Origin of the sequence: Methanobrevibacter sp. UBA412 (assembly GCA_002495685.1) — an archaeon.
GTDB classification, from domain to species: domain Archaea; phylum Methanobacteriota; class Methanobacteria; order Methanobacteriales; family Methanobacteriaceae; genus Methanobrevibacter_A; species Methanobrevibacter_A acididurans.
In genome coordinates, this window is record DAGJ01000009.1 from 1 (window position 1) to 46048 (window position 46048).

At 26.8% G+C, this 46048-nt stretch carries 53 protein-coding genes and 2 tRNA genes; 43 read left to right on the forward strand and 12 right to left on the reverse strand.

Going from position 1 to position 46048, the window contains the following annotated elements; all coding sequences use genetic code 11:
- Positions 1–161: 161 nt before the first annotated feature.
- Entirely contained in the window at positions 162–1313 is a 1152-nt protein-coding gene (locus BP997_RS02840) for a pyridoxal phosphate-dependent aminotransferase (RefSeq protein WP_413825638.1), read from the forward strand.
- 121 nt (positions 1314–1434) lie between these two features.
- On the opposite strand, the gene BP997_RS02845 is transcribed toward BP997_RS02840, so the two are convergent.
- Positions 1435–3213, reverse strand: a complete 1779-nt coding sequence (locus BP997_RS02845; RefSeq protein ID WP_413825641.1) for a ribosome biogenesis/translation initiation ATPase RLI — start codon at positions 3211–3213, stop codon at positions 1435–1437.
- Positions 3214–3367: 154 nt separating this feature from the next.
- Here BP997_RS02845 and pth2 point away from each other — a divergent pair, with 154 nt between their 5' ends.
- The 5 genes from pth2 (at position 3368) to BP997_RS02870 (ending at position 5460) form a co-directional block, all read left to right on the forward strand.
- A complete protein-coding gene (gene pth2 / locus BP997_RS02850) occupies positions 3368–3706 on the forward strand; it encodes a peptidyl-tRNA hydrolase Pth2 (protein WP_409198023.1) in 339 nt (112 codons plus the stop codon).
- 87 nt (positions 3707–3793) lie between these two features.
- Positions 3794–4477, forward strand: a complete 684-nt coding sequence (locus BP997_RS02855) for a delta 1-pyrroline-5-carboxylate synthetase (protein ID WP_413825709.1) — start codon at positions 3794–3796, stop codon at positions 4475–4477.
- On the forward strand, positions 4465–4626 hold the full coding sequence (locus tag BP997_RS02860) for a zinc finger domain-containing protein (protein WP_409198022.1): 162 nt from the start codon (positions 4465–4467) through the stop codon (positions 4624–4626). The genes BP997_RS02855 and BP997_RS02860 overlap by 13 nt, the downstream gene beginning before the upstream one ends.
- Positions 4627–4682: 56 nt before the next feature.
- On the forward strand, positions 4683–4952 hold the full coding sequence (locus BP997_RS02865; protein WP_409198021.1) for an elongation factor 1-beta: 270 nt from the start codon (positions 4683–4685) through the stop codon (positions 4950–4952).
- Positions 4953–5064: 112 nt separating this feature from the next.
- Positions 5065–5460: a hypothetical protein gene (locus tag BP997_RS02870; RefSeq protein WP_413825643.1), complete on the forward strand. Its 396-nt coding sequence runs from the start codon at positions 5065–5067 to the stop codon at positions 5458–5460.
- Between the two features lie 18 nt (positions 5461–5478).
- Here BP997_RS02870 and BP997_RS02875 read toward each other — a convergent pair whose 3' ends face one another.
- Positions 5479–6018 carry a tetratricopeptide repeat protein gene (locus BP997_RS02875; protein ID WP_413825646.1) on the reverse strand — a complete coding sequence of 180 codons (540 nt, stop codon included), beginning with the start codon at positions 6016–6018 and terminating at the stop codon, positions 5479–5481.
- Positions 6019–6261: 243 nt separating this feature from the next.
- On the opposite strand from BP997_RS02875, the gene BP997_RS02880 reads away from it, so the two are divergent.
- From BP997_RS02880 to BP997_RS02910, 7 genes are all read left to right on the forward strand, one after another.
- The gene (locus BP997_RS02880) at positions 6262–6981 is read left to right on the forward strand and encodes a Nif3-like dinuclear metal center hexameric protein (protein WP_413825649.1); all 720 of its coding nucleotides are present in this window, start codon (positions 6262–6264) and stop codon (positions 6979–6981) included.
- Positions 6982–7163: 182 nt separating this feature from the next.
- Positions 7164–7730 (forward strand): GNAT family N-acetyltransferase, encoded by a 567-nt coding sequence (locus tag BP997_RS02885; RefSeq protein ID WP_413825651.1) that lies wholly within the window; start codon positions 7164–7166, stop codon positions 7728–7730.
- Positions 7731–8280: 550 nt separating this feature from the next.
- Entirely contained in the window at positions 8281–8934 is a 654-nt protein-coding gene (cbiM, locus tag BP997_RS02890; protein ID WP_409198015.1) for a cobalt transporter CbiM, read from the forward strand.
- Positions 8935–9216, forward strand: coding sequence for a PDGLE domain-containing protein (locus BP997_RS02895; protein ID WP_409198014.1), 282 nt, complete (start codon positions 8935–8937; stop codon positions 9214–9216). It abuts the gene before it with no gap.
- A 225-nt stretch (positions 9217–9441) separates the two neighbouring features.
- A complete protein-coding gene (gene cbiQ / locus BP997_RS02900) occupies positions 9442–10278 on the forward strand; it encodes a cobalt ECF transporter T component CbiQ (RefSeq protein ID WP_413825654.1) in 837 nt (278 codons plus the stop codon).
- Positions 10279–10305: 27 nt separating this feature from the next.
- Positions 10306–11151, forward strand: coding sequence for an ATP-binding cassette domain-containing protein (locus BP997_RS02905; protein WP_413825656.1), 846 nt, complete (start codon positions 10306–10308; stop codon positions 11149–11151).
- Positions 11152–11177: 26 nt separating this feature from the next.
- Positions 11178–11999 (forward strand): nicotianamine synthase family protein, encoded by an 822-nt coding sequence (locus BP997_RS02910; RefSeq protein WP_413825658.1) that lies wholly within the window; start codon positions 11178–11180, stop codon positions 11997–11999.
- A gap of 8 nt (positions 12000–12007) precedes the next feature.
- Here BP997_RS02910 and BP997_RS02915 read toward each other — a convergent pair whose 3' ends face one another.
- Genes BP997_RS02915 through BP997_RS02925 form a run of 3 tightly spaced genes read right to left on the reverse strand, consistent with a single transcriptional unit; the run spans position 12008 to position 14305 of the window.
- Positions 12008–13294, reverse strand: coding sequence for an oligosaccharide repeat unit polymerase family protein (locus BP997_RS02915; RefSeq protein ID WP_409198010.1), 1287 nt, complete (start codon positions 13292–13294; stop codon positions 12008–12010).
- A gap of 25 nt (positions 13295–13319) precedes the next feature.
- Entirely contained in the window at positions 13320–14111 is a 792-nt protein-coding gene (locus BP997_RS02920; RefSeq protein WP_409198009.1) for an adhesin, read from the reverse strand.
- A 26-nt stretch (positions 14112–14137) separates the two neighbouring features.
- On the reverse strand, positions 14138–14305 hold the full coding sequence (locus tag BP997_RS02925) for a 4Fe-4S dicluster domain-containing protein (protein ID WP_413825660.1): 168 nt from the start codon (positions 14303–14305) through the stop codon (positions 14138–14140).
- A 144-nt stretch (positions 14306–14449) separates the two neighbouring features.
- Here BP997_RS02925 and BP997_RS02930 point away from each other — a divergent pair.
- From BP997_RS02930 to BP997_RS02940, 3 genes are all read left to right on the forward strand, one after another.
- Positions 14450–14532 (forward strand) — tRNA-Leu (locus BP997_RS02930).
- A gap of 87 nt (positions 14533–14619) precedes the next feature.
- Positions 14620–14692: transfer RNA gene (locus tag BP997_RS02935), tRNA-Thr, on the forward strand.
- A 231-nt stretch (positions 14693–14923) separates the two neighbouring features.
- Positions 14924–15844, forward strand: coding sequence for a hypothetical protein (locus BP997_RS02940; RefSeq protein ID WP_413825662.1), 921 nt, complete (start codon positions 14924–14926; stop codon positions 15842–15844).
- Between the two features lie 12 nt (positions 15845–15856).
- Here BP997_RS02940 and BP997_RS02945 read toward each other — a convergent pair whose 3' ends face one another.
- Entirely contained in the window at positions 15857–16126 is a 270-nt protein-coding gene (locus BP997_RS02945) for a 2TM domain-containing protein (protein WP_409198006.1), read from the reverse strand.
- A 222-nt stretch (positions 16127–16348) separates the two neighbouring features.
- Between BP997_RS02945 and BP997_RS02950 the strand changes: the two genes are divergently transcribed.
- The 17 genes from BP997_RS02950 to BP997_RS03030 all read left to right on the forward strand — a co-directional run bounded on the left by BP997_RS02950 (position 16349) and on the right by BP997_RS03030 (position 31730).
- Entirely contained in the window at positions 16349–18391 is a 2043-nt protein-coding gene (locus BP997_RS02950; RefSeq protein WP_413825664.1) for a hypothetical protein, read from the forward strand.
- 83 nt (positions 18392–18474) lie between these two features.
- Positions 18475–19353: a phosphate signaling complex PhoU family protein gene (locus tag BP997_RS02955; protein ID WP_413825712.1), complete on the forward strand. Its 879-nt coding sequence runs from the start codon at positions 18475–18477 to the stop codon at positions 19351–19353.
- A gap of 160 nt (positions 19354–19513) precedes the next feature.
- On the forward strand, positions 19514–20329 hold the full coding sequence (locus tag BP997_RS02960) for a phosphate ABC transporter substrate-binding protein (RefSeq protein ID WP_413825666.1): 816 nt from the start codon (positions 19514–19516) through the stop codon (positions 20327–20329).
- 178 nt (positions 20330–20507) lie between these two features.
- Positions 20508–21314, forward strand: a complete 807-nt coding sequence (locus tag BP997_RS02965; protein WP_413825668.1) for a phosphate ABC transporter substrate-binding protein — start codon at positions 20508–20510, stop codon at positions 21312–21314.
- Positions 21315–21405: 91 nt separating this feature from the next.
- On the forward strand, positions 21406–22284 hold the full coding sequence (gene pstC, locus BP997_RS02970; RefSeq protein WP_413825671.1) for a phosphate ABC transporter permease subunit PstC: 879 nt from the start codon (positions 21406–21408) through the stop codon (positions 22282–22284).
- On the forward strand, positions 22281–22433 hold the full coding sequence (locus BP997_RS02975) for a hypothetical protein (protein ID WP_409198001.1): 153 nt from the start codon (positions 22281–22283) through the stop codon (positions 22431–22433). The genes pstC and BP997_RS02975 overlap by 4 nt, the downstream gene beginning before the upstream one ends.
- Positions 22434–23288 carry a phosphate ABC transporter permease PstA gene (pstA, locus tag BP997_RS02980; RefSeq protein WP_413825673.1) on the forward strand — a complete coding sequence of 285 codons (855 nt, stop codon included), beginning with the start codon at positions 22434–22436 and terminating at the stop codon, positions 23286–23288.
- A 21-nt stretch (positions 23289–23309) separates the two neighbouring features.
- Positions 23310–24062, forward strand: coding sequence for a phosphate ABC transporter ATP-binding protein PstB (gene pstB, locus BP997_RS02985; protein WP_409197999.1), 753 nt, complete (start codon positions 23310–23312; stop codon positions 24060–24062).
- A 57-nt stretch (positions 24063–24119) separates the two neighbouring features.
- Complete coding sequence (gene phoU / locus BP997_RS02990; RefSeq protein WP_409197998.1) at positions 24120–24821, forward strand: phosphate signaling complex protein PhoU; 702 nt, start codon at positions 24120–24122, stop codon at positions 24819–24821.
- A 458-nt stretch (positions 24822–25279) separates the two neighbouring features.
- Positions 25280–25801 carry a pyruvate synthase subunit PorC gene (porC, locus tag BP997_RS02995; protein WP_409197997.1) on the forward strand — a complete coding sequence of 174 codons (522 nt, stop codon included), beginning with the start codon at positions 25280–25282 and terminating at the stop codon, positions 25799–25801.
- Between the two features lie 78 nt (positions 25802–25879).
- Positions 25880–26125: a pyruvate synthase subunit PorD gene (gene porD / locus BP997_RS03000; protein WP_409197996.1), complete on the forward strand. Its 246-nt coding sequence runs from the start codon at positions 25880–25882 to the stop codon at positions 26123–26125.
- 14 nt (positions 26126–26139) lie between these two features.
- A complete protein-coding gene (gene porA / locus BP997_RS03005) occupies positions 26140–27288 on the forward strand; it encodes a pyruvate synthase subunit PorA (RefSeq protein ID WP_413825675.1) in 1149 nt (382 codons plus the stop codon).
- A 1-nt stretch (position 27289) separates the two neighbouring features.
- Positions 27290–28156, forward strand: coding sequence for a pyruvate synthase subunit PorB (porB, locus tag BP997_RS03010; protein WP_413825677.1), 867 nt, complete (start codon positions 27290–27292; stop codon positions 28154–28156).
- 22 nt (positions 28157–28178) lie between these two features.
- A complete protein-coding gene (locus BP997_RS03015) occupies positions 28179–28685 on the forward strand; it encodes a 4Fe-4S dicluster domain-containing protein (RefSeq protein WP_409197993.1) in 507 nt (168 codons plus the stop codon).
- Positions 28686–28687: 2 nt separating this feature from the next.
- Positions 28688–29116, forward strand: coding sequence for a 4Fe-4S dicluster domain-containing protein (locus BP997_RS03020; protein ID WP_409197992.1), 429 nt, complete (start codon positions 28688–28690; stop codon positions 29114–29116).
- A gap of 145 nt (positions 29117–29261) precedes the next feature.
- Positions 29262–30104 carry a fumarate hydratase gene (locus BP997_RS03025; protein WP_413825682.1) on the forward strand — a complete coding sequence of 281 codons (843 nt, stop codon included), beginning with the start codon at positions 29262–29264 and terminating at the stop codon, positions 30102–30104.
- Between the two features lie 30 nt (positions 30105–30134).
- Positions 30135–31730: a dihydropteroate synthase-like protein gene (locus BP997_RS03030; RefSeq protein ID WP_413825684.1), complete on the forward strand. Its 1596-nt coding sequence runs from the start codon at positions 30135–30137 to the stop codon at positions 31728–31730.
- A gap of 15 nt (positions 31731–31745) precedes the next feature.
- Here BP997_RS03030 and BP997_RS03035 read toward each other — a convergent pair whose 3' ends face one another.
- Positions 31746–32204 carry a flavodoxin family protein gene (locus BP997_RS03035; protein ID WP_413825686.1) on the reverse strand — a complete coding sequence of 153 codons (459 nt, stop codon included), beginning with the start codon at positions 32202–32204 and terminating at the stop codon, positions 31746–31748.
- Positions 32205–32340: 136 nt separating this feature from the next.
- On the opposite strand from BP997_RS03035, the gene BP997_RS03040 reads away from it, so the two are divergent.
- The gene (locus BP997_RS03040; RefSeq protein ID WP_409197988.1) at positions 32341–33435 is read left to right on the forward strand and encodes an acyltransferase; all 1095 of its coding nucleotides are present in this window, start codon (positions 32341–32343) and stop codon (positions 33433–33435) included.
- Between the two features lie 57 nt (positions 33436–33492).
- Here BP997_RS03040 and BP997_RS03045 read toward each other — a convergent pair whose 3' ends face one another.
- Positions 33493–33726 carry a hypothetical protein gene (locus BP997_RS03045; protein ID WP_409197987.1) on the reverse strand — a complete coding sequence of 78 codons (234 nt, stop codon included), beginning with the start codon at positions 33724–33726 and terminating at the stop codon, positions 33493–33495.
- A 206-nt stretch (positions 33727–33932) separates the two neighbouring features.
- Between BP997_RS03045 and BP997_RS03050 the strand changes: the two genes are divergently transcribed.
- From BP997_RS03050 to BP997_RS03085, 8 genes are all read left to right on the forward strand, one after another.
- On the forward strand, positions 33933–34784 hold the full coding sequence (locus tag BP997_RS03050; protein ID WP_413825689.1) for an AAA family ATPase: 852 nt from the start codon (positions 33933–33935) through the stop codon (positions 34782–34784).
- A gap of 37 nt (positions 34785–34821) precedes the next feature.
- The gene (locus BP997_RS03055) at positions 34822–35979 is read left to right on the forward strand and encodes a VWA domain-containing protein (RefSeq protein WP_413825692.1); all 1158 of its coding nucleotides are present in this window, start codon (positions 34822–34824) and stop codon (positions 35977–35979) included.
- A 20-nt stretch (positions 35980–35999) separates the two neighbouring features.
- A complete protein-coding gene (locus BP997_RS03060) occupies positions 36000–36941 on the forward strand; it encodes a TIGR00269 family protein (protein ID WP_413825695.1) in 942 nt (313 codons plus the stop codon).
- Between the two features lie 39 nt (positions 36942–36980).
- Positions 36981–37181, forward strand: a complete 201-nt coding sequence (locus BP997_RS03065) for a MoaD/ThiS family protein (protein ID WP_409197983.1) — start codon at positions 36981–36983, stop codon at positions 37179–37181.
- Positions 37182–37213: 32 nt separating this feature from the next.
- Positions 37214–38083: a damage-control phosphatase ARMT1 family protein gene (locus BP997_RS03070; protein WP_413825698.1), complete on the forward strand. Its 870-nt coding sequence runs from the start codon at positions 37214–37216 to the stop codon at positions 38081–38083.
- A gap of 85 nt (positions 38084–38168) precedes the next feature.
- Positions 38169–38687: a thioredoxin family protein gene (locus BP997_RS03075; protein ID WP_409197981.1), complete on the forward strand. Its 519-nt coding sequence runs from the start codon at positions 38169–38171 to the stop codon at positions 38685–38687.
- A 22-nt stretch (positions 38688–38709) separates the two neighbouring features.
- Positions 38710–39333 (forward strand): cytochrome c biogenesis CcdA family protein, encoded by a 624-nt coding sequence (locus BP997_RS03080; RefSeq protein ID WP_413828787.1) that lies wholly within the window; start codon positions 38710–38712, stop codon positions 39331–39333.
- Between the two features lie 13 nt (positions 39334–39346).
- Complete coding sequence (locus BP997_RS03085) at positions 39347–40090, forward strand: NAD(P)-binding domain-containing protein (protein ID WP_409197979.1); 744 nt, start codon at positions 39347–39349, stop codon at positions 40088–40090.
- On the opposite strand, the gene BP997_RS03090 is transcribed toward BP997_RS03085, so the two are convergent.
- The 3 genes from BP997_RS03090 to BP997_RS03100 all read right to left on the reverse strand — a co-directional run bounded on the left by BP997_RS03090 (position 40087) and on the right by BP997_RS03100 (position 43150).
- Positions 40087–41394, reverse strand: coding sequence for a cytidyltransferase (locus BP997_RS03090; RefSeq protein WP_413825701.1), 1308 nt, complete (start codon positions 41392–41394; stop codon positions 40087–40089). The genes BP997_RS03085 and BP997_RS03090 overlap by 4 nt on opposite strands.
- 109 nt (positions 41395–41503) lie before the next feature.
- On the reverse strand, positions 41504–41986 hold the full coding sequence (locus BP997_RS03095; RefSeq protein ID WP_409197977.1) for a DUF308 domain-containing protein: 483 nt from the start codon (positions 41984–41986) through the stop codon (positions 41504–41506).
- 69 nt (positions 41987–42055) lie between these two features.
- Entirely contained in the window at positions 42056–43150 is a 1095-nt protein-coding gene (locus BP997_RS03100) for an archaeosine biosynthesis radical SAM protein RaSEA (protein ID WP_413825703.1), read from the reverse strand.
- 169 nt (positions 43151–43319) lie between these two features.
- Here BP997_RS03100 and mer point away from each other — a divergent pair, with 169 nt between their 5' ends.
- A complete protein-coding gene (mer, locus tag BP997_RS03105; RefSeq protein ID WP_409197975.1) occupies positions 43320–44285 on the forward strand; it encodes a 5,10-methylenetetrahydromethanopterin reductase in 966 nt (321 codons plus the stop codon).
- Positions 44286–44386: 101 nt separating this feature from the next.
- On the opposite strand, the gene BP997_RS03110 is transcribed toward mer, so the two are convergent.
- The gene (locus BP997_RS03110; protein ID WP_413825706.1) at positions 44387–45334 is read right to left on the reverse strand and encodes an SPL family radical SAM protein; all 948 of its coding nucleotides are present in this window, start codon (positions 45332–45334) and stop codon (positions 44387–44389) included.
- Positions 45335–46048 lie beyond the last annotated feature (714 nt).

The following is a 46048-nucleotide window of genomic DNA, read 5'->3' on the forward strand; positions in this document are numbered from 1 at the left end:
GGATTTCTACAGAGCCTAATTTTTTATTATTTATTAAAATTTATTTGTTTTTATAAAAAATTTTATTAACAAGTTAAAAGATAAACTTCTATGAATATTTAATTTATAAAAAATTTTTTATTATTCTTAATGAAAATGTTTTTATATATTTAGTGATAGTTATGATTCCAAAAAAAGAACATGGGAAAAAACTAAGAAAAGCTCCTAAAGGATTTAAAACAGCTAATGATTTCTTTGAAGAACTTTTCCTTGATGAAGATTTAATATGGATGGGTCAAAATACTAACCACTTACATGATGAAAACTTTGTAAGAGATGCTATGATTAAAGCTGTGGAAAGTAAAGATTATTGTAAATATCCTCCACCAGAAGGTCTCAGTGAATTAAAAGAATTAGTATTAAAAGATTTAGATCTTGAAGATATGGATTTAGTTATTACTGCTGGAGCAACAACCGCTCTTTATTACTGTATGAGTGATTTATTAAGTCCAAATGATAATGTTATATCTCCGGATCCAGGTTATTTGATTATTGACAATTTTGCTAGTCGTTTTGCTAAAGAAGTTAAATCTATACCTATTTATAATGAAGAATGTGGTTATAAATTAACTCCCGATTTGGTAAAAGAAAATATTGATGAAAATACTGGTCTTATTATTCTAATTGATCCTTTAAACCCGTTAGGTGGTGCATATACAGAGGATGAAATTAAAGAATTTGCAAAAATCGCTAAAGATAATGATTTATTTTTATTACATGATATTACATATAGAGATTTCTCTAGAAAACATTATCTTGCCGCAAATTATGCGCCAGAAAACACCATAACTGTTTATAGTTTTTCTAAAATTTTTGGTATGGCAGGAATTAGAGTAGGTGCTTTAGTTTCAACTCATGAAGTTATGAATTCAGTTAGACAAGTTTTAATTGATGATTTAGGAACAAATGTTATAGCCCAATATGGTGCTATTGAAGCACTTAAATCTAAACCCGATTGGATAGATTATGTGAAAGATACAACATTTAATAATCAAAAAATTATTAAAGATGCAGTGGATGAATGTGATGGTGTTTTTATAGTTAGATATCCATCTGATGCTAATATGTTGGCTATTGACCTTTCAGGTGCGAATATTAATCCTAAAGACATGTCAAAATACTTATTAGAACGTAATGTATTTACTCGTGAAGGACAGTATACTAGTAAAAAATTTGGTGATAAATATTTACGTGTTAGTTTTTCTGTTCCACCTGAAGATGTAAAGGTCTTTGCTGATGAATTTAAAAAAGCAGTAGAAGTTTTACGAAAATAATTTTTTTATATTTTTTTTTAATTTAATAAAGAATTTTTTTGGGTTTTTTTAAAAACCCAAATTTTTTAAAAAAAACTTTTTTTGAAAATTTTATTATATTATTTATTGAATATATTTTTTTTTATTCTAATTTTAAATAGTAATATTCGCCTTGTTCTTTTTGTTCTCTATCAAGGTAACTATCTAATTTATTAACTCTTGGACGTTTTGTTTCTTTATCCCGTCTAAATGTTATGTTTAAATCTTTTAAAAATATATTCATTGAAGTTCTAAGATCGGAGGGTGCTGTTGCATTACCATTTAATCCTGGTTCTCCTTGGAATACCATTGCTCTGTCTGATACATAATCGATAAATACTATATCGTGGTCTATGATTAATGAAGCAGCATTTTTACTTTCTACGATTTTGCTTATTGTTCTTCCTGCGGTTAATCTTTGTTCTACATCCAAAAATGCTGTTGGTTCATCAAATAAGTATATATCAGCATCTTTTGCTAAAGTTGTTGCTACAGCAACTCTTTGTAATTCTCCTCCACTTAAATCTTTAATATTTTTATCTAATAATTCATCAAGTGCAAATGGTTTTCCTATTTCACTTTTAAATATATTTGAACCGTAAGTTGGTGCATTCATATATAAGAAGCTTTCTACTGTGCCTTCAAAGTCTGAAACAATATATTGAGGTTTGTAAGCTATTTTAACTTTTTGTTCTACTCTACCTTTGTTTGCTTCTTCTTCACCGGCTAATATTTTTGCAAATGTTGTTTTTCCCATTCCATTGGATCCAAATGCTGTTACTATTTCGTCATGATAGATTTCTCCAGCTTTTGCATTTAATTCAAATCCTTTAAATTTTTTATTAATATCAGAATAGTTGGTTAATATGTTTCCTTCATCTTCAGGGGTTGGTGGTCTTATATCAAATTCTATGGGTTTATTTCGTATTCTTACATTTTCTTCTTTTAGGAATCCGTTAATGTAAGCATTTATTCCTACTCTTACTCCTTTCATACTTGAAACTACACCATATGCTCCAGGTTGGCCGTATAATACATGAATGTTATCACTTAATGCATCTAATGTTGCAAGATCGTGTTCTATGATTAATACTGTTTTGTTATCTTCTGCTAGTGATCTTATTACTTTGGTTGCATTTATTCTTTGTCTCACATCTAACCATGATGTAGGTTCATCAAAGTAGTAAAAATCACCTTCTCGTAGTACGGTTGCTGCTATGGCTACTTTTTGAAGTTCTCCTCCACTGAGGTTTTTCATATCTCTTTCTAAGACACTTTCTAAGTCTAAATTTTCTACTATGTAATCAAATTGGTTTCTTTCATCTACATTAGTTAGTAATGTTTTTACGTTACCTTTAACTACTTTAGGTAGTTGGTCTACCATTTGTGGTTTGTGTATTGTTTTTATTTCTCCTTTTTGTAAACTTTTGAAGTAATTTTGTAATGAAGAACCCTTGTAATATTCTATTACTTCTTCCCAATTTCCTGGTTTTTCAAAGTTTCCTAAATTTGGTATTATTTCTCCTGAAAGTATGTTCATTATTGTGGATTTTCCTATTCCATTTTGTCCAAGTAAACCAACTACTTTTCCTTGTTTTAGTGTTGGTAATCCGAATAATTCAAATTGATTTTGTCCAAATCGGTGTATTGGGTCTTCTAATGCTTCTGGTAAATTTATTACTTTTATTGCTTCAAATGGACATCTATTTGTGCAAATTCCACATCCAGAACATAGTTCTTCAGATATTAATGGTTTTTTATTGTTTTCATCTATTACTATTGTGTCTTCATCCATTCGGACTCCTGGACAGTACTCTATACAAACATAGTTACATTTTTTGGGTTGGCATCTATCTTGGTCTAATATAGAAATTCTACTCATTTTTAATCTCTCTTTTCCCTTTATATTTTTGTGATTTTATTGTTATTTTGAAAAAAATAATTTTTTATTAATTTTTAGTATTATAAGTTATATATTTATTAAAGATTATGTTTAAATATTTGTATATGTTAATTAAATTTGAGATGATTTTTAAATGAAACAAGTTATTGTTGTTCGTAATGATCTTAAGATGGGTAAAGGTAAATTAGCTGCTCAATGTTGTCATGCTTGTCTTGGATCTTATGAAAAAGTTAATTCTAGTGTGATTCGTAGATGGGAGTCTGAGGGTTCAGCTAAGGTTGTTCTTAAGGTTTCTTCTTTAGATGATCTTTTTGTTATTAAAGAAATGGCTAAGAAAAATAATATTCCTAATTTTTTAGTAACTGATGCTGGAAGAACCCAGTTACCTACATCAACTATTACATGTTTGGGTATTGGGCCTGATGAAGATGAAATTATTGATAAGGTCACTCAAGATTTAAAGTTGTTATGAGTTAACTATCAATTTAATTATAAACTTCTTTATTTAAATGATAGTTAATTTTTATTAAGAATATTGTTTTTTGAAAAATTATTTTTGGTGATTAAAATTATTGATTGGGTTATAAAAATTGGGGGAAGTTTAGTTCCAGAAAGTGCAATATCTCTTATAAACGAATTAAAAGGAACTAATACATTACTTGTTATTGGTGGGGGAGAATTTGCAAACTTAATTAGAAAATATGATATGGAAATAGGATTTTCTAATGATGTTACTCATGAAACTGCTATAAATTCAATGGATATTTTAGCTAAATTATTAAATGATAAATTTAATTTTACAAAATTAGCTAAAACAATTAATCAAGCAGTAAAAATATCAAATGAAGGTAAAATACCTATTTTGTTATGTTCTGAGTTATTGTTGATTGAAGATCCATTTGAACATACTTGGGATGTGACTTCTGATTCTATTGCAGCATATGTTTCACACCTCATAAATGCAAAACTTTTAATAGCAACAAATGTAAATGGTATATATACTCGACAACCTACACTAGAGGGGTCCAAATTTATTGAAGAAATTGATGTAAAAAAACTACTAACTTTTGAAGAATCATCAATAGACTTAATGTTGCCCTCTACTTTAATACGATTCGAGTCTGATTGTTACATTGTTAATGGAAACTTTCCTAAGAGAGTTTTATCAATAATTACAAATCAAGGGAACTTTGATGCGTTCCCATATACATATATTAAAGGTGATAAAAAATGGAAAAAATAATTTGCCAATCTTGTAAACAAGAAATACCACAAATTGAACCTTATGTTCAATTTAAATGTCCACAATGTGGTAAACTCATCGCTAGATGTGAAAAATGTAGAACTTTCGGTCACTCTTATAAATGTGACTGTGGATTTGAAGGACCATAAGATTAAAATTTAAGTTTTAATCTTATTTTTTTTACTATTTAATTGGAGGAATGATTATGGGAGATGTTGTAGCAACTATTAAAGTAATGCCTGTAAGCCCAGAAACTGATTTAGAACAATTAAAATCAGATATTAAATCTAATATACCTGATGATGCAGAATTTTACCAAATTGAAGAAGAACCAATAGCATTCGGTTTAGTAGCTTTAAATACTATGGTTGTTGTTGATGATGGTGAAGGTGGATCTGAATCTACTGAAGCAGCTTTAAGTAATCTTAAAGATGTAGAAAGTATTCAAGTAACTGATGTTCGAAGATTAATGTAAAAATTTTCTAGTTTTTACGTTAAACTTAACTTTTTTTTAAATTTTTTATTATACTAATTTAGTATAAAATTAACATAGCTTTTTTTATAGATAAATAATTAAATATTATATTATGGCATTATTTAATAAAGATTCTGCAAAAGAAAAAGTTAAAGAATTTACCGGAGGATTTTCATTAAGCCAAGACTTTAAAAATAAATTGGAGTCAAATGGTTTAGAAGTGGATTATGGTCCTAAAATTCAAATATTATTAAAGCAAGATGTTAATAATGGTTTACCTGCAAATCAAGTTGAAGATCGTTTAAATTTTTATATTAAAAAAGCAGTATTAGAAAAGATTGAAAATCAAAATGTTGAAAATTTTAATATCAAAAATGAAGATGTTTCAATTAAGCAAATTAAAAAAGAGTTAGATAATTTAAATTATCAAAATCAAATTTTAGTTAAGCAAATTGAAATTTTAAAAAAACAAAATGATGACATTTTAAAAAGGTTAAATGAAAAATAAACTTTGTCATGAAAAAAATTAAGTTTTACTTTTTATATGATTTTTTATTTCTTCAATTTCAGGATTATATGGACTTATATTTAAAATCATTTCACATATATTCAAGGATTTTTTATAATCTTTCAATTCATTTAAAATTTTTACTTTTAAAATTAATAATTCAATATTATTTTGATTAACTTTTAATCCTTTATTACAAGTATTTAATGCTTCTTGAAATTTATCTTGCTTTTTATAAATTTCTACTTCTTTAATTATTGCTGATAAATTATTTTTATCTTTTTTTAAAATATAATTAATATATTTATGTGCATTATCATATTTTTCTTTTTTACAGTTGTTTTCTGCTATTTTTATTAGTATCATTTTCCAATAATTTAATAAAATGATTAATGTTAATATAATAGATAGGAATGCAACATTCCAATCATTTATTATTAAACTTATTAGAAATATTATTATTAAAGCACCTAAAAATAAATTATCGTACCATTGCCATATTTTTGCTTTTTTTCTTCCTCTTTTGTAACTTTCATGGTACAAGGTTTTAATATTCATTTTTTTTACTCCTATAATTAATTTAAAAAGTTATTTTCTTATTATTGGATGATATAATTAAATTTTATTTTCTTTTAATTATTTTTATATTCTGTTCATATGTATAAATACTTTTTTACTAATTAGTAATACTTTTTTAATCATTTTTTAAAAATAGTATTATTTCATTTTTATTTTTATAAAAACTATTTAAATAATAAAAATATAATCCTATTTAATAATAAGAAAAAAGTGAAAAATATTATGTTAACTATAAATATTTTTAAAGCTATAGATGAAATGATTCCTAAAGAATTAGCTTTAAAAGAAGATAAAATAGGATATTTTGGAATAAATTACCAAAATTCCGAAATAAAAAACATCAAAGTCATGATGGATATATTACCCAAAAATGATGATTCTTTCAATAAAGGAGATTTAGTTATAACACATCATCCCCCAATTTTCACACCAAGAACACCAACGTATACGGTCCACACAAACTGGGATGTTTATAAAGGAGGATCTAGTGATGCATTAGCTAAAAGTTTAAACTTAAAAGTAATGTCAACATTTGATATAACAACAGGTTTAGGACGTATATGTTCATGTTATCGGACACTTGAAGAAATATTAAACACAATTTCTCAAAGATTTAATGAAGAAAATACAAGAGTGATTAATGGTAGAAACCCTAATAAAATTGTAAAAAAAATTGCTATTTTAGCAGGAAATGGATTAAGCAACTTAAATTACATAAAATTAGCAAAAGAAAGAAATGTTGATGTTTTCATATCTGGAGATTTAAATCATCAATCAAGTATTTTAGCTGAAAAATTAAACTTAACATTAATTGATTTATCTTATTATTATAGTGAAATACCAGGATTATATGCTTTAGCAGATTTAATATCTTCAATTGGTATTCCAATTGAAGTAATAGATTCAGGTGTTCCATGGGATTATATTAAAAACTTAAAATAAATTAAAAAATTTTTTCATAAATTTTTCAAGGTATTTATTTTTTTATCATACATAATTAATAATATTTTGAATATTATTATTACTTATTTATAATAAATGTTTTTTTAATATTAAAATTTTCATGAAAATGGAGATTAATAAATAAATTATGTAGTAAGGTATTAAGATTAGGAGTGATGAACTTGATTAATTATAAAATTATTGAATTATCTGAACTAAAATTTTCATTATATAAAGTTCAAAAATTTTTATTAAATTTAATTAAAAAAGAGTATGGCTTAAATTATATTCCTAAGTTTCATAAAGATATTGAATTGTTAAAAAATTTTTATATTGCTCCTGTAAGAAATACATTCTTTTTAGCTATAAATACAAAAACTAATGAAATTATTGGTTCCATTGGTATAAGAGAATATGATCGAAAATCTGAATGTTTTGAAAATAATTTTTCAAGAAAATCAACTGCTAGTTTTTATAAAGTTTTTGTTGATGAAAAATATCGAAGAAATGGAATAGCTTCTGCTTTAGTTAAAAAAGCAGAAAAATTTTGTTATAATCAGGGATATAATGAAATATATTTACATACTCAAAATATTGTTGATGGGGCTTTGTTTTTTTGGAATAAAATGAATTTCAATATCATATTTAAAGTAAATGATAAGTTAGATACTGTGCATATGTCTAAAAATATTTATAGGGCGCCTTTAAAACTTTATGATATCTCATTAACTTCAATTCAAGCTAAATAATTTATTTTATTAATATTATCATTAAATATTCATGATTTTTTCTTTTTTTATTTAAAATTTAATTTTGTACTATTTAATTTAGTAGATATCATTTTTGGATTAATTATTTTAAATTTTAAGTTTTTTATTATTATTTTAGCTTTGTTATAAGAGAATATTCTTTTAATTTATTAAATTTGCATTGATTTATTCTTGAATGATAAAATATTCTTATTTTAGTTTTATTTTATTTTTTTATTATTATTTTATTAATTTTTAAAAAATATAACCGATTATTAAAATCTTTTAAATAATTATTATCTAAATTTGAAGTATTACTATTTTATCTAAATTTATATTTAAATTATTACTAACAAAATCTTTATAAATGATATTTTAATAAATAACTTAATTGTCAAGTAATTTTTAACTTAAAAATTTATTAATGGGCTTGATTTTTAATATTAATCATTTAAATAAAATATTTGTAATACTCCATATATAAATAAAATTATAAAAAGTATTACTTGTATTTTAAAACAGAAAAAAATAATTTGGGAGGATTAAAAATATGCATATACCTGACGGTTTTATTCCACTTTGGCAATGTGCTATTTACTATGTAATTTTAATAATTGCACTTTACTTTGCATCTAAGTGGGCACGTAATAACCTTAATGAGAAACGTATTCCTTTATTGGCTGTATTAGCAGCAGGTATATTTGCTATAATGTCAATGAACATGCCTATTCCATTTGGTACAAGTGGACATATGGTAGGTGGAACATTAGTAGCATTAGTATTTATGGCTCCAGAAGCAACAGTACTTGTATTTACAGTGGTTTTACTTGTACAAGCTTTATTCTTTGGTGATGGAGGTATCACTACTTTGGGAGCTAATGTACTTAATATGGGTATTATAGGGGGTGCAGTTGGTTTATTTACTTTTAAAGGTTTACGTAAATTTATTGGAAAATATCCTGCAATTGGAGTGGGAGCATGGCTTGCGACTTTTATAGCTGCAGAAGCTTGTGCAGTAGAAATGGCACTTGCTGGAACTTTCCCTTTAAATATAGGTTTAGCTTCTATGGGTCTTTACCATGCATTCATAGGAGTAATAGAAGCTATTTTAACAATTATTGTTATTGCTGCTCTTGAAAAATACAGACCTGACCTATTAGCTTGGAATGATAAATCAACAAGTAAAAATGTGGAGGTTAATTAAATGAAACAAAAAGACAAAATTTTAATTGTAATTGCTATTATAGTTTGTGTTGTTTTAGCATGTCTTTCTCCTTTCATTGCATCTGGAAATCCTGATGGATTAGAAAAATCCGCAGAAGATTCTGGTGTTGGTGAAGCAAGTGCATTTTTACAATCACCATTTCCAGATTATACTTTTGAACCATTAGGAAAATTAGGTGAAATTGGTGTTTTAATAATTGGTACATTAATAGTTTTAGCACTAGGATATGGTGTTGGGGAAATTGTTAAAAGACGGAATTAAATTTAAATAGGAAGAACTTAAATAAAATAGATAATAAGTTAGTTATTAATTATTTTTAACTAATTTATATTTATTTTTTAAAAAATTTAATATTCTTTTAATTCTTAAATAAAATTAAAAAAATAATATTGAAAACTTATTTTTAATAAATAATTATTAATAAATAATGAATTTATTAACTTAAGTAATAAATTGATTATTTGTAATATGAAATGGGGTTAGTTAATGGTGAATATAAATGATGCACTCGATTTGGATGTTGTAAGTGCACAAAATAATGTTATTCATAATTTGGACGGAAGAGTAAAATTAATATCTGTACTTTTTATAATAATATATTCAGTTTTTTCTAATCAATTATTTGTCCCTATAATTTTAGAAATATTCTTGTTAATTGTAATGGGTCTTGCAAAATTATCATTTAAAGCTTCATTTACACGTATTTTATTATTGATCCCATTTGGTGGGGCAATTATACTATTTCAACCATTTATTCATCCTGGAAATATAATATGGGTTAGTTCTATTTCATGGATTCATATTACCGATGCTGGACTTAACTGGGGAATTATTTTAATGTCTAGATTAATTGTTTGTTTAACTGCAATAGTCATATTGTCATCTACAAGTCCAATGCAAGAAGTTGTTGAATCATTTAGAAAATTAGGAATGCCTCGAGATTTAGCCATGATTTTAAGTATTATGGTACGTTTTTTATTTATGTTTATTGATGAATTAGCACAAATAAGAAAATCACAAAAATCTAGAAACTTTGATATTCATAGTAAATTAACTCCTTATAAATGGAGAATAAAACAAGTAGGTTATACAGTAGCCATGATGTTTTTAAAATCTTATGAAAAAGGAGAAACAACATATTCAAGTATGGTAAGTAGAGGATTTTCTAATGATTCTCAATTTTATGTAAGTAGAAAGAAAATGACAAAATCAAATTATGTTTTCATAATATCTATTGTATTATTAATTTTATTTATAGAAATTTTAGTTATATTTTATGCACCACAATTAGGATATTTTGGTTTACATTTTACAGCAACATAAAGAAATAATTATTGGGAGGAAATTATTATGTCAGAACCTATTTTAGAAACTCAAGATTTAACATTCACATACCCTGATGGTACACAGGCATTAAAAAATATAAATATGAGTATTAATAAGGGAGAGAAAGTAGCAGTTATGGGGGCTAATGGTGCAGGTAAATCAACTTTATTCTCCCATTTTAATGGATTATCCCAACCAACAAGTGGGATTGTTAAAATTAATGGGGAAGAAATGAAATATGATAAAAAGAGTTTGCTTAAAATTAGGCAAAAAGTAGGGGTAGTATTTCAAAACCCTGATGACCAATTGTTTGCCCCTACAGTTCAAGAAGATGTAGCATTTGGTCCAATGAATTTAGGTTTAGACTTAAATGAAGTGGATAAAAGAGTTGAAAAATCTTTAAAAATGGTAGGAATGGAAGGTTTTGAGGAAAAACCTCCTCATCATTTAAGTGGAGGTCAACAAAAAAGAGTGTCTATTGCAGGAATTATTGCAATGGATCCTGAATTAATGATTATTGATGAACCAACAGCAGGTTTAGATCCTCAGGGTGTTGATCAAGTTTTAACAATCCTTAATCACTTAAATGAAAAGGGCATGACTTTGCTTGTTTCTTCTCATAATGTTGAACTTATAACAGAATTTGCAAATAAAATTTTTATTGTTCATGATGGTGAAATTATTAATGAAGGATCTACTAATGATGTATTTTCTAATCATGAAATTCTAAAAAAAGCACATTTAAGACCTCCAAAAGCTAGTGAAATATTACATAAGTTGCAAAAAGAGGGGTTAAATGTCCAACCTAATAAATTAACTACTCAAGAAGCCTGTGATGAAATTATTAAAGCTAAATTAAGCAATCATTAATTAAATTTTTATGGAGTTGTTATTATATGAGTTGTTGGAAATATTGGCCAAAAATTGAGGAAATTGCTGAAAAACTTGAAGAATATGGTGTTGATTCTTTAAATGATTTAAATACTTTAGATGATGTGAATTTAAATGAAATCACCATTTTATTGGATGAAATCGAAGTTATTGCTCATGATGAAGAAATTGATTTTGATTCAGCAAAACATATATTAGATAATGTTCGGATGAATAAAGCATTAAAACTTATCAGAAAATTTTATTTATATATTGGTGCAAGATTAGAAACTGAAAATGCTATGGATATTATTCAATCTAAAGACCCTTATCAAACTTTAGATACTTTTCATTTTTATGAAAGATATGAAGGTTTATTAATTAATGAATCTAAATTAGCTAAGTTTAGTAAAGATAAAACCTTTGTGTTTATTGGTAGTGGACCATTACCTCTTACATTAATATTATTTAGACAAGCATTTGGTTGTAATTGCATTGGTATTGAAATTCAAGAAGATGTTGCTGAATTATCTCGTGAGGTTATAGCTAAATTAGGATTATCTGCTGGTATTAAAATTGTTGTTGGTGATGAGACTAAATTAAAAGATCTTGATTATGATATTGTGATGGTTGCAGCATTTGCTATTCCTAAAGATAAAGTTTTTGCTAATGTTTGGGAAACTGTTGATATAAATACTCCAGTTCTTGTTAGAACTTATAGTGGTATGCGAGCTATTCTTTATGCTCCATTAACTGATAAAGATATAAGAGGATTTCATAAAGAGGTTATGCTTTTACCTATAGGAAATACTAACAATACAAGTGTATTACTTAGAAAAGTAGTTTAAATATTTTTTCATATCTTAAACTTTCTATTTTTTATTAAAATTACTAAGTATATGAATAATCCTATTATGAAATATAATATAACTTGAATGTCTAATATTCCTGTTTCTACTCCAAGTATTGTGTAAGTTAATAATAATGCATATATGAATAAGTAAAATGAATTTTTAGTTTTTTCCACTATTTTAAATCCTATTCCTAATATAAAACCTATTAATCCCATTCCGATTGCAACACCTATTCTTCCAAAATCTACAATCATTGGTCCTATTATTGTAGGTGTTACTGTAACTTCACTTCTCCAAGCTATTAGTTTTCCAATCATCATTCTGGGTCCAAGAGCACTACCTGGTAGTGAGCTAGCTATTAGTTTTCCATGTAATAATCCATAATCTCCGGATACACTATTTATTAGATTTAATACATGTAATGTGAAATCTGCTCTTGATTGTAATGTTGATATTGGGCTTGCTCCTTTTGTTATAGTTCCTTCTTCAATTACACGATAATAACCAATTCCTACAATTGCACCTATACCAATTAATGCAGCTATTACAACTTCCCATAGAGAAAGTATTTCTCCATAATATCCCATGATTATAAGGAGTAATAAAACTGCAAGTAGCGGGGTTCTATAAGCTAAAGTTAAAAATATGACTGCACTAATCATAAACAGAATTAAAAATCTGAATCTAACTTGAGTTCTTGAAATAATATTTTTTTTATAATCCATTAAATAACAGCTTGCTATCATTCCAATTCCAGGTATCATTAAAAATATAGGCATTGTTAATGCAGGAGAAAGTTTATATCTTAAACTTGAATGGATTATAGGTAATCCTCCAGCTTTACCTATACAAAGAATAAAGAATATTAATCCGAGTAATATCAGGCAGAATCCTATTGAATATATTTCTTTTCTTTTAAAATTAAATAATTCAATATCTTTGTTTAACAAGTATTTTGGTATTAATTTTGCACCTATAAAAAAGGTTAAAAATGCTATTAAAAGATTTATTTCTAAACTCCAACTTACAGGGGTAAAAGAAAGAAGTAAAAATATGGTAAATACAACGATTACAATCAATGGACTAAATAGATATTTATTCAATATTTTACTTTTTTTAAAGAAAGATAAAAAGTTTTCTTTAGGATAAAAACTTTTAAAAAAACTGTTGATCCATGCATCTTCAAAATATTTTAAAATATTAAATATAGTAATGAATAAGAATGATTCTTTTACTTTACTTGTAATACTTTCTGTAATATGGGTTAATATATTATAAATGGTGCTCATATTTTTCACATATTTTTAGAAATTCTTATGAAATATATCCAACATTTGTCACGTTATAATTACTTTCAATATTTTCTAAAGTAGTGTTATTACAATTATAAATACGTAACTTTATTGAGTCAGTTTTACCATCAAGTTGGTTTAGAATATTGCTTGCAATGTTAATTTCTTTTCCTGTTGCTCTAATAATTTCTATTTGGTCTTGTAATGCAGCATTTTCAGGTTTAATACATATTCTGCAATGATTTTCATATAATTGATTTGTAATTTCTTGGTAAGTTTGAGTATCTTTAGTTGAAGATGCAACTGTTGTTGAAATCTCATAATTTGTACCATTAGGTATTCCTTTTATCAATTCATTTAAAGTATTAATATTCATTGGACTTATTGTGCATTCTACAGTATTATTATACTTTGAACCATTTTTTTCAAGTGTTAATTCATCAATATAAATATCTGCATTTTTAACATCATTATATACTGCAGCTAAATATTTGTGTCCTCCAGAGTCAATTAACAATTTTGTATTTGCTCCGGAATCATCATCTTCCCACAGTACAGTACCATTTATATTAATATTTTTCCCATTACTTGCATTATATCCTTCAATAGTAGTAGTTATAATGTCTCCTTCTAAATAATATTCAGAATATTTTTGTCCAACTTTACTCATTGTTGTACTATCAATTGATGTAGATTCAGTTCCATTATCATCTGTTGCTATGTAAATAAATGCAAAACAAACTGCTAAAATAATACATAGGATTATAATCCAATCAATAATAGTTAATTTTTTTAAAAATCCAGGTAATTTCATTTTTTTCAAAACCTTTTAGTTATATATTATGCTTCTTTATGAATGGCACCACAAGGACATATTTCTAAGCATTTCCCACAGTTGTTACATCCTTCTAAGATAACTACTGAAAATACATTTCTTTTTATTATATTTAATGGGCATAAGTCTATACATTTTTCACAAATACCACAAGCTTCATTATCTATTATCAAATTGTGTCACCAAATTATTTTAATTATTGATACTATTTTATTTTTAATTAATAAATAAGTTTAGAATTGATTTAGTTTTTAAAATTTTTTAAAAAACGTTACCTTTATATATGAGATAAATCTTAAATTAATATGTTGTAGTATGCAGGGGTGCCCGAGTGGCCAAAGGGGGAGGACTTAAGATCCTCTGGTATAGGCCTTCGAGGGTTCGAATCCCTTCCCCTGCACTTTTATATTAATCAAAATCATTTTTTTATCAAGTTTATTACTAAAAGGATGATTTATTCTATTTTTAACACATGTACCAATTTATTGCCTTAGTGGCTCAGCCGGTAGAGCGCCACCTTGGTAAGGTGGAAGTCGGGGGTTCGAATCCCCCCTAAGGCTCTTAATTTTTGGAGAATTTACTTATTTCATATTTTAATAACTATTTTTTACAGTACTAATTTTATATTAATCAAATAATTTCTTAATTTATTTTAAAAATAGATAATTTTATTAATTTATAAAACAAATATATAAAAGAATATAAAATTTTACATTTAAACACCAAAAAATCATAAGAGAATTATGATTATTTTATTAAAAAAAGTATAATAGACTTTATTGGAGGGTAAAATGTCTAAAAAAACAAAACATTTTAATATTTTAATGGCAGGAGTAATTTCTGGTATAGTCGCAATAACCACCGCAACTTTAGGACTAACTGGGACTGTCATAGGATCTGTATTAAGTTCAATAATTTATCAATTATTATCAACTTATTCTGAAGAAAAAATTGACACATATTCAAGAGATGGTATAAAAGTTAAGAAGTTAGAAACAAATATTGGTGGAGAAGTTGTTTATTTGCTCCCTATAGTTGTTATAACATTAATTGAATTAGTCTATTTATTAACTACATTCCATTATAATTTTGTTGAAATCTTCAATTTACTTGAAACCGCAACAAATCAAAATCTTTTCCGTGTTATGGGTTTAGGTATGATAGTTTTAAGTTTTTACCCATTCTTCCGTTCTAATAACATTCCGAAAAAAAATGGAGTGTTAGTATTTTTCACTGGTGGAATTATACTACTTAGAGGATTAGTAGATGTTAACAATGTCTTCTTCTCTTTAGTGGGTAAAGTATTTGATAAATTTGATTTTTTCGCTACATTAATAATATTATTATTACTATTAATCATTATAGTTGGTGTAATAAGCAGTATATTTAATGCACGTAACGAAAATAAAGATAATGGTTATGATAATGAATACCGAAATCAGTATAGATCTTCAAGAAATCCACGAGATTATGACCCATTAGATTTTGATGAATTAGAAATGTCAAGAATTCAAAAATCTAGAAGAAACAGAAATTATGAGAATGATTATAATCGGGAGTATATTCCTAATAAACGAGTGGTAAATGAAGAGGATTATCAAAATTATCATAATCCTAAAAATTCATCTTCAAATTATTCAAATAAGTCTATGAATGCTTCTGATAAAACTAAAAAATTTTTTAATAATAAATTCAATGATAAAAAAAGATAAAAATTTTAAATTTTATTTTTTTAATTCTTTTTCAATTTCTTTTTCTTTCCATTCACTACCTTTTTTAGGGAATAAAATAACTTTTATAAATTCAATTACTACAAAAATTCCCCAAATTATACTTACCCAATAGAACCACCAAGTTCCGGGGCTTGTAAAATAATTTATTGCTAATAATAAAATATTTACTATGATATATATTGAAAGATGCTTGTAAAATCTAATTTTGCTCTCTACACGTTGTTCTGCTTTTTTATATTCTTTGCTTTCATAATCTACCATTTTCATCACAATTTTATTTATATATAATTTTATTGCCGATATTAAATTTTATTCACATTGAAAAATTTTATATTTAATATAATTTAAACTATTTAATGTAAAACATTTAATTATTAATTTAATTATTATATCATTATTCGATTTAAATAAATATTATTAATTTAATTATCTGTTTTTTTTATTTAATATTTAAAAAAAATTAATTATGGGAGGATAAATTTTATGACAAAATTTTTTCATAAAATTATTCTATTATTAATGTTGTTCTTAATGGTATTTTGTGTAATACCATTTGTTGCTGCTGAAAATGTAGAAAATAATAATTCAAGTTTTAATAATAATATTGCTATTGATTCTAATAGTAATTATTTAAGTTCTAATTATGATTTGTATGTTTCTTCTGATGTAAATACCTCAGGTAATGGATCAAAATCTAATCCATTTAAAACAGTTCAAGAAGCATTAAATGCTAATACTGGAGGTCAATCAATTTATGTTTCTAAAGGAATATATAATATAAGTAATTATGAATTAACTAAAAATGTGAAATTAATCGGAGAAAATTATTCAAATACTGTAATTAGTGGAGATAATGCTACTCATATTTTCATTATAAATAATCAAGTTACAATTAATTTAAATAATTTAACCTTTATTAATGGAAATACGATTTCATCTCAAGAAGTTGGTGGAGCCATTCAAAAAAATACAGGTACTTTAACTATTAATAATTGTATTTTTGAAAATAATTCCGCTCAATATGGAGGAGCTATATATAATCTTATAGGGGAATTAACAGTAAATAACTCTAAATTTATTAATAATTCAATTATTAATAGTGGTTGTGATGGGGGTGCAGCTATTTATGATTTATATGGTACTGGAAATATTTATAATACATTATTTATAGATAATATTGCTTATAAGCAAAATGGGGGAGCCATATATCAAAATAAGGGATATTTAAATTTGTACAATTCTACTTTTATAAATAATCAAGGTACTGGTATTGGTATAGGTGGGGCTTTGTACTTAAACGATAGATCTTATTCTAATATAACTAACTGTATTTTTAAAGGGAATTCTGCTTCTCAAGCAGGAGCTATATACTCTGCAAATGCTCTTAATGGTATGATTGGGTCTTGTTTAATTTATAACTGTATATTCGATAGTAATAAAGCTAATTTCTATGGAGGTGCTATTTTTAATTACTGGTACTATAGTTTAATGACAGTAGAAAATTGTATGTTTTCAAATAACACTGCTAAGTACGGGGGAGCTTGTTATAATCAATATTCTGTATTAACCTTAAAAAATAACACTATTAAAAATTGTACAGCTTTAGAAAGTGGTAACAAGATTTATAATGACGGAATTTTAAGTAATGCTTATCTCACTTTACTAAATAATCAAACTATTAAAGTAGAAAAAGGTGAAATTGTAAATATTACAGCTTCACTCACTGATGATAATGGTAATGAAATAACTGCAGGAATTGTTAATATTTTGGTTAACGGTATTTCTATAAATAATTTAACAGTTAATGAAGGTTTAGTTTACTGTAATTATACAGTTAATAAATTAGGTGAATCATTAATTGAAGGTAATTATTCACAAGCACAAAATACTATATTAAAAACTGCTATTTTAAACACCAATACTTCATTAAAAACAGTTTTAATAGGTGAAAATTTAACAGAAAATTATGGTCAAGGGTTAAATTACACTGCTAAATTATTAGATATTAATGGAAATCCTTTAATCGGTTATCATGTTGCTTTAAATTTAACCAATCCTCTTAATGGTTTAAGTAAAGTTTATTGGGCTACAACAGATACTGAAGGTAAACTATTTTTAGAAATTAATCTTTTCCCTGGACAGTATACTGTTCAAGCATCTTTTTCTGATATTGAAGGTTACTTAGCTAGTACTTGTAATAATTCTATTGTTGTAAATAATGTTGATAAAGTATCTACACTTTTAAGTGTTAATAAATTTGTAGGTACTTATGGAGAATTGAAAAATTTAACTGGAGTATTGCAAACAGTTTCTGGGGATAAATTAGCAGGTCAACATATTGCTTTAAATTTAACTAATCCTCACAATGGTTTAAGTAAGGTTTATTGGGCTACAACTGATGATAAAGGGGAATATCAATTGCCTATTAATTTATATTCTGGCGATTATATTGTAAAATGTTTTTATTATGGTTCTACTGATTATACTTCTTCTTTTAATAATACAAGTATAATTGTAAACCTTTAATTTTTTATTTTTTTTAGTAATGTTTATTAATTTGAATTTATTAAAATAATTTTAGTTAAATCTAATTTTTGCTGATTTTTATGGTGAATAAAGGAAATAGTACTTTAAAAGATATTTTGGACATAATTTTATATGAAAATCCATCTACTCAAGATGAAATTGCTGATAAGTTAGGTATTACTCGTCGTTATGTTACTCAATTATTACAACCTCTTGTTAAAAAGGAAATTGTTAAAAGGGCTTATATTATTGATTTAAAAAAATATGAAGAGTTATATGGAAATAATACGAATTCCCCAGAGTATTCTAGTAATTTATTGATTAAAAATATGTTACAAAATATGAGCGATCACGTTAAACAGGAAGTAGAGGTTGCTTTTAATTCTATTGTTGAAAATGATAAGAAAATAGCTGAAGATGCTCTTGAAATGGATTATACTACAAATAATCTCTTTGAAAAGGTTCGTTATTCTGTTGAAACTATTGTTAATATTGATCCTCATTCTAAAGTTTCTAAAGTTTCTGTTTATAATGAAGTTGCTTATGATTTAGAACGTATTGGTGATTATTCTGCCCATCTTGCTAAATTTACTGTTAATGATGATTTAGCTGTGGATGAAGATGTTTTGAAATTTTTAAAAAAGATGCATAAAGCTGCTCAAAAATCTATAGATATTTCTATGGAAGCTTTTATTGATGGTAAATTAAGTGTTAAAGGGGATCTTATGGATAATGAAGAAAAGATTCATACTTTACAGAAAGATGCAATGAATTGTATTGCTTTTCAAATGGCAGATACTAGTTTTGATGATACTCAACATTCTAATTATTATTTGTACTTGTCTCGTGTTGTTAAAGCTTTTGAACGTATTGGGGATATTAGTGTTGAAATTATGGATACTGCAGCTGAATTTCATAAAGATATTCCTCGCCCTATTACTCCACGGTCTTTTCGTGAATAAGCTTTTGCTTTAAGCTTATTTTTATTCCTATTTTGTGAATTTTGTGTATTTTTATATCACTTCTTTTTTACATTTAGTTCCTATTTTGTGTATTTTCATTCACATTATGGAAACCTTTATATATATAAAAATCAACCTTTTAAATGGGTGAGAATGATATATGAAAAAAAATAAAAAAATAGCAATACTTGCTATTATAATTATAATAGCTGCAGCTTTATTGATTGTTACAACATCAAGTGCTCAAAAAATAGATATTGTAGGCTCAACTAGTGTACAACCAGTAGCTGAAAAACTTGTATCTGAATACAACCAAACCCACTCTGGAGTAGAAATCAACGTCCAAGGTGGAGGATCTAGTGTAGGGATAAAAAGTGCCCAAGATGGTACTGCAGATATAGGATCTAGTTCTAAAGAAGTAAAAGGTTCAGATGCAAGTGGATTAAAACAATATGAATTAGGTAAAGATGGTATAGTCATTGCTGTAAATAATGAAAATAGTATTTCTGACTTAACTACAGACCAATTAAAAGGTATTTACTCAGGTAATATTACAAATTGGAACCAAGTTGGGGGAAATGATGGGGAAATTAATTTAATTACTAGAGAAGAAGGATCAGGAACCTTAGATGCATTCCAAAAATTAGTCTTAGGAAATGATTCAATGAAAAAAGATGCAGTAGTACAAAGTTCTACAGAAGCAGTAAAACAATCTGTAGCACAAGATCCAAATGCAATTGGATTTATATCATATGCTCATATGAGTGATGATGTAAAATCCGTAAGTGTTGATGGAGTATCTCCATCAGACAGTACAATAAGTGATGGATCTTATAAATTACAAAGACCTTTCATATTTTTAACTAAAGGTGAACCTACAGGAGAAACTAAAAAGTTCCTTGATTGGGTCATGAGTGATGAAGGTAAAAAAGTGTTACAACAAGAAAAAATTGTGCAATCTACTGCATATATTTAAAAGTTTAATATTAATAGAATTATATCACTAAAAAAAATATTATGAAATTTTAAAGAATTTCTTCTCTTTTTTCCTTTTATTTTTTTAAAATAAAATTATTTTCTTCACAAAAAAGATATGTGGTTTAATACTTATTTCTTATTAATTAAATTTTAAAAAACTAAAAGTGGATTTTTTTATGAAATCAAAGTATAAATGGATAATTGGAATAATCATAGTAATAATAATTGCTTTGTTACTTGTCGTACCAGGTATGAATGTTCAAAGGATGGACATTGTAGGTTCAACAAGTGTACAACCTTTAGCTGAAGAATTAGCAGATGCTTATGATACAAACCATTCTGATATTAAAATTAGTGTTCAAGGAGGAGGTTCTGGAATGGGTATAAGAAGTACTCATCAGGGAATCGCAGATATTGGGATGAGTTCTAAAGAATTGGATTCTTCAGATAAACAAAATATAACTGAAGTGGAATTAGGTAAAGAAGGAATAGTCATTGGTGTGAATAATGGTAATAACATTTCAGATCTTTCAAGTTCACAAATTAAAGGTATTTTTAATGGAAATATAACAAATTGGAAAGAAGTTGGAGGTCCAGATCAGGAAATTCATGTTATAACTCGTGAAGAAGGATCTGGTACAAGAGATGCTTTCACAAGTCTTATCATGGATAAATCGGATATAATGTCTTCAGCTATAGTTCAAAGTTCTACCGAATCAGTTAAACAAGCAGTTTCAACAGATCCAGGGGCTATAGGGTACATGTCTTTTGCTCATATGTCTAATGATGTTAAATCTCTTTCAGTTGATGGTGTTCAACCTTCTGAAGAAACTATATCTAATGGGGATTATGAACTTCAAAGACCTTTCTTGTTCCTTATTAAAGGAAAACCTACTGGTGAAGTAAATAAATTTTTAGAATGGGTTAAATCTCCTGAGGGAACAAAAATAATTGAAGAAAATAAGATTATTCCAGTATCATGAAGAATTGGTACTTTTTATAGAAAAATAGATGAAATTAAAAAATTATCATGTTATTAATATATTTTAATAAAAAAAAGTTATGGGGTATGAAATGGGAGAAAAAACTTTTTCAGAATTGTTTATAGAGAAAGGCTTGTTATTAACAGCTTGTTTTTCTATTTTAATAATTCTTGTAATAGTGGCATTCATATTAATTCAAGGATTTCCTGCATTTCAAGATTATGGATTTTTAAATTTTATTTTTGGAATGGATTGGGCTCCTGATTCCAATCAATATGGTGTTTTCACTATGATTGTTGGTTCATTAGAAGTTACATTACTTGCATTGCTTATGGCTGTGCCATTATCAATCTTATGTTCCATATTCATGGCGGAAGTTGCTCGCGATAATGTAAGAAAATTTTTACAACCAGTAATTCAAACATTAGCTGGAATTCCAAGTGTAGTATATGGATTTTTTGGTTTAATTGTTTTAGTGCCTATAATTAGAAATAATTTTGGGGGAACTGGGTTTAGTATTTTAACAGCTGCAATTATATTGGCGATAATGATTTTACCTACAATTATTAGTGTATCTCAAGATGCACTTCGTAGTGTTCCTAAACAGTTTAAAGAAGCTTCATTAGGTTTGGGTGCTACAAATTGGCAAACAATTCGTCATATTATTTTACCTGCGGCGCTTCCAGGTATTGTAACTGCAGTAATTTTAGGTATGGGTCGTGCAATAGGTGAAACCCTAGCAGTTATAATGGTTGCAGGTAATGTTACTCAAATTCCAGGATCTATTTTTGAACCAGTTAGAACTTTAACTTCTAATATAGCATTAGAAATGGGTTATGCAACAGGTTTACATTATAATGCATTATTTGCAACAGCAGTAGTATTATTCATAATCATAATGATTTTATTATTGTTTACTAATTGGATTCAACGTAAATATAAAATGGACATCGGGGGTGGGGGTTTATGATTTATGAGAAAATCAATATTCAAAAAAATATTAGAGTCCCACGTCGTGTTATTGGAACAAAAAAAATTTTAGAAGAAATAGATTCTTGTGATTATTATAATATAATGTATTCAAAAAATATTAAAAACTATATTAAGGAGGAATATTAAATGTCATTTAAAATTTGTAGTTCAAAATCTTCAGATAAAATAATGAATAAAATTTTTATTTTATCTGGTATAGTGACATTAGGTATTCTACTTATTATTTTAGGTTATATTCTAGTAAAAGGGTTACCTGTAGTTAATTTGGAATTTTTATTAGGTAGTCCTATAGATTCTGGTAAATCTGGTGGAATATTACCTATGATTATATCTTCCGTATATGTGACTTTAATTGCAGCTGTGATTGCAACTCCTCTGGGTGTTGGGGCTGCTGTGTATATGGTTGAATATGCAGGTGAAAGTAAAATTGTTAATTTAATTCGTTTTGGTGCAGAAACCTTATCAAGTATTCCTTCAATTGTATTTGGTTTATTTGGTTTAGCATTTTTCGTGGTATTTCTAAATTTAGGATGGTCTATTCTATCAGGAGGGTTAGTCCTTGCTATTATGGCGGTTCCAACTGTATTTCAAGTTTCTGAAGTTGCTATAGCTTCTGTTCCTAATACTTATCGTCAAGCATCTTTAGGTTTAGGTGCTACTAAATGGCAAACTATAGCTAATGTTGTTATTCCGGCTTCAATTCCGGGAATTGTGACTGGTGTAATACTTGCTATGACAAGGGCTATATCTGAAGCTGCTGCTGTTATGTATGCTGTTGGTTCAGCACTTTCAGTGCCTATATCCATATTTGATCCAGGACGTCCTTTACCTCTCCATTTATATATTTTAGCTACTGAAGGAATTTCAATGGATAATGCATTTGGTACAGCTGCAGTTCTAGTAATAATTGTTCTTATACTAACATTTGCTACTAATTACTTAGTTAATAGATATCAAGAAAAAATGATGGGGAAATTTTAAAATTTAAGGAAGGTTTTGTAAATGAATAGAATTACAGTAAAAAATTTGAACACAAAATTTGGAGATAATCACATATTAAAAAATATTAATATGCAAGTTCCAGAAAATACAGTCACTGCACTTATTGGTCCTTCTGGTTGTGGTAAATCTACTTTTTTGAGAACTTTAAATCGTATGAATGATTTGATTCCTTCATTTAATCATACAGGTGAAATTTATTTAGATGACACTGAAATTTATGGTAAAAATATTGATGTTGTGAATTTAAGAAAAAGAGTAGGGATGGTTTTTCAAAAAGCTAATCCATTTCCTAAATCAATATTTGATAATGTAGCGTATGGTCTTAGAATCCATGGAATAGAAGATGAAGATTTTATTGCACAAAGGGTTGAAGAAAGTTTAAAATCTGCAGCTATATGGGATGAAGTTGAATCTAAACTTTATGATTCTGCTATGAGTTTATCTGGTGGACAACAACAACGTGTTTGTATTGCCCGTACAATTGCTAATAAACCTGAAGTTATTCTTATGGATGAACCATGTTCTGCTTTAGATCCAATATCAACTATTAAAATTGAAGATTTGATTAATCGTCTTAAAAAAGAGTATACTATTTTAATTGTTACACATAATATGCAACAAGCTACACGTGTTAGTAAATATACTTCTTTTTTCTTAAATGGTGAAATTATTGAAAATAATTTAACTTCTGAACTTTTCATTAATCCTCGTGAAGAAAAAACTGAGGAATATATTACTGGAAGATTTGGTTAAACAGTTAAGTTTGAATTATTTACTAAATATATATAATATTATAATTGTGGAGATGTGATGATGAATAAAATTTTTCCTAGTATTTCATTTAAAAATCAAATGAAGAATATAAATAAAGATTCTGAAAAATTAGGACAGCTTGTGATTGATTCTCAGAGTGAATGTATAGATTTGCTTGAAAGTTATGATGAAAATAAATTTAATGATTTAAAGAGAAAAACTGATGAAATTGATGTTTTTACTATTGAATTAGAACGTAAATGTATTAGGTTTATTGCTAGTGAACAACCTTATGCTAGTGATTTAATGTATATTGAATCTTTAATACGTAATATTAGTCATATTAAACGTGTTGGTCATTTATCTTTGAATATTGCAGATTCTATTAGTAAAATTAATTTTGATTTAGTTCCTGAGAAACTTGTTAAAGAATTAGCTTTTATGAGTGATTATGTTCATTTAATGTTAATTAAATCTATTAAGGCCTTTCATAATCATGATTTAGAAAAAGCTAGAGAATTAAGTACTGATGATGATAAGGTAGATGAACTTTTTGATAATGTACTTACTAGATCTACTAATTTAATGAGTGAAAGTACTGAGGGTATTGAAAATTTTGTTCAATTAATTTTTATTGCAAGATTTTTAGAACGTTCTGCTGATAGAGCTGTTAATATTTCTAATCGTACTATTTTCATGTTAACTCTTAAAAGACCTGATATTAAACCTTTAGATAATGAAAATGATGAAGATTTATAGGGTAAATAATAATTTTTATTATTTTATTTTTTAAACTTTTTATCTTGTTTTATTTCTTTTTTTTAATTATTTTTTTTAATTATAATGATTAATCATGACTATGTTTTTATTTTTTTCAATTTTTATTAAATGTTCTTATATTTTATTTTCTTCTTTTATTCATTTTATACTATATATTGCTTATTTAAATGATTTTTGATTTGTTATTCTTTATTTTATTTTTGTTTTGCTTTTTATGGCTTGTTTTATTTAATTTAAGATGTTTTTTCTATTTTTGAATATTTTTTATTTTTTTTACTAATTTTTTAAAAATTTTATAATAAAAATACTAATTTTATTACTTTTTTCTTTTATTGTTCCTTTTTTAGTTCTGTTTTTTCATAATTTTATATTTACTATAAAAGTATATATATTATTTAATTTAAATGATTAATTATGACAAAATGGAGGAAAATATTATGATTGAAATTCGCTTTCATGGTCGTGGAGGACAAGGTGCTGTAACTGCAGCTGAAATTTTAGCAAAAGCAGCATTTGAAGATGGAAAATTTTCTCAAGCGTTCCCATTCTTCGGAGTAGAAAGAAGAGGGGCACCGGTCATGGCTTTTACTAGAATTGACTCAAAACCTATAAAAATCAGATATCAAGTATACAATCCTGATTATGTAATGGTTCTAGATGATGGATTACTCAATGTTGTAGACATTTATTCTGGAATAAACAAAGATGGTGAAGTAATTATAAATACTACTAAAGAATTAGATTCTAAAGATGTGGAAGTATTTGATATTGATGCAACTGGTATTGCATTAGATAACTTAGGTAGAAACATAGTAAATACCATTATTTTAGGATGCTTTGCTAAAAGAACTGGTGAAGTAACCATTGAATCTATTATAAAAGTAATTAAAGAAACATTCCCTGGAAAAATAGGGGAAAAGAATGCAACTGCTTGTAAGATTGCATATGACTTAGCTTAAAAAATTTTTAAAATTTTTTTATTAAAATTAAAATTTATTTTAACGTATTATCAAAAAAATTATAAAAAGGTGATATAAATGGATACTATTGGAGGAGCAATAGCCAATCCCGGAAATACCCGTATTAATAAAACAGGTAGTTGGAGAACCTTTAAACCAACACTTAATAAAGATGAATGTGTTGATTGTGATAACTGTATCCTGTTCTGTCCAGAAGGATGTATAAATAAAGATCATGATATAGATTACGATTATTGTAAAGGCTGTGGAATTTGTAAAAATGAATGTCCAGTAAAAGCTATTGAATTAGCGAGAGAAGAATAAAAAGGAGATTATTTATGACAAAAAAAGTTATGACATCAAATGAAAGTGTAGCTACTGCTGTAAAGTTAGCTAAACCTAAAGTAATTCCTGTTTATCCTATAACTCCACAAACAACAATATCTGAAACATTAGCACAATATGTAGCTGATGGAGATCTTGATGCTGAATATATTAGAGTTGAATCTGAACATAGTGCAATGAGTGCAACTTTAGGAGCTTCTGAAGCTGGAGTAAGAGTATTTACTGCTACATCTTCTCAAGGATTAATGTTTATGCATGAAGTAGTATATGCTGCTGCTGGAATGAGAGCACCTATTGTTATGGCTGATGCTAATAGAGCAATTTCTGCACCATTGAATATTTGGAATGATCATCAAGATGCAATAGCAGAAAGAGATTCTGGATGGATACAAATCTTTGTAGAAGATGCTCAAGAAGCATTAGATACAACTTTAATGGCTTATAAAATAGCTGAAAACGAAAATGTATCTTTACCTGTAATGGTTTGTTTAGATGGATTTATTTTAACACATACTGTAGAACCTGTAGAAATTCCAGAACAAAGTGATGTAGATGAATTTTTACCACCTTATGAACCGGTACATCAATTCTTAGATCCAGAAAAACCAATGAGTTTAGGTAATTTTGCAGATACTAAATCTTATACTGAATTAAGACATGATATTCAAAAAGCTTTAGATTATTCTAAAGATGTAATTACTGATGTTGGTAAAGAATTTGGTGAAAAATTCGGTAGAGAATATGGTCTTATTGAAACTTATAAAACAGAAGATGCTGATATTATAATTGTTTCAATGGGAAGCCTTTGTGGTACTATTAAGGCTGTTGTAGATGATTTACGTGATAAAGGTGAAAAAATAGGATCATTAAGAGTTAGATCTTACAGACCTTTCCCATATGAAGAAATTGAAGAAGCAACTAAAAATGCAAGTAAATTAGCTATAATTGATAAAAATGTATGTTTCGGTGTTGGAGGAGCATTATATAATGATATCAAAGCTCGTGTTGGTAAAGAAGCTTATGATTTTATAGCTGGTTTAGGTGGAAGAGATATTACTCGTGAAACAATTTTAAAAGTTGTTGAACAAACCAAAAATCCTGTTAAAGATGTTAATTGGATAGATCTTAAGGAGGACTATTAAAATGGAAGTACCTGAAATAGAATTATTAGCACCAGGTCACAGAGGTTGTTCTGGTTGTGGAGCTAGTATTGGAGTAAGACTTGCTCTTAAAATGTTAGGTAGAAATACTGTAGCTATAGCTGCTACAGGATGTTTAGAAGTTATGACAACTCCTTTCCCTGAATCTGCATGGGAAGTTCCTTTTATTCATGTTGCTTTTGAAAATGCCGCATCTGTTGCTTCTGGTGTAGAAGCAGCACTTAAAGCTCAAGGTAAAGAAGATGTTAATGTAGTAGCTTTCGGTGGTGATGGGGGAACTGTAGATATAGGTCTCCAAGCATTATCTGGGGCAATGGAAAGAGGTCATAACATGTTATATATTTGTTATGATAATGAAGCTTATATGAACACGGGTATTCAAAGAAGTGGAGCAACACCTTATGGTGCAAGTACAACTACTTCTCCTGCAGGTAATGTTAGTTTTGGTAAAACAGAAACAAAGAAGAACATGCCTCTTATTATGGCAGCTCATGGAATACCTTATGTTGCAACAGCAAGTATTGCTTATCCTGAAGATTATATGAAGAAAGTTAAAAAAGCATCTGAAATAGATGGACCGTCATATATACATTTACATCAACCATGTACTACTGGTTGGGGATTTGATCCAAGTAAAACTATTGAAATTGGTCGTAAAGCTGTTGAATCTGGTGCATGGTCTTTATATGAGATTGATCAAGGGGAATTTAAAGTAACTTATAAACCTCAAAACAGAATTCCTGTTATGGATTATTTAAGTACTCAAAAAAGATTCAGACATCTTAAACAAGAACAAATTGATCAAATACAATCTTATGTTGATTCAAATTGTGAAGAATTAGGAATATAAATAATAGAAGGAGGTAACTCTTTTGGAAAAATTATTAGTACAAAGTGAATTATGTGATGGTTGTTTAGATTGTGAAAAAGCTTGTGAAGGTATTCATGGTGTTAAAAATATCACTATTCATGATGTAGGTGACAGTTATTATCCAATACGTTGTCAACAATGTGAAGATGCTCCTTGTGAAACTATATGTCCTACTGGTGCTATGACCAGTGAAGGTGTTGATGCAACTAAATGTATAGCTTGTGGTTTTTGTTCCATGGTTTGTCCATTCGGTAGTATTTCAATAGCTTATGGAAGTTCTCATAAATGTAATCTTTGTAAAGATCGTGAAGATGGTCCAGCTTGTATTCAAGCATGTAGTAAACGAGCTATTGCTCTTGTTGATATTGAAAATCTTAAAGATAAAAAACAGAGTGCACATGTTGCTAAAATTCAAAGTTTAGGTAAAAAACCTAAACGTAAAGGTGTTTTATCTCTTGTAACAAGTGCAACTAAAAATAGTGCTGCTATGGATAAGGAGAGTGAATGAGTATGCGTGAATTGAATTTAACTCCAGAATTATGCGTAGATTGTGGAAAATGTGAAAGAAATTGTCCAAATAATGCAATTCATGTTAATGAAGGAATACCATTATTCTGTATGCACTGTGATCCTAATCGAGCTCCTTGTCTTCATTCATGTCCAGAGGGCGCTATTGAAGAGTTAGGTGGAGCTATAATTATCAATGAAGATAAATGTATAGGGTGTGGAACATGTACAACTGTTTGTCCTATTGGTGCCATAAACATTGATGAGGTTGGAACCGCAAAAAAATGTGATTTATGCTTTGATAAAGAATCTCAAGCATGTGTAGATTCTTGTCCAACTAAAGCATTAACTAATGACATAGAAGAAATTATTCAAGAACGTCAAGAAAAAGTTTCTGAAGGATTAGTTAAAATTCAAAGCATAATGAAATAAAAAATTTATATTTAAGATTTTTTTAGATTATTTTTTCTTTTTTTCAAATTTTTTTTACTATTTTTTAATAAATTATTTAAATTTGTTTGTATAATATTTAATAGAAAAACTATTAAAAATTTTATTTTTTTAAGGGAATATTTTTATGATTACAGAAAAACTTATTGAAGATACAATTTTCCAACTTTATAAAAAAGCAGCTATAGAAGTTAGAGATGATGTAAAAAATGCACTTGAAAATGCACTAGAACAAGAGGACAATGATTTAGGAAAACTAAACATTAATAATATTCTAAAAAATGTAGAATTAGCCTTTAAGAATCAAATACCTATGTGTCAAGATACTGGCTTACCCATAATTTTTGTTAAACTTGGAAATGTCAAATGTGAAAATTTAGTTAAAGCTATCCAAAATGGGGTTAAAAAAGCTACTAAAGATGTGCCTTTACGACCTAATGTTGTAGACCCATTAACTAGAGAAAATACGGGTACTAATATTGGGGATGGTATTCCTCAAATAAATATTGATTTAATAGATGAGCCCTATGTGGAATTCACAGTTTTACCTAAAGGTTTTGGTTCAGAAAACAATAATAAATTAAAAATGGCATTACCTGCTGAAGGTATTGAAGGAATTAAAAATTTTGTAATAGAATCTGCTTTAGCTGCAGGTGGAAAACCTTGCCCTCCAATGATTGTTGGAGTTGGAGTTGGTGGAACTAGTGATATGGCTATGAAATTAGGTAAAAAAGCTTTATTAAATAATATTGGTGAACATAATCCTAATGAAGAAATAGCTAAAATTGAATCAGAAATTTTAAGTGAAATTAATAAAAAAGGTAAAGGACCAATGGGAATGGGTGGACGCACAACTGCTTTGGATGTTAAAATATTAACTGCAAGTACACATACAGCAGGATTACCTATTGGGGTAGTTATCCAATGTTGGGCTCATAGACATGCTACAACTCGTTTATTTAATGAATAAATTTAATTAAATTTTTAGGAAGTAACTAAATTGAAAGTTCTTATAATTACAGGAAAACTTGCTTATCCTTTAGTAAAAGAAAAAGCAGACAAGAGTAAAGTTGATACAATTGTTCATATTGCAGATAATACTCAGGTAGCAGCATTTTTAACTCCTAATAAAATTATTAAAGAAATCAAAAATAATTTTGCTAATCAATTGGATACTGTTGATTTTATTATTGCTCCAGGTTTGATGAGAAAATCTACAACTGAAATTAAAGAAGCATTTAACATACCTACTTTTAAAGGATCTACTGATGCAGCAGATTTACAAATGGTTCTAGATTTAATGGAAGATTTAGAATTATCTGAAGTTAAAGCTGCAGATAGGTTGATTGAAGAAGAAAAGCGCAAACAAGCATTTGAATTAATTAATAATTATGAAAATGATAAAATTAATGTAAATAATTTACTTAAAAAATCAGAAAATATTCTTGTTAAAAATTTACCTGTAGGTGAAGACTTTCCAATGCGAGTATTATCTGAAATTGCAAATGCTCCGGCTTTATCTAAAGAAGATTTAATTAAAAAAGCAGAATACTTTATTGCTTCCGGTTCAGATATGATAGATATTGGTATGCTGGCTGGTGAAGATCGTTCTGAAGATATACCTTCTTTAATTGATACATTAAGGCTGATTGTTGGGGATAAACCTTTAAGTATTGATACTTTAAATCCCAAGGAAATAAAAATTGCTGTTGATTGTGGAATTGATATGGTATTAAGCTTAGATCATGGGAATTGTGAAGAATTATTACCTTTATTAAAAGAACATAATGTTCCTGCAGTATTGCTTCCAACAAATTATAATGAGGGATTTGTACCTCATACTCCTAAAGAACGTATCGACTCTATGAAAAAGCTTATTAAAAAGACTGAAGGCTTGGATATTATTGCGGATATGGTTTTAGATCCAATTAATAGTAATAGTCTTGTTGATTCTATAACTGCTTATAATGATTTTCATAAGCAATGTAAAAGACCAATGTTTTTTGGTATTGGGAATGTTATAGAATTAATGGATACAGATTCTGTAGGAGCTAATGCAGTACTTTCAGGTTTAGCCATGGAATTAGGGGCAAGTATACTTTTTACTCCTGAAGAAAGTGCTAAAACTGCAGGTAGTGTTCATGAATTGGCAGTTGCTAGTAAAATGATGTTTTTAGCTAAAAAAAGACATTCTATACCTAAAGATTTAGGTATTGACTTATTGGTTTTTAAAGATAAAAGAAAACATAATAATTTATCAGAACAATATAATGTTCCTTTAGAAGAAGCTAGTGAATGTAAAAAATTTAAAAGGGATCCTAAAGGTAGTTTTAAGATTCGTGTAAGTTATGGTAAAAATGTTGAGGATAGTAAAATTATTGTAACACATTTTACTAAAACAAAGCCAGATATTTCTATTTCAGGATCTTATGCTAAAGAAATTTATGATGAACTAGTTAAAAAAGGATTAGTAACCAGATTAGAGCATGCTGCTTATTTAGGAAGTGAATTAGAAAAAGCTGAAATTGCTATGATTACTGGTAAAGATTATATTCAAGATTTTCCTTTATTTAACCATCCATTAAAATTAAATTAATCTTTTTAATTATTTTTATATTTTATCAATAATTGGGGATATTTTTGAATCAAGGTTATTTAATTCAGATTCTTTAACCATTAAAGTTTCTAAAGGTTCTTTTCCAATAATCTCACTCATTTTATTAAAAGTTTTTTCACCCTTATCGGATTTACTTGTTGCAACATATATTACATTTTTAAATTTATTTGCATTTTCATTGATGTAAGCTAATATTGGTGAAGACATAGTTCCTGCCCATATTGGTGTTGCTAAAATAATACAATCATAATCTTCAGGATTATAATTAGTTTTTTCTATTTTAATCTTTTTTCCAATTGCAGAATCTTTACCGCCTTTTATATAACCAATTTTTCCAGAATAATTAGTTTTTGGTATTATTTCTTCAATATCGCATGAAAGTTTATTTTGTATTCCTTCAGCAACTTTTTTAGTATTATTTGTTCTTGAATAATATGTAATTAGTGTTTTCATTTTTTTTCATCTCTTAAAGTCTATATTTTAAGGTTAATTTTATATTTAATAATAAAAATATTATATTATATAAATTTTAATGAAAAAAGTCTATTTTAAAAATAAAATTTTTATAATTATTTTTGAGGTTTAATTAATGAGTTATCGAGGAAATAGGATACAAAAACGTAATAGAATAGCTTACTTAGATCAATTAAAAGCTATTTCAATTTTACTTGTTATTATAGCTCATGTTTGTTATTATTATATTCCTGGACATATTAATGGTTCAGAAGTTGCAACTTTTTATGATATTATTTGTAAAGTAAGTATTCCTCTTTTTATGATGGTTTCAGGAGTTCTAATTTTAGGTAGAAAATCTGATTTTATTAATTTTGTAAAACTTAGATTTCCTCGAATGTTAATTCCATTTTTTTCATGGTGGATTATATTCATAGTTTTAGCATTAGTAACTGGAAATTATGTAAGAACTGCATCTGTATATCATGTTTCTTTTATAACTTATATTTTTAAAATGTTATTAGGAGAACCACAATACTTAGGTCATTTTTGGTTTGTTTGGCTTATGTTAAGTATTTACTTAGTTGCTCCTATTATTAATAAATGGATAACTAAATCTTCTTTCGATGAAGTAGGTATTTTCCTCATTATTTGGTTTATAACATGTATTTTTACAACTTTCCATCTTCCATACATTAATATAGATTTAAGATACTTTGCGGGACCATTAGGTTATTTTATCTTAGGTTACTATTTACACAATAAAAGAAGTTTTATTTTAGAAAATAAATGGATTTGGCCAATCGTTTTCATTGCTGTGACTATAATTAGGTTAACTTTACCCTCAAATAATATATTAACTGCAGGCACAAGTGATAATTCATTATATTATAATATACTTATAGTCTTCCAAGCTGTTAGTTTTTTCTTAACTATAAAAAACTTTAATTATGATTCCAGAACATTAAGTAATAAAAATAATTTTTTCACAACAGGTTTTTTTAGTTTTGCTATAATATCCTTAAGTAGTAATGTTTATGGAATTTATTTAGGGCATATGTTATATTATGAATTATTAACACCATTATTCCTGATTAATAATTTTTGGTTAATGATTCCATTATCTGGAATATTTATTTTACTATTAACTTGGGCTACAATGTTAGTATTTAATGAAATACCAATATTAAGAGCTTTAACAGGTAGAATTAGGTATAAAAATACTAGATAAAAAAATTTTATTATTTTTTTTATCTTATGCTCTTTTTAAATTTATTTATTTTAAAAATTAAGAATTATTATTAATTTTCATATTTGGATTATTGTATGGAATGTTTAAATTTTCTCCTATATTAATTAAGGGTATTATGCAGTTTAATTCATTGGTTATGGAATTATTTCCATTTAATTCTTGGTTGTTTGTGTTGTTTTGGGTGTTGTCAGTTGAATAAAATGAACTTATTGCGAATCCGCCTAAAACTATTATAAACAATATTATTAATCCTATTATTTTTTTATTCATTTTCATTATGCTCGTAAAATTAATTATTAATTATCTTTTATAATTTTTAGTATTTTATTTTTTGGTTTTAAAAAACATTTTTAGTTTTAATTGTTTAAAACAAATCTATTTATTTAAAGAAAATGAATATTATAATTATTAAAAAAAAATAATTTTAATAATAATATTAATTGAATTATAAAAAAAATATAAGAAAGGTTTTTAAATTGGTTAAAGATGAGATTACAATTAAAAATATTGATAAAAATTTAAATGAAATTGGTTATGTTAGTAATAAAGAAATAACCACAGCTATGTTCTTAGCATTATCTTTAAATAAACCTATACTAATTGAAGGACCTCCAGGTGTAGGTAAAACTGAATTAGCAAAAGCTATTGCTAAATCATTAAATAGGGAATTTTTCCGTATACAATGTTATGAAGGAATAACATTTGAACAAATAATTGGTGAATGGAATTATCAAAAACAATTATTACACTTAGAATCATCTAAAGGAAAAAATCAAGATGAAAATAGTATCTTTAATAATGAATATTTTATTAAAAGACCATTACTTAATGCTTTTATGAATGAAAACGATTCACTATTGTTAATAGATGAAATTGATAAAGCAGATGAAGAAGTCGAAAGTTTTTTATTACAAGCATTAGGTGAAAAAGAAGTTACAGTAAATGATTTAGGGACTTTTCAATTAAATAATGATCTTATTGTTATATTAACAAGTAATTCACAAAGAATGTTACTGGATGAAACTAAGGATAGATGTTTATTTTTATATATTCCATATCCAAGTGTAGAACGTGAAATGAAAATTGTTAAATCAAAAATACCTGAAGTTGATGATGGTTTATCTCGTAAGGTGGTTAATTTAGTTCATCGTATTCGTGATTTGAACTTAACTAAGAAACCTAGTGTGAGAGCAACTGTAGACTGGGTTAATAGTGTAGAAAATTTAAACACTAAAAATGTAGATCAAGCACTTATAGATAGTGTAGGTGTAGCAGTTAAAAGTGAATCTGATAAAAAAAGAGTTATGAAAGATATTTTCAAACAATAATAATTATATAAATAATGAATTAATTTTTTTGATGTTTATGAAAGCTAAAATAATATATTTGTCTAATCAACTTAGAGATAAAGGTTTAAATGTAAGTATTCGTAGTACACAAACTGCATTAGATACTTGTGAAATTATAGGTGTGAATGATTTAGTTTCACTTAAAAGAGCTCTAAGAAGTGTTTATGTTAAAGATAAATATGATATGATTAAATTTGATGAAATTTTTGATCAATGCTTTATTAAACCTCCTTTAACTGATGAATCTAAGAAAGTTAAAAAAAATAGTAATATGAATGCAGGTAAAGCTGGTGGAAAATCTAATAAGTATGTTATTAAGAAAAAGAATGCTAAAGTTCATAAAAAACCAAATAAAATGGGAATGGAACAAATTAAACAACTTTCAGGGACACCTGTATTAGATGATAGAGAAAATTTAGAACGTGAAGGTGAACTTTTAAATAAAGATTTAACAAAGTTAAATAAATTTGATCCTAGAATGTTGGAGTTATGTCAACAATTGGGTCGTCGTATTGCTAATAAAAGATCTAGACGTAATAAATTAGCTAAAACTAATAAAGTTGATATTCGAAGAACTATGCGTAAAAATATTAAATATGGTGGAGTTCCTGTTGAGTTAATTAAAGCTAAACCTAAAAGACATAAGAATGAACATTTATTTTTAAATGATATAAGTGGATCATGTGAATGGATTAGTAGTTGGTTTTTCATGTTAATGTATTCCTGTCAAACAGCTTTTAAGAATTCAAGAGTTTTTGAATTTGATAATAAAGTTATTGAAACAACTGATGCTCTTAAACAGGATTATTTATTAAATGCTTTTGCTGATGTTAGAACTTTACGTATGAGGAATGCGATGGTTCATGGAACTAGTAATATGTATTCAGCATTTAATTTATTTAAGAAACAAGCAAAATTAAATAATAAATCTTATGTTGTTTTATTATCTGATTGTCGTGATTGGGCAGGTCCAAAAATTGACGGTATACCTGCAAGTGTTGAAGTATTACAAGATATAGTAAGGGACAGTAAAAAAGTTGTTATACTTAATCCTGAGGATAAAAATAAATGGGATGTAGTTGATAGCTGTGTTAGTTTATATGAAAATGTTGGTGCTAAAGTATTTGAAGTTAGCACTCTTAATCAGTTAGCTGATTTTGTAGTTCAAATGTAAAAATTTAATAGATGATTAATATGGATATATGTAGTAAATGTGGTAACCCCAATATTGTAATTAAAAGAAAAGCATCTGGACAAGCCTTGTGTCAAGATTGTTTTATAGAAAGTATTGAGAAAAAGGTTATTAAAACAATTAAAAAAGAAAATCTTTTACAAAAAGGAGATAAAGTTATGGTTGCGTTATCTGGAGGTAAAGATAGTGTAGCTACACTTGAAATTTTGAATTCTTATGTTGAAAGACATTTCATTGAGTTATGTGCATGTACAATTGATGAGGGTATTAAGGGGTATCGTCAAGAAGGAGTAGATATAGCTAAGAGACATGCAAAACGTTTGGGGATAGAACATCAAATTTTATCATTTAAAGATGCTTTTGATATAGATCTTGATGAGATTATGAATGTTCCAGATCATAGAGGAGCTTGTACTTACTGTGGGGTTTTTAGACGATGGTTAATAAATCGTGCAGCAAGGGATATGGGTGCAACTAAAATTGCAACTGGTCATAATTTGGATGATGAAGCTGAAGCTATAATGATGAATTATTTAGAAGGCAATATTGGAAATTTAGTTAAAATTGGTCCGATAACAGAATCTAAAAGTGAATTGTTTACTCCTAAGATCAAACCACTTCGTGAAATTCCTGAAAGAGAAGTTGGATTATATGCTTTATCTAAAGGTTTAGAAATCCATTTAGATGGTTGTCCTTATGCTCAACAATCTTTCAGAATGGAAGTAGGTAATGTTTTAAAAGATTTAACACCAGAACATCCTACAATAATGTATAGTACACTTAGAGGATTTGATAAAATGCGACCAGTTATTCGTGAAGAATTAACTGAACCTTTTGAATTTGATAGGTGTGAAATTTGTGGTGAACCTTCATCAAATAAGGTTTGTCGGGCTTGTACTTTCTTAAAAGAGTTAGGTCATAGCCCTAACTTAGATTATTTTTAAGGGATTAAATTTTTTTTAAATAAATATAAGATGATTTTTATGACATTTAAATTAGAGTATAATGAAATTAATGAAGATAAAGAATTAAATGGTAAAACAACAATATTAAATGTTTTAGATGATTTGGAAGTTTCTCCACAAACTATTGTTGCAAAAAAGAATGATCAAATAGTATCAGAGGATGCTGAAATAAATGATGGAGATACTATTAAATTAATTCAAATTATATATGGGGGATAAGATTTGAATTTTATCGTTATGAGGTTAATTTTATGAAAGTATATTATGAATGTGGGGCATGTTATTTACGTCAAGCTAAGGAAGCATTAAATCTAGCTAGTGATGATGATGATTTAAAACTTAAAATAATGGAAGATGTAATTAAGTTTTTGTCAAAAAATTTTAAAAAGGGAGCATCATCTAATGCAACAGGATCTGGAATGCATAAATTGATAATGGATGAAACAGGTTGTAATGATCCTTATAATGAGAAGAAACATTTAGGTAATGAAATAGCTAAAAATTTATTACCTCAAGTAAAAGAAATACTTAAAAAAGATGATAGTTTAGAAAATTATGTTAAAATAAGTATTGTAGGTAATATTTTAGATTTTGGTGCTTTTGGTTTTGATACTGATATTAATAGTTTATTAAATGATTATTTAGGTAAAGATTTGGCTATTAATGATGTAAATAGTTTAGATTATGCGTTGAAAAATCATGATGAATTGTTATATTTGGTTGATAATACTGGGGAAATAGTTTTTGATAAACTTTTGCTTGAAAAAATAAAAGAGGATTATGATATTCATATTACTGTTGCAGTAAAACATAATCCAATTTTAAATGATGCATGTATGGAAGATGCATTAGAAGTTGGTTTAGATGAATTTGCAGATTTAATTACAATTGGGACTAATACTGTAGGTGTAGTATATAATAGTTTATCTGATGATTTTAGGGATTTCTTTGATAAATCAGATTTTATTATTTCTAAAGGTATGGGTAATTATGAAGGTTTAAGTGAATTAGATTTTCCAACTCAGGATGTTTTTTATTTATTATGTTCTAAATGTAAAGCTAATGCTTTATCTTTAGATGTTGCTAATGGTGATATGGTTTTGTTAAAATTTAAGAATTAATCTTTTTTTTAATAAAATTTATTATTCGTATATTTATGAACAAATTGGTAATCTTTATAAACAATAAAATTTATTATATAAAATTATGAAAGAAAAAACTTCATGGATAATATTAATTATTGTTTTTATTTTAATAGTGGTATCCGCTTTTGCAATAACTAATAATTATTTTAATATTAATCCGCAAACTAATGAGGTTTCTACCTCTGCTGATTCCAATTCTGTAAGTGATTCAAGCAATTATCATGTTGAAAATAGTTCAAATGTAACTGTAATTAGTAATAATATTGAATGGTATACTGATTTAGATTCAGCACTTAGTGTTGCTCAAAAGGATCAAAAACCATTATTTTTAGCGTTTCAATCTTCCACTTGTCAGTATTGTCAACAAATGAATTCTGAAACATATACAGATGTTAATGTTCAAGATAAACTTAATAGTAATTATATTCCAGTAATTATTGATGGGGATAATCATCCTGAATTATGTAGTAAATACCAAGTTGTAAGTTATCCAACATTTGTAATTTTAAATTCAAATGGTGATGTGAATAAAACAATTATAGGATTCCAATCTGTAAATGATTTATTAAGTAAAATTTAGTTAGTAGTGTAGGTATTGGTTTATGGATTTCATGTTTATTATTTCATTTTTAGTAGGTATAACTTCAGTACTTTCACCTTGTGTATTACCTGTAATTCCTATAATTATTGCATATTCTTTTTTAGAAAGAGATAAAATTGAAACATTAGTTTTTACTTTGGGATTATTTTCAGTTTTCTTTGTAATTATCATTTTGTCTATGATTTTTACTGCAACTATTACTCATTATTTACATTGGATAAGAATTTTAGCATCTTTAATTTTAATATTTTTAGGTTTAGTTCTATTATTTAATTTAAATCTATTCAATTTTAATTTAAGAGTTAAAAATAATAAAACTGGATTGTTAAAATCTTTTTTAATGGGTTTAGTAACTTCTTTAGCTTGGGCTCCTTGTTATGGCTCATATCTTTTAAGTTTGATGAGTGTTACTATATCTAAAGGTAATGTTGTTTATACTGGTTTGAACTTATTATCATATACTTTAGGTTTTGCTTTTACAATTTATTTAATAGGATTTATTGTATCAGAAATAAACTTCAAGAAAATCAATGAATGGTCCAATATAATTAATAGAATTTGTGGATTAATCATTTTAATAGTGGGAGTATATATGCTACTTGCTCAATATGGAATTTTATTATAAAAATGGTGAGACAATGGATATAGGGTTTATAGGTTTTGGCAAAGTTAATCAAACATTAGCAAATAAATTAACAAAACAATATAAAACATATGTCTCAATAGAAAACAGAAGCGAAGAAACAATAAAACGCATAAAACAAACAGAAACAATAAAATTAGATTCAAATAAACAACTAATGGAAAAATGTGACATAATAATAAGTGCAAATAGTCCAAAAAACGCACTAAACGTAGCAAAACAATTTTCAAACTATGAAGGATTATACCTAGATTTAAACAATATAAACCCAACAACCACCCTAAAAATAGAACAAATATTTTCAAACAATTTCATTGATGGTGCAATAATAGGTAAAGTTGAAAATTTAAAACTTTTAATATTATCAGGTCCAAAATCAAAAAAATTATCAATTTTCAAAAACTGCAATATTAAAACAAACATCATAAGTGACAAAATTGGAGATGCATCTAAATTAAAAATGTTAAGAAGTATCTATACAAAAGGAGTAAGTGCCCTATTAATCGAAACATTTGAAAATGCAAATAACTTAAGCTCACAATTATGGGACATATTAGAAATTACAGAAAATACAGATTTCAAATCATCAAGCACATCCCGTATAAAAAATAGTAAAAAAAATAAAAAACGTAAAAATGAAGAGTTAAATGAAATATTAAATTTCTTAAAAAACCAAAACTCTTCTACAAATAATTTAATCATGACTGAAGCTACAAAAAATAAATTCGAAAAACTTTAATTGTCATGAATATAAATTTTAACTCTCAATCCACGATCCCTTTCCACTACCTCTCCCCTAACAGGTATGAATTGTGAATCGATAATATAACGTAAATAAGTAACATGCAATGCAGGTAATTTTAATATAGTTTTAATCTTAAATTTACCCTCTTTAATCTCACAAGATAACATATTATCCTTATCAACATAAATTTTAGCAGGGATTCTATGTTCCTTTAACCCTCTTTTAAGCTTTTTAGTTTCAAACTTTGTAATATTCAAACCACCCTCAAAACTTAAAGGAACATTATTTACCTCAATATTCTCACTTCTGAAACGTTCATTAGCATCTTGTGTTAGTTCCTCATTTTCAACTTCACTAGCAACATAAAAAGCTCGTTGAATAACTTTATCAACAATTTGTTCTGGAGGAATAACACCTTTAGCTTCATAAGTCCTCATAAGTTTAACAACTTCATTTTTACTAACCTCTTTTTCAATAGCACTAGTTGCTAATCTTGTAAGAACAGGACCATAACCAACTCTTCTAAAAACAGCCCAAATACTTTCAGGATCTTGATATTGCCGAGCTTCAATTATTGCATTTACAGCATCTGCATTTAAATATGCAATATTAGTCAAATCTCCACGGGAATAAGTATTCATTTTATGAGTGATACTTCTATAATTTCTTTGATTATTAATAGTTCCATTATCAATTTCCCTTTTAATAATCTTAATACTTGATTTTGGAAGTAAATTTTCCACTTCATCTGTAATTTCCATATCATTCTCAATTATAGATTTCCTAATAAAACGTCCACTAATCTTTCCATCCTTTTCTAACTCCGGTATGATATGGATTTTCATATTATGTTCAAATTTGGTTTTCAAAAACTCATTAACTGCATACCATCTAACAACATTCCTATTTGGTATTTCACGAGGCATTCCTAAAAAGTTTTTTTCACGCACAAAACGATCACCCATCTTTTTAATCTTTTCAGGACTAACTTCTGCAGCACTAATATAATCAGTTATACCCTCCTCAATCATTTGTGATGCACGTATAGGTACACTATAAGATAAAGTTAATCTATGATGTAATCCTTCTACAGGTACAATAACATCTGCACCACATGCTTTAGCCATTTCAGCCCTAGCATTAAAATTACAGAAAAAAGGTGCATGATTTGCACTGTAACCTTTATTTAAGTATACAACTACTTTATCTCCAGTTTTATTTGCTATTTTTTTTCCACTTTGGATTAATTGTTCATGCCCTAAATGTACAGGGTCAAAATCTGCACTGATTCCAATCATTTTCATATATTCCTTAAAAAAATATTATTCATTTAAAAAAAGTTTACTTATTCATTAATAAAATAAAAATTTTAATTTTAAAAAAAATTTGTTAAAGACAGATTATACTTTATCTGTCTAATAAATTCAATATACCTGCTAAAATTAACCATATTCCGATTAAAGCTCCTAGAACTGTAGGATCTTGTATGTAAGTTCCTACTATAATATATATTACACCTAAAATAATACCTATTATACCAATCCAAAATCCGTAACGTGTTTCTCTACTTGTTATAAGAATTATTAAACCTATGACGATTAAGAATAGTCCTGCAAGGTAAATAGTTAATGCTGCTAAGAATGCGAATAAACTTGGATTGAAAATTAATCCTAATGAAAGTACTAACATTACAATACCTATTATAAGGTATAAAATACATTTAGTTTTACTATAATCAATTTCAGATACACCAGTAACAAGTAAAAATATACTCATTAATAATATAGATAATCCAAGAATACTACTTGCTCCAATTACGCCCAGCATAGGAAATGCAATGATTATAACACCTAAAATTATGGCAATAATACTAATTGATTCCTTTTTCAATATAATAAACCTCCCTTTATAATTGTTATTAATATAATATTTTTAATTAATTATTAAAAAAACTTTTCTTTAATATAAAGGTAAATGTTTTTTATTTGTTTTAGATTGACTTAAATTATTAAATTTTATTTCTGCTTCCCATTCTTTTTTACAAGCACAATCATGATGAATTTGTGTTTGTGTAAGATTACTACTAATAATTTTATGTTTTAAATCTTTATTACATTTCTTACAATTGTAAGGGCCACGTTTAGAACCAAATCCTGAGGTATCCATTAATGCCGGAATTTTTACATTTTCTCTTATTGTGTTAATAATCTTAACAGTACTCCAAATCCAAGGAGGTTGATATGATCCTCTTCTCCATAATCTTTCTATCACAGTTCCTTTATGGATAGTAGCAGGACAACAACTAATACGATCAACTCCAATTTCTTCAACAAAATATGTAGTATCAATAGCTTCTTTTATAGCTTCAGATTCGGATACGAGAATAGGTTTAACAAAAATATACGCTTTACTTTTTATATTATACTCATTTTTAGCTTCTTTGATTAAATCTATGGCTTTTTTAAAAGTTTCTGTACTGAATCCCTTATTTATTTTTTCTAAACGTGTTTCTTCATTTACTGTTTCTAATCCTATACTTATTTCAAAAAGTTTTCCATTTAAAATTTCACAAATTTCATTTATACGTGTACTTGTAATATATTCAGGTCTTGATTCAACAATAACTTCACTTATTTCATCAATATTACTAATTATTTTTAAAATTTGATCTCGTGCTTTTATTGGTAGTTCTTCAGGATTAAAAAAACTTCCAGATGCAAATAATTTTATAGCAATCTTTTCACCATTATCAAAATCTTCTTTAATTTCTTCTAAATATCTATTTAATTGATTTTGGAACAATTCTATGATTTTATCAGTTTCTATAGGTTTTAAATAACAATCATGAATATAACTACACATTGTGCATCCACCACTTGGACTTAACGCCCAACTACAACCAGGTGTAGGTAATATTAAAAATATAGATTTTCCTTTACCTGAGTATAATAAGTCTTCTTGGTACCAACTTGTGGCTAGATATTCTAAATCCTTAGGTTTTGTTCTTTCAATAGCATTATCCCGTATTTCTTTTGTTAATTCTCTTATTTCCATAGTTTTAAAATCCATTTTGTTTAATTGTTATTATTATAATTATTCTTTATGTTTTTAATTAATAATATAAAAAGATGAAACATAATTTTTTATATATAAATGTTTCGATATTTTTCTAATAACAAATACTTTATAAGCTCTTGCATATAATTTAACATGGTGATAATAAATGAAATTTGGTATAGAATTTGTTCCGAATGAACCATTAGACGAAATTGTAAAAGACGTAAAATTAGCTGAAGACGCAGGATTCGAATATGTATGGGTAACAGACCATTACAACAATAAAAATGTATATGAAACTTTAGCATTAATCGCTAAAGAAACATCTACTATTAAGTTAGGACCTGGTGTAACTAATCCATATGTACGTGGACCAGCTATATCTGCAAGTGCTATTGCAACTATAGATGAAATCTCTGACGGAAGAGCTACCTTTGGTATCGGACCTGGAGATAAAGCTACATTTGATACATTAGGTATTGAATGGACAAAACCTGTAACTACAGTTAAAAACGCTATTGAAGAAATTAAAACATTAACATCTGGTGGATCTACTCCTAGTGGAGCAGCTTTACAAGGTGCAAAAGCGGTTCAAGAAGCAATCCCTATGTATATGGGTGCTCAAGGACCAAAAATGCTCGAAACTTCTGGAGAAATAGCAGACGGTTGTTTAATCAACGCTTCTAATCCTAAAGATTTCGAAGCAGCTATTCCAATGATCAAAAAAGGTATTGATGCTGCAGGTAAAAACATTGCAGACTTTGATGTAGCAGCTTATACTTCTACTTCTATTGGAACTGACTCTGAAGCAGCTAAAAAAGCAGCAAAAATTGTTGTTGCATTTATTGCAGCTGGAGCACCTCCAATGGTTATTGCAAGACACGGATTACCTGAAGGATTCAATGATAAATGTGGTGACTGCTTAGCTAAAGGAGACTTCGGTGGAGCAATTGGTTTAATAGACGATGCTGCATTAGATGCATTCTCTGTATGCGGAACCCCTGATGAATTCGTTCCTAAGATAGAAGCTTTAGGTGAAATGGGAGTAACTCAATATGTTGCAGGATCCCCATTAGGTAAAAACAAAGAAGAATCTATTAAATTATTAGGAGAAGTAATCGCTAAGATGTAAATTCTCTTAATTTTTTATTTTTTCTTTTTTTTTTAAAATTATAATTTTAAATTCCAATAAATTAAATATTCAATTAAAATAAATACTATTTTTAAATAAATTTAATATAATAAATTTGAAATATTATACTCTTTTGATAAATTTTTCACTTTCTTTAATAAATTATATTGATAATGTTTATTAGGATAATCTAAGTATTTGCTTTTCACTTTACTTTCAAACAATTTTTTAGTCTCATCATAATATTCAGGATAAAATTTTTTAACTTTTTTTAAATATTTGTAACGGCAGTCATTTTCACTTTCACCATATAAAGTTAGAGTGCTAGGTAAAATGTAATCCACATTATAATCTTTAAAAATTTTTATAGTTTCTCTTAAAACTTTATCAGTATCTGTTATAAAAGGAAGGATAGGCATAAATGTAATACCTACTCTAAAACCTGCATCTTTTAATTTTTTAATAGATTTTAATCGTCTGGTAGGTTTAGGAGCATTAGGTTCAAAAATTTTAGCCACATCATCAAAAACGGTACTAAAAGAAAAAGAAACAATAACTTTTTCATCTATTTTATCAACTAATTCCATAGGTAATATAGAGTTTTTATTAATTTTTTGTAATATATCTATATCTCTACAAATTAAATCGGATTTTGTAACTATATGAACTGGGTAATGAAATTTATTAGCAATTTTTAAGAACTCTCGAGTCATAAATAATTCTTTTTCAATTTCCATGTAAGGATCAGATGCAGAACCAATAGTAAATAAAGCCCTTTCACCTTTTTTTGCTTTATTTTTTAATTGTTGGTGTAAAAGATCATTAGCATTAGTTTTTACATAGTATGTTTTTGTATCTTCCGCATACTTGCTTCCATTGATATAACAATAACTACAATCAAAGGTGCACCCGTTATAAATGTTAAAACTATAGTCTTCCATAAATAATTGTCTAGGACCATGTCTTTTATTTAGTATTGTTTTTACTGTTTTTTCTTTGAAATGATACTTTTTTATTATCTTTGTTTTATCATTTAGAGTATTAATCATTATTTTAATCTCTTTTATTCTATTTATTTATCTGTTTTTTTATTATTACCTAATTTAATTTTCTTTTTTATTATAATTTACTGTTTAAACTAATTTTTATTTTAATTTTCCCTATTTTCTTTCATACCGTAAATTTTATTTTTTTTATTTTTTTTATTTTTTCCAATTTTGTATTACTATTTTAAATTTATTTATTATTATCTATTTTTTTAAAAATTTTAAAGATTTAATAATACTTTAATAATTAAAATATTAAATTTTAATTTTTATTTATCCATATAAATTAAAATATATTTATATTTTTTAAAAATAAATTTTTTTGCAAATATTTTTATTAAATTTTATCTTTGTTGTAACTTTCTCTAAAGGTTGTGCCATGTGTTTATGGCGTTGGTTTAAGTTTGATGTATTTTACATTTTAACTATGATGACTGCTTTTCCACATGTGGCTAAATTTTTTCATGTTTATAAGTCAATCAACTTTGATTGATTCAATAATTCTACATGTTTTTATGAGGACCTAATACTTAGTATTATGGTTTGATGTTGGTTTTGTAGATGTGGTGATATTTGATTGTTATATCTGATATGTAAGATGTAATGAATCTGTATTTTATGTGTATTACTCTGTCTATTTTTTTATGTGTACTTCTTAACGTGACTAATAATGTTATAACGTATTTAGTTTACTATTTTTTTGTATTTTCTGTCAAA

Coding starts and splice junctions, on each gene's coding strand:
- BP997_RS03075 (WP_409197981.1), top strand. CDS start 38,169: ATGAAAGAAAAAACTTCATGGATAATATTAATTATTGTTTTTATTTTA.
- BP997_RS03020 (WP_409197992.1), top strand. CDS start 28,688: ATGCGTGAATTGAATTTAACTCCAGAATTATGCGTAGATTGTGGAAAA.
- BP997_RS02865 (WP_409198021.1), top strand. CDS start 4,683: ATGGGAGATGTTGTAGCAACTATTAAAGTAATGCCTGTAAGCCCAGAA.
- BP997_RS02845 (WP_413825641.1), bottom strand. CDS start 3,213: ATGAGTAGAATTTCTATATTAGACCAAGATAGATGCCAACCCAAAAAA.
- BP997_RS03060 (WP_413825695.1), top strand. CDS start 36,000: ATGGATATATGTAGTAAATGTGGTAACCCCAATATTGTAATTAAAAGA.
- BP997_RS03090 (WP_413825701.1), bottom strand. CDS start 41,394: ATGATTGGAATCAGTGCAGATTTTGACCCTGTACATTTAGGGCATGAA.
- pstB (WP_409197999.1), top strand. CDS start 23,310: ATGAATAGAATTACAGTAAAAAATTTGAACACAAAATTTGGAGATAAT.
- BP997_RS03100 (WP_413825703.1), bottom strand. CDS start 43,150: ATGGAAATAAGAGAATTAACAAAAGAAATACGGGATAATGCTATTGAA.
- BP997_RS03070 (WP_413825698.1), top strand. CDS start 37,214: ATGAAAGTATATTATGAATGTGGGGCATGTTATTTACGTCAAGCTAAG.
- BP997_RS03025 (WP_413825682.1), top strand. CDS start 29,262: ATGATTACAGAAAAACTTATTGAAGATACAATTTTCCAACTTTATAAA.
- BP997_RS02975 (WP_409198001.1), top strand. CDS start 22,281: ATGATTTATGAGAAAATCAATATTCAAAAAAATATTAGAGTCCCACGT.
- pstA (WP_413825673.1), top strand. CDS start 22,434: ATGTCATTTAAAATTTGTAGTTCAAAATCTTCAGATAAAATAATGAAT.
- BP997_RS02945 (WP_409198006.1), bottom strand. CDS start 16,126: ATGGTAGATTATGAAAGCAAAGAATATAAAAAAGCAGAACAACGTGTA.
- cbiQ (WP_413825654.1), top strand. CDS start 9,442: ATGGTGAATATAAATGATGCACTCGATTTGGATGTTGTAAGTGCACAA.
- BP997_RS03045 (WP_409197987.1), bottom strand. CDS start 33,726: ATGAATAAAAAAATAATAGGATTAATAATATTGTTTATAATAGTTTTA.
- BP997_RS02905 (WP_413825656.1), top strand. CDS start 10,306: ATGTCAGAACCTATTTTAGAAACTCAAGATTTAACATTCACATACCCT.
- BP997_RS02940 (WP_413825662.1), top strand. CDS start 14,924: ATGTCTAAAAAAACAAAACATTTTAATATTTTAATGGCAGGAGTAATT.
- porA (WP_413825675.1), top strand. CDS start 26,140: ATGACAAAAAAAGTTATGACATCAAATGAAAGTGTAGCTACTGCTGTA.
- BP997_RS02950 (WP_413825664.1), top strand. CDS start 16,349: ATGACAAAATTTTTTCATAAAATTATTCTATTATTAATGTTGTTCTTA.
- BP997_RS02965 (WP_413825668.1), top strand. CDS start 20,508: ATGAAATCAAAGTATAAATGGATAATTGGAATAATCATAGTAATAATA.
- BP997_RS03040 (WP_409197988.1), top strand. CDS start 32,341: ATGAGTTATCGAGGAAATAGGATACAAAAACGTAATAGAATAGCTTAC.
- BP997_RS02960 (WP_413825666.1), top strand. CDS start 19,514: ATGAAAAAAAATAAAAAAATAGCAATACTTGCTATTATAATTATAATA.
- BP997_RS02870 (WP_413825643.1), top strand. CDS start 5,065: ATGGCATTATTTAATAAAGATTCTGCAAAAGAAAAAGTTAAAGAATTT.
- pstC (WP_413825671.1), top strand. CDS start 21,406: ATGGGAGAAAAAACTTTTTCAGAATTGTTTATAGAGAAAGGCTTGTTA.
- BP997_RS03065 (WP_409197983.1), top strand. CDS start 36,981: ATGACATTTAAATTAGAGTATAATGAAATTAATGAAGATAAAGAATTA.
- BP997_RS02880 (WP_413825649.1), top strand. CDS start 6,262: ATGTTAACTATAAATATTTTTAAAGCTATAGATGAAATGATTCCTAAA.
- BP997_RS03110 (WP_413825706.1), bottom strand. CDS start 45,334: ATGATTAATACTCTAAATGATAAAACAAAGATAATAAAAAAGTATCAT.
- BP997_RS03055 (WP_413825692.1), top strand. CDS start 34,822: ATGAAAGCTAAAATAATATATTTGTCTAATCAACTTAGAGATAAAGGT.
- BP997_RS03080 (WP_413828787.1), top strand. CDS start 38,710: ATGGATTTCATGTTTATTATTTCATTTTTAGTAGGTATAACTTCAGTA.
- BP997_RS02875 (WP_413825646.1), bottom strand. CDS start 6,018: ATGAATATTAAAACCTTGTACCATGAAAGTTACAAAAGAGGAAGAAAA.
- BP997_RS02840 (WP_413825638.1), top strand. CDS start 162: ATGATTCCAAAAAAAGAACATGGGAAAAAACTAAGAAAAGCTCCTAAA.
- mer (WP_409197975.1), top strand. CDS start 43,320: ATGAAATTTGGTATAGAATTTGTTCCGAATGAACCATTAGACGAAATT.
- BP997_RS03035 (WP_413825686.1), bottom strand. CDS start 32,204: ATGAAAACACTAATTACATATTATTCAAGAACAAATAATACTAAAAAA.
- BP997_RS02910 (WP_413825658.1), top strand. CDS start 11,178: ATGAGTTGTTGGAAATATTGGCCAAAAATTGAGGAAATTGCTGAAAAA.
- porB (WP_413825677.1), top strand. CDS start 27,290: ATGGAAGTACCTGAAATAGAATTATTAGCACCAGGTCACAGAGGTTGT.
- BP997_RS02895 (WP_409198014.1), top strand. CDS start 8,935: ATGAAACAAAAAGACAAAATTTTAATTGTAATTGCTATTATAGTTTGT.
- pth2 (WP_409198023.1), top strand. CDS start 3,368: ATGAAACAAGTTATTGTTGTTCGTAATGATCTTAAGATGGGTAAAGGT.
- cbiM (WP_409198015.1), top strand. CDS start 8,281: ATGCATATACCTGACGGTTTTATTCCACTTTGGCAATGTGCTATTTAC.
- phoU (WP_409197998.1), top strand. CDS start 24,120: ATGATGAATAAAATTTTTCCTAGTATTTCATTTAAAAATCAAATGAAG.
- BP997_RS02915 (WP_409198010.1), bottom strand. CDS start 13,294: ATGAGCACCATTTATAATATATTAACCCATATTACAGAAAGTATTACA.
- BP997_RS02920 (WP_409198009.1), bottom strand. CDS start 14,111: ATGAAATTACCTGGATTTTTAAAAAAATTAACTATTATTGATTGGATT.
- BP997_RS03085 (WP_409197979.1), top strand. CDS start 39,347: ATGGATATAGGGTTTATAGGTTTTGGCAAAGTTAATCAAACATTAGCA.
- porD (WP_409197996.1), top strand. CDS start 25,880: ATGGATACTATTGGAGGAGCAATAGCCAATCCCGGAAATACCCGTATT.
- BP997_RS02860 (WP_409198022.1), top strand. CDS start 4,465: ATGGAAAAAATAATTTGCCAATCTTGTAAACAAGAAATACCACAAATT.
- porC (WP_409197997.1), top strand. CDS start 25,280: ATGATTGAAATTCGCTTTCATGGTCGTGGAGGACAAGGTGCTGTAACT.